This is a genomic window from Mucilaginibacter dorajii, from assembly GCF_024808255.1.
GTDB lineage: Bacteria > Bacteroidota > Bacteroidia > Sphingobacteriales > Sphingobacteriaceae > Mucilaginibacter > Mucilaginibacter dorajii.
Map to the genome: position 1 here is coordinate 57,672 of NZ_JANTYS010000010.1, position 57,671 is coordinate 115,342.

A 57,671-nucleotide genomic window follows, 5' to 3' on the forward strand; every position below is an offset into this window, starting at 1 on the left:
ATTTTGTATGTCTGTTAGTATTTTAGGGTAGCAATAGCTACTCATCTTCTCTGAAAGAAAATTTACAATTACCTCCATTCTTTCTTCGAGCGAAAGGCAATCATAATAAGCTTCCTTAACCTTTTCAAAGCCATGTCCTGCAATTTCAGAAAAATTGAAAACCTGCTTTTTTTGAAAACAATCTTCATTTATGCCAAACAATTTGAAGAAAGTTACAGGGCGAAAGCGAATAACCAGGCACTCCTGGAAATGAATCTCAGATTCACCATAAATATTCCTTAACACACCACCGCAAACCCACATGTTGCCTACACATTGTGTACGCCCATCTATACTGATGCTTACGTTTTCGCTTTTACCTTGCATAAGAGCTATCACAGGGTAACCATCGTTAAAAAATAATTCTCTTTCTTTTGGGTAGCCTGCTTTAAATAGGTAAAAGCCCTCTATAACCTCCTTTAAATGTTCGGGAGGAATAATTTTTAAGATATTATCGCCGTGTTGATTGGCTAAATGTTTAAAAAAATTGATGGGCATTAAGGCAAATATATTCAATTTCCTTGCTGAAAACTTTAAATGTCCAACTTATACTATCGGGATTTTACCTATCCCCGTAATTTTGACCAACAACTGAGAATTTATGATTATAGCGAACGAAACGGACCTTGCCGGGATGAAAAAAGTTAGCGATGCTGTCGCGTTAACTTTAAAGGAAATGCGTGCATATGCCCGTGCGGGAATGAGTACTAAAGAATTGGACAATTACGGCGGCCGGCTCCTGGAAAAATTTGGCGCAAAATCGGCACCTTATTTAACCTATAAATTTCCCGGCTATACCTGTATCAGCATCAACAATGAAGTATGCCATGGTATCCCTTCTGCTGATCGTATTATCCAGGAAGGCGATTTATTGAATATAGATGTTTCTGCTGAATTGGCGGGTTTTTGGTCTGACAATGGTGGTTCACTCATTGTTGGTAAGGATATACATGGAAAGACCGACCTAATTGATACTTCCCGGGAGATATTAAAAAAAGCCATCAACACCATCAGAGGGGGCTTTAAAATAAATGAAATCGGCGGGTTGATTGAAAGTGAAGCAAAGAAAAATGGTTACAAAGTTATTAAAAACCTGGGCGGTCATGGAATTGGCAGAGCCTTGCATGAACTACCCGAGGGAGTTTTGAATTATCGCGACCGGCTCGATCAAAGGAGATTCCGGAAAAATACTGTTGTGGCTATTGAAACGTTTATCACAACTGATTCTTCCTGGGCTGTAGAGCTTCCCGATGGTTTTACCTTAGTTGGTGATAAAGGTGGCTTTAGTGTGCAGCACGAGCATACGATAGTTGTTACGGATGGGCTTCCTATTATTTTAACCGAACAAAACGGAATCTGGGATTAAAATTGCAAACGAAAATTAAAGGGATTAGAGCCTGTTTAAAAAGAAAAAACAGCCAAACTCCTGAAGCTTTTGTTTGCTTAAGCTGATGTACTATGTATTACCTTGTTACTGTTCCACCGGAACGGTGGAACGCTCTGGAACGCATTAATATTAGTAATCAACAAGTTACGTTTTTCAGAAATTAAAAAGCATGGAACACTTTAACACCTCGATATCAGTTACTTAACCCCCCAAAAACATTATTATCCTGCAATAAACCCAATTCAGGACTAAAATAAAGTGTAAACCAACCACAGGATTAATCAATAAAAGTATAGACTTTTTTCATGACGACACTGTTTTGTTTTGCCGGGTAAATGCTTTAGTTTTAATAAAGTAAAGTATTGCCGTCTCCAGCAAATATCATCGTAACCCATTATGAAAAAAACAATTGCTATCCTTTTGCTAATCGCAGCCTCTTTTGGCTCGGGGTTTGCCTTCAAAGCCGCTTTGACAGCACCAGCCCACCAGGTAACCGGAATTAAGCGGGTAACCGGTATTGGTGGTATTTTTTTTAAATGCAAAAACCCGGCTAAGATCAGGGCCTGGTACCAGGAACACCTGGGTTTAAACACCAACCAATACGGTGCGGTTTTTGAATGGCGGCAAGGTGCAGACACCTTAAAAAAAGGCTTTACCCAATGGAGCCCTTTCGGTGATAAAACCAGCTACTTCGCACCGTCAGATAAAGACTTTATGATCAATTACCGGGTGGCAGATTTAGACGCGCTGCTGGCACAACTTAAAAAAGAAGGCGTAACCATTTTAGACAAAGTAGAAGTAGCAGACTACGGCAAGTTTGTCCATATTATGGATATAGAGGGTAACAAAATAGAATTGTGGGAACCCAAAGATCTTGAATACGAAAAATTAGGAGCAAAAATGGGCAGCAAAACCACCAAATAATAAAAGATCAAATCAATCGACTCATATGGCACAAGGTACCGGCGCCCTGGCCAGCGCCCAATAATTTCTGGGCAAGTATTTAGGAAGTTTCTGATAACAATCTGAATACAACAACAAAAAGCAGCATTATTTTTCAATTCATATTGAACATTTTGTGTGTAAATAGCTACAAAGTGCTTACTTTTACCATTGATAAAACGTTTTACTAAATGAAGAAAATTTACACCACCTTGTTTCATAGTTTGTTGATGGTTTTCGCTTGCGTATGCACCGCAAATGCCCAACTCAACCGTCATCCCGCAAATGTTCCCTATTATCACGAAACTGCCGCAAAGGTCAATGATCTGGTAGATACCCGGCTTGATGTGAGCTTTGATTATCAAAAGTCATATTTACACGGCAAAGAATGGATTGTGCTTAAACCACATTTTTATCCTACCGATTCGGTAAGGCTTGATGCTAAAGGGATGGACATTAAAACAGTTGGTATTATGGTGCAGGGCAAAGTTGTTCCGCTTAAATACCACTACGAGGATAGCCTTTCGTTAGTCATCCAGCTCAACAAAACCTATACTGAAAAGGAACGCTATACCCTGTTTGTTGAATATACCGCCAAACCCAATGAGCTGCACGATAAACCGGGTTTTAAGCTTGATGGCAAGGGTTTATACTTTGTAAACCCGCAAGGTAAAGAACCAGGCAAGCCAACCCAGATCTGGACGCAGGGCGAAGCAGAAAGTTCATCGTGCTGGTTCCCTACCATTGATAAACCCGATCAAAAAACAACCGAACAGGTGAGTATGACGGTGCCCGCAAAATATACCACCTTATCAAACGGTTTGCTGATTAGCCAAAAAAATAATGCAGATGGTACACGCACGGATACCTGGAAGCAGTCATTGCCACATTGCCCCTACTTGTTTATGATGGCCATAGGCGATTTTAAGGTTTATAAAGATAAATGGCGCAACAAGGAAGTTTCTTATTACCTGGAACCTGCTTTTGCGCCTTACGCCAAGCAAATATTCGGTAAAACACCAGAGATGATGGAGCTTTACTCAAAGGCGCTCGGGGTAGATTTCCCATGGGAGAAATATGCCCAGGTAGTTGTTCGCGATTACCCCTTGGGAGCTATGGAAAACAGTTCGGCCACGCTGCACGGCGAATATGTACAAAAAACGCCATGGGATATGATAGACGACCCGAACGGATCTGGCGGAACAACCATCGCGCATGAGCTTTTCCACCAATGGTTTGGCGACCTGGTGACCTGCGAAAGCTGGAGCAATGAAACGCTAAACGAATCTTTCGCGGTTTTTGGCGAGAAGTATTGGAATGAGAAGACATACGGCAAGGACGATGGCGATGCCAAAAGATATGATGAGCTACAGGCCTACCTCAATAACGGAACCGCCTACAAACAGGCGCTTACGCCCTTTGTATATGCCGACCAGGATGGTGTAAACGGCGCTAATATTTACGACAAAGGCGGTTTGGTGCTAACCATGCTTCGTAATTTCCTTGGCGATGATGCCTTTTTTAAAGGATTAGGTCTTTATTTGAAAAGCCACGCGTTTAAAAACGGCGAAGTACATGACCTTAGGCTGGCCATGGAAGAGATATCAGGAAAAGATATGAACTGGTTTTTCAACCAATGGTATTATGGCGCAGGCCACCCCGTGCTGGATATTACTTATCAGTGGGACGAAGCCACTCATCAGCAAAAAGTGATGATCAGCCAGAAGCAGGATGGGCAGATCTTCAAGGTGCCAGTTGCCGTAGATCTCTATGTTCAGGGTAAAACTACCAGGAAACAGGTTTGGCTAACACAAAAAACTGATACGTTAAGCTTTGACTGTACAGCAAAACCTCAGCTGGTTAACGTTGATGCTGATAAAGTACTGATTACTAAAAAGGTTGACCATAAAAGCCTTGATGAGTTCAATTACCAATATCACCACGCACCGCTTTACCTGGATAGGCTTGAGGCGTTAAATGCAGCCATGGGTCAGCAAACTTCAAAACAGGGCATGGATATAGTCCTTTCTGCATTAAAAGATAAATATCACGGTATGCAGCTAAAAGCCATCAGGGCGCTAAAAATAGATAGCGCGGAAATAGCCAAAGCAGCACTACCAATTTTGGCCGACCTGGCAACGCATGATCCAAATTACCCGGTGCGTGCTGCTGCAATCAGCGTTTTAGCTAAAACCAAATCCAGCGGCTACATTGATATTTACAGGGCTTCGCTTGCCAGTCCATCATATACTGTTAAGGGGGCTGCACTTACCGCGCTGAATACCCTGGCCCCAACGGATGCCTTCAAAACGGCCAAAAGCATGGAAGCCGACGGTAAAGGACAACTGGGCCAGGCCATCATTAACGTTTACGCCACCAGTGGCTCGGACACAGAATGGCCATATGTGATCAATGCTTTAAAAAAGGGTTCAACCCAGGCAAAATTTGACCTGGCACGCGGACCACTGCCACAGATGATTGGTCGGCTGGACAATAAACAATATGTACTGGAAGGTATCAACACCATCCGCGACATGGCCATCAGCTTTAAAAGATACGGTATCACCCCCAAACTGATCACTGCTTTGCAACAAATTGAAGAAGCCCGCAAGAAGCTTAACGATAGTGCGTCGGCTGCCGCGGTTGAGGATGCTATTAAGGAGATTAGCCAGGCTAAAGGGTAAGACTATAAACCTGCACTCTTGTACAAAGAGGCATATCTGGTTCATAATGCCAGAATGCCTCTTTTTTATTGTTCATATTTTTAAAAATCCACAAGGGATAAAAAAGACGGCGTTTACCCAACTGATTTGATATTTGCCGATTTCGCTATCAGAGGCTATTCTGACAGGGCTTAGCAAAAATTGCAGTTGTTGTTCTACAAAATAACGCTATAAATACCCTATCTTTCCATATGCAGCACCAAGAATTCGCCCCTCCTGAAGAGCTACGGGATGCCATAAAGTGCTTTTGGTACAACAATAGAGAGGCCGAAGAACAGGAATCGGGTTTTGAGGTAGTGCCCGATGGCTACGCTGAAATTATTTTTCATTTCAGCAGCGATTTGAGCATGGTTTATAACGGAGGTTTGCAGCTATTGCCATCGCCTTTTATGATGGGGCTGCTTAATCAGCCTGTTACTTTTTACACCCAAAACCGTTTAGAGATCATTGGCATCAGGTGCTTTCCCTGGACGGTGTTTGATTTGCTTGGGCTACCGGCCGGTAAAGATGGCGTACGCATATTTGAGCACCCCATCGCCGGGCTTCAATCCAAGTTGAATAAATGTGTTGGTACCGGCAAGATTGATGAAGCACTGGCCGAGGTAACACAGTACCTGTTAAGTGCACGGTTGGACGTTGCTACCAACAGCATGTTGTTTAAGGCTGGTGCCGCCATGAGAATGGCAAACGGCACCATGCCGGTAAGCCAGGTAGCGGCGGCGGCTCATGCTACGGTGCGTACGCTGGAAAGAAACTTCAAGCAATCATCGGGCTATACAGTTAAAGATGTATCGGCCCTGATACGCTTTGAACAGGTACGAAACCATTTATGGCACCACCCCGACATTAACCTTGCCGCCTTAGCGCATGAGCTGGGTTATGCAGACCAGGCACACCTGAGTAAAGAATTTAAACGCTACAGCGGTACAACGCCGGCGGCCTTCGCGCGAAATGCGAAGAAGGGGAAACAACTTGCAAGCAACAATTTTGTAGCTTTTATACCAAAAGGCTCTAATGTTGACAAGCCCACTCAAAATCAATCTACAGATAATGCGTAAAAACAGTAAATCCATTCCTGTAAACGCTATGGCAAACGAGTTTGGCGTAGGTATTTCCATCGAAAAAATAGCTTTTAAAGATCTATACGAACTGGCCCGGCCAACTTCAAGCACTTTTGAAGAAGGAAAACAATCGCACCGGCACGATGGCCATTCCTTCTTCCTGCTGGAAAGCGGAACAGTTGAAATTGATATTGATTTTCAAAACTATACCATCACCGCCCCCTCTGTCACCTACGTTCACCCCGACCAGGTACATCATACCATAGCGTCTGAAAATGTGAGGGTCACCAGCTGGGCAATTACCAATGAAAACCTGAATCCCGAATACCTGAAATTGCTGGAAGACATCACACCTGCAAAACCCTTGATGTTAGACGCCTCAACATTTGAAGTAATGCTCGAAGCAGTATCGCTTTGCCTAAAATTTGCTGAACGAAAAAGCGATAAGCTATATCATTCTTTACTCAAAGACAGCTGTAATGCATTGGTAGCATTAGTAGCTTCACAATATTTAGAATTAGCTAAATCAACGGATAAGTTTTCACGGTTTGAAATTGTCACCAAGGGCTTCAGGGAATTGCTGGAACAGAATTATACAGCTATTAAACGCCCGGCAGCATATGCTCAAAAACTGAACATATCTACTCCTTACCTCAACGAATGTGTCAAAAACGCGACAGGCTATTCCGTTTCACATCACATACAGCAGCGTGTAATTTTAGAAGCCAAACGTTTGCTTTATCATTCCAACAGATCGGTAAAGGAAATTGCAGCGGCTTTGGGCTATGATGATTACCCTTATTTTTCGCGGCTGTTTACCAAAGTTACCGGAATGAGCGCTTTAGCTTTCAGGAACAAAAACCTCGATTAGTCCAATACCTACTTTGTATTGCCATTTTTTATCCTTGCTATACGATGTTCTTTTGCATTGTTAATTCAACCCGTATAAAAATGGAATCATTAAAAAATAAAAAAGTGCTCGTTTCTGGCGCAAGCATAGCCGGGCTTTCAACCGCTTACTGGATGCACAAATTAGGTTACCAGGTAACTGTTGTTGAAATGGCTAACCACCCCCGCACCGCCGGTGCAGCTGTAGATATCCGCGGCGCTACTGTGGACGTTGTTAAGCGTATGGGCATTTTTGAGCAATTAAAATCAAACCGGCTGCATGTAGACCTGGTAGAATTTAAAAATGCCGACGACGTAACGGCAGGCTCGATATCCCTGGCAAACGAAAAGGACGAATTGCCCAACGATGAAATAGAAATTGAACGCGATATATTTATCGACGTTTTATATAGTGGCTTAAAAAATGATGTCGAATTCATTTTTAACAACAGCATCATGGCGTTAAACGAAACAGAACACGATATACAAGCTACTTTTAAAAATGGGGAGCAACGGTCTTTTGACCTGGTGTTAGGTTGCGACGGAATGCATTCTGGTGTAAGAAAACTCTGGTTTGGACATGAAGCGGAATATAGACATTTTTTGGAAGCCTATTTTTCCATCACCATCGTGAACAAATTGCTGATCCCGCAAAAAACGATGCAAATGTTCAATGTGCCCGATAAGGCTATCATGCTTAATGCGTACAAAAACAAAACCGATGTGATTTTTTGTTTCTTTTCTGAAAAAGAAATTCCTTACGATTATCGGAATGCCGAAGAACAACGAAAGATCATCCTGGGGCAATTTGCCGGGCAAGGCTGGCGTACCGCCGAGTTATTAGAAGAAGTGCAGCAATCTGAAAATTTTTATTTCGACAAATTTTGCCAGGTAAAAATGCCGTCGTGGACAAAAGGCCGCGTAGCTTTGGTAGGTGATGCCGGCTATTGCGCTTCGCCCGCTGCAGGGATGGGTGCATCGTTATCCATTTCCGGAGCTGCTGCATTAGCCGATGCACTGAAAAAACACAACGGGAACTTTAACCTTGCTTTTGAAGATTACGACAAAAACTTACGTCCGTTTATTGAGGAGGTCCAGGCCACAGCCGAACTCAATGTCAAAGAAAATTTTATTCTCAGAACAGAAGAAGCTATTAGCGAAAGAAACTCGCAGGCAAAACACTTTTAGCATTTTGTCGCATTTATACAAGCCTAAGGCAATACTATCTCCGAATTTTGTGCTTCAATCATAAAAGATATGTTGATACACAATAAACAAATTGCCATTGTTGGCGGCGGTCCGGGTGGTTTAACCTTGGCAAGGCTTTTACAGCTTAAGGGCGCAAATGTAAAAGTATACGAAAGAGATTTTGATAAAAATGCCCGTGTGCAGGGCTCTCCGCTTGATATGCACGAGGAATCGGGATGGGCGGCTTTACGCAAAGCGGGTTTAATAGATGAGTTCAAAAAGAATGTTCGTAAAGGCGCAGATAAAAAGATCATTGTAAATGAACGTGCCGAAATAATTTTCAGCGACCATACCGATGAACCACGTGAAGATTTACACAATGAACCCGCACGTCCTGAAATAGACCGTGGATCATTACGAAAAATATTTTTGGAGGCCTTACAACCCGGAACAGTTGTGTGGAACAGTCATTTTATTTCGATGGAAAAACAAAATGAAGGGCGGCTGTTGCATTTCAAAAATGGTTCATCTGCTTATGCAGATGTGGTGATTGCGGCAGATGGTGCCAATTCCAAAATCCGCCCGTACCTCACCAACATTAAAGCTTTTTATTCGGGCGTTACCATGGTTGAAATTAATATCGATGAAGCTGCAAAAGCGATCCCTGATATATATACATTGCTCAATGGCGGCAAAGTAATGGCGTTTGGAAATGGGAAGTGTTTATTAGGTGGCCAAAAAGGCAATGGCGGACTGGGCTTTTACGCAAGCTTTAAACCCGCTGAAAACTGGGCAGTAACCAGCGGGTTGGATTATGCTGATAAAACGCAATTGCTGGCATGGTTTAAACAAGAATATAGCGAATGGAGCGGTATTTGGTACCAGCTATTTGAAAATGCCACAATGCCTGTTATCCCACGCCCAATTTGTTGTATGCCTTTAAATCAAAGCTGGGAAACCTTACCCAACTTAACCTTACTTGGCGACGCGGCCCACGTAATGCCGCCCTTTGCGGGGGAAGGCGCAAACACTTCCATGTTTGACGCTTTGGAATTGAGCGAATGTTTAACAGCTGATCAATACGATACCTTGCAGGAAGCCATTTTTGCCTATGAAGTTAGTATGCGCAAAAGAGCGGCAACGGCTGCAAAACAATCGCTTGAAAATGGGGAGCGGATGCACAGCGAAGGTGCACTTGAAAAAATGCTGGCGGTTTTTGGTAGCTAATGTGTAGCTGAAACCCTAAACCCCGAGCCATATAGACAAGTAAATTGAGCCGTGCACGAAACCAGCCGGGGCCAACAATAATGATCTTTGTGCTGTTAATTTATAAAACAACAGTAATGACAACAATAACAAAAATACCCCTCGGCAAAAATGGCCCATTGGTTTCTAAACTTGGATTAGGCTGCATGCGCATGTCGTCGGTTTGGGGAGGCCCCGTAAATGATGAAAATGAAAGTATTGCTACTATCCAGGCAGCGTTAGATAGCGGCATTAACTTTTTAAATACAGGCGACTTTTATGGCGCAGGCCACAATGAGTTGCTTGTAGGCAAAGCCATCAAGGGCAGAAGAGATGATGCTTTTATCAGTGTAAAGTTTGGTGCCATCTTTTACAATGGTCAGTGGCTTGGGTTAGACCTGCGCCCCATCGCCATTAAAAACTTCATTAACTATTCGCTGGTACGTTTGGGTATAGATACCATCGATCTTTATCAACCCTGCCGGCTTGATAATAGTGTGCCCCTGGAAGATGTGATAGGAACTGTAGCCGATTTGATTAAAGAAGGAAAAGTGCGTCAGCTTGGCGTGTCTGAAATCACTGCCGATCAACTGCGCAAAGCTCACAGCGTACACCCGGTAAGCGCATTGGAAATTGGATATTCGCTGGCCGATAGGCAAATAGAGAACGACCTGCTCCCTACTGCTAAAGAACTGGGTATAGGGGTTGTGGCTTTTGCCAATACGGCCGAAGGTTTACTTACCGGCGATATGAAAGCCCCGCTCCCTGCCGGCAATTATCATAGCCACTTCTCGCGTTTCCAGGGAGAGAACCTGGTCAAAAACCTGGAGACGGTTGAAGTATTGAAAAAAATGGCAAAAGAAAAAGGCTACACCCCTACACAATTGGCTATTGCCTGGGTAAATGCACAAGGCGATCATATTATGCCATTGGTAAGCATGAGCCGCAGATCGCGGTTACCCGAAAATACAGCAGCAATGGAAATCGTTTTTAGTGCCGAAGAAATGAATATCCTTAACACGCGGTTTGCGCAGGGAGCGATACTTGGCGGTACATACCTGCAGCGATAATGGGTTATGTATTTTATATATTTACATAGTGATTAATCCAAATGAAATAATCCCGGGCGTGATCTTTTTCTCCTATCTATCGGCCACCCGAAAGGATAAGATCGCATTCCTGGGCAATAATACCCTAGTGTTACAGGTATCCGGCCGCTTTACATTGGAAACTGCCAGTGAAAAGATATCAATGCATAGCGGCCAGATGTTGCTGATACAAAAAAATCAATTGGGTGAAATCACCAAATCGCCATTGGAAAATGAGGATTACCAAACCATTGTAATATCCCTGCAGGAAGACTTCCTCAGGAAAATAGCCATGGAGGAACAAATAGAAATAACGCATAAATACACCGGGCCGCCCAATATCCTTATCCCGGGAAGCGATTTTCTACGCGCCTTTTTTCAATCATTGATTCCCTATGTTCATCACCCGGAAGAAAAGGTAACCACCGCCGTGGGTATGCTAAAAGTAAAAGAGGCTGTATACCTGCTGCTGCATACGATGCCCGAACTGAAAAATTTCCTGTTCGATTTTTCCGAACCTCATAAAATGGACCTGGAGAAATTCATGTCGGGTAATTTTCATTACAACATCCCGGTCGAAAAATTCGCGCAGCTAACAGGCAGAAGCCTCGCGGGCTTTAAGCGCGATTTTCAAAAAGCATTTGGCATGGCACCCAGGCATTGGCTGCAGGAAAGAAGACTATCAGAAGCCAGGCATCTTATAGAAAACAAGAACAAAAAGCCATCTGCAATCTACCTCGACCTGGGCTTTGAAAGCCTCTCGCATTTCTCCCATTCTTTCAAGAAAAGGTTCGGCAAGGCACCTACCGAGTGGGCGTGATGTGTGGGTACTTAATTTAAAGGAGCGTCACTACTCCGTGCATACCCATGACGTTTTGTAAAAAAGTTTGTCATCCTGAACGCAGTGAAGGATCTTCTTCACTATAAAAACCTGCGATGAGCAGGGCGAAGAAGATCCTTCGTACTTACCCATGACAAGTCCACCATGTCATTGCGAGGAACGAAGCAATCGCATGCTCTACAGGACGGATCTGCACAGTTCGCGATTGCTTCGTTCCTCGCAATGACATAGTTTTATGTTGTCATTCCACCTTCAGAATTTCGCGAAATTTTACAACTCGCAATGACGGAATCTATAACTTGTCATGGGTAGGTACGAAGTAAAGGCAATTCTTTTCGCTTTTAAACAACTTCCTACAAGTGTGCAACCAATTCTGCTATCCTGTTTGATATGCCTACTTCATTATCATACCAGGCCACTATTTTAATCAGTTTACCGATGGCTTTGGTTAAACTACCGTCTACAATTGATGAGTGCGTGTTGCCTAAAATATCGGATGATACAAACTGTTCTTCAGTATATTCCAAAATACCTTTTAGCGAGGTTTCAGCATATTGCTTTAATAGACTGTTCAGATCGGCAACGGATACTTCTTTCTTTAGGTTTATAGATAAATCGACAATGGAAGCATCAATTACAGGTACCCGGTAGGAGTAGCCATCCAGTTTGCCTTTCAGGGTGGGCAGCACATCACCAATGGCTTTAGCTGCGCCGGTAGTGGTTGGGATAATGGAATAAGAAGCCGCCCTGGCCCTTCGTAAATCTTTATGAGGCGCATCCTGCAGATTTTGATCTGCAGTAAAAGCATGAACAGTAATCATGTAACCAGATTCTATTCCAAATTCTTTATCCAATATATACAGTACCGGGGCAATACTGCCTGTGGTACATGATGCTGTTGAATAAATCACATCATCACCTATCAATTCATTGTTAACGCCATGTACAATCGTTTTTACCCCACCGGTTGCAGGTGCGGTGATCAACACCTTTTTTGCACCGGCATTAATGTGCGATTGAGCTGAACTTTTATCGGTGAAGCGTCCGGTAGATTCTATCACCACATCAATAGCTAAATCCTTCCATGGCAGTTTTTCAGGATCTTTTTCGCTCAGCATGCTAATTCTTTTCCCGTTAACAATAATGGCATCGCCATCTGCGGTGACTTCACCGGGAAAGCGGCCATGGGCGGTATCGTATTTCAGTAAATGTGCCAATGTTTTAACATCAGTTAAATCGTTGATGGCTACAACTTCTATTTCTGGCTTATTTTGTAACGCGCGCAGCGTCATCCGGCCTATACGGCCGAACCCATTGATTGCAATTTTCATTGTGTTTGTATTAAATTATGATTGGAATTATACTATACGTCAGTTGGACCGGATCAGGTCTTGAATTCCCGCGTGTTTAAGCGAGGTTCTGAAAGCCCGCCGATAATCTGATGGTGTAGTCATTAAGTGTCGCAGAAACGTTCGCCGCATCGAGATCAGATTTCCCAGGCCGCATTGCTCCGCAATTCTTTCAAGTGGGGTATCTGTATCTTCCAGGTATTTCCGGGCCGTTTCAATCCTGAGTTTTTCTATAAATTTGGCGGGGGATACACCAGTTTGTTTATGAAAAACCCGTGTAAAATTGCGTGTACTCATATTCATATGACCGGCAATTCTTACCACGTCCATCGGTTCGTGCAAATGCTCATTAAACCAGGTGTGCAGTTTTTCGGCAATGTTTGAGCTTTCGTATACCGGCAGTAAATTGCCAAATTGCGATTGGAAGCCGGGCCTGCTTAAATAGAAAACTAATTTCCTGGCTACCGTTATGGCAATATCTTTACCATGATCTTCTTCAACAAGGCCAAGAGCGAGGTCAATGCCGGAAGATACCCCGCCCGACGTATAAATAGGACCGTCGTTAGTGAAAAAAGCATTGGTATCCACGTGTATCAGCGGGTAGTTCTTTTTTAATTTTTCGCTTAGTTCCCAATGGGTTGTCGCTTTTCGCCCGTTTAATAGCCCGGCTTTGGCCAATACAAACGCGCCCCCGCAAACAGAGCAGATCCGGCGGGTATTATGTTCATTAACAGTTGATAGCCATTGATAAAATGGTTCGTACGCTTCATTATCCACATCTACAGAATCATTCCCTGCAATAATTAGCGTATCTATTGGTAATTTGATCTCCATGGCACTGCTATCGCAATGGATTTCCATTCTGGATAGTGTGCCGATTTTTTTATCGGCGGTTGCCGATACAGCCAAAACACTATATCCCTCACTGCAACCGGCTGCCTGTAGTGCTTTATCGGCATTCATAAAAACATCGGCCGGGCCAGAAAAATTAAGCAGCAATTTGCCCGACATGACTACGATAACTATCTGCCGCCTTTTTTGATCGGGATCAACGGCCAACGTGTTCTTATTCATGAACCAAATTTAACAACTTAACAACATGGCTCAAAGGACATAAATTATACAATTCAGGCCATATTATACTTTAAAGCCCATAATAATCTGATGTGGGGTGGCGGCTTTTCCCTAACATGTCAAAGCAAAAAGCCTCAAATTTTTCAATTTGAGGCTTTTTGTATTTGTAATGATGATATTTTATCACCAGTTATTTCACGCGCTCAACATAATCGCCGGTGCGGGTGTCAACTTTAACCTTATCGCCTTGATTTACAAAAAGAGGAACTTTTATTTCTACACCGTTTTCGGTAGTGGCGTTTTTAAGCGCGCCCGAAGATGTATCGCCTTTAACGGCTGGTTCGGTATAAGTAACTTCTAATTCCACAAAGTTGGGGGCGGTTGCCATGATCGGCTCTTCGCTTTCAAAAGATACAATAACGTTCATTCCTTCTTTAAGGAATTTAACAGCCGGACCAAACAACGCTTTTGGAATATTGTGCTGCTCATATGATGTATTATCCATGATCACCATAAAATCGCCATCCTCGTACAGATATTGAAAATCGTTGGTTTCTACGCGGCAAATTTCTACCTGCTCGTCGGTAGCCAAACGAGCTTCCACAATTTTGCCTGTTTTAATATTACGGAACTTATCTAAATAAAACGCCCCGCCTTTACCCGGTGTACGGTGTAAAACTTCGGTAACGGTTACCAGCTCGCCGTTGTAACGTAATATATTGCCTACTTTAATTTCAGATGCTTTTGCCATGAAAATGCTATTGTAAAAATTTAAAGCCCAAAGATAGATTAAGTTATGGAAACCCATCATCTAAATAAAATATAGCCCAACAAAAAAGCCGCCGGCAATTAATGCCGACAGCCTTTATACCGGGTAAGGGGTATCAGTTAACCGGTTTTATATTCAGTAGGGGTTAATATCCTGTGTTTTGCTGCAGTTTTGAATTCAAAATAATTTCGGCAGAGGGGATAGGAAACAGGCGTTTATTTACATCAGCATCTGTTTTATATCCCCATGATTGCTCGTACTTTCCAAAACGGATCAGGTCGTTTCTTCTCCAGGTTTCCCAGTTTAATTCGCGGGCACGCTCCTGCAAAAGATCATCTAAACTAACCGACGACCAGGTAGCCGCCTTACGTTTTGCCCTTAACTGGTTAACCAGCGATAAAGCGGTTTCGCCATTGGTTGGTGTAGCGCCTCTCAAAATAGCTTCAGCTTTCATCAACAACACATCAGCATACCTAAATACCGGTACATCATTACTTTGGTTGCGGTCTGTTGCGGTAACATCCGGGTAATATTTATTGTTGCGGATGCCTTTTGCTTTGCCTAATTCATCACCGCCAACCTCAAAGGTGGGTACATCAACTAAAGTCAAATCGGGCGTAAAGGTAAGTTGATAATCCACAGGTGCTGTTGGGTCCGATCCTGCATATGATGCATCCAGTCCTTTTTTGGTAGTTTTAATGATGATGGGATTACCCGAAAAATCATATTGTTTACCTATAAGCCACAAACTTGTGCGGATATCGTTAGGGTCATTAAACTGGGCGTAATACGATGGGATAGTACTGCATGGATTACTTAACCGGTAAGCCAGGCCATATTTTGCCTGCAATGCCGGGTGTAAAGAATACCATGAAAACTGTTCGCCCTGCGCCAGCGCGTGATCATAAGGAATAGCGAAAATAAACTCCTTTACCTTAGGGCCGTTATCCGGGTAAAACATTTTTAAATAGTCATCCTCCAGGTTGTATTTGCCCGATTGTTTGATGTTATCGCACATGGTAACCACATCGTTATAACGACCTTGCCCTGTATACACCTGCGCGTTCAGGTACATTTTGGCCAATATGGCGTAAGCCGTAAATTTGGTAGGGCGGCCATAGGTAGTTTGGTCAACCACTTCGCTTAAATTAGGGATAGCAGCCAGTAGTTCCTTTTCAATAAAGTTAAATACATCTTTACGGGCCATGGTAGCCGGCTTATCTGCCGAACCAAATGTAGTTACCACCGGAATATTGCCATACAGATCCATCATAAAGAAAAACATCAAAGCACGGGTGGTTTTAAGCTCGGCCACGGCAGTAGCTTTAGTTGCATTATCGGGGGTAGATGCAAAAGTCGCTATGATCCGGTTACAGGTGCTTATGGTACCAAAACCCCAGGTCCAGGTATCAGATACCTGTGGTAAGTCCGCGGTCCAGTTATGGTAGTGTAGTGCCTGGTATTTGCCGCCATCGCGCCAGCCACCTGCCCTGGCCGGCATAATTGCTTCGTCGGTACTCAGGGTTTGCATTTGCCAGTATGATTGCGCAAAGCTGCCCCTAAGCTGGGCGTAAGCAGCGCCGGATGCCAATACAAATTGTTGTGGTGTGGTTGGGAAATTGGCAGGCGTTAATTCGTTTTCTACGGCAACGTCAACCTTGGTACATGACGATATGCTTAATGCCACACAAAAAGTGACACACATTTTTTTTATAGTAGTTTTCATGTCGTTTTTTTAATTGATGATTTAAAAGGATGCATTTAAACCGAAAAGGAACGCCCTGGTACGTGGGTAATAGTTTTTATTGTCGATACCTGGTGTAAGGCCGCCTAATGATACTTCGGGATCAATTCCCTTGTAACCGGTTAGCGTAACCAGGTTATTGCCCGATACATATAAACGCAGGTTGCGAATGCCCGGCGTAAACTTGGGGAAAGTATAACCAAGCGTGGCATTATCCAGGCGTACATATGAGCTGCTTTCAATATACCTGTCTGAATAGATGTAAGCATTAACATCCTTAGGCGATTCATTTGCCGAAGAAACCGGCAAATTGTAGCTTCTTACATCGCTGGTCCTGTTCAAATCGGCAAGGGTAGCATTCAAAACCTTACCACCTAATGATCCCCTGATAAAAATATTCAGATCGATGTTACCATAAGTAAAGCTGTTGTTAAAACCGAATAACAATTTTGGCTGGGCGTTGCCGGCATAATAATAATCTTTTGATGTTGGCGTAGTTGTAACACCACCGCTGCGGCTGTAAAACTGAGATACACCGGCAGCGTTTTTACCTGCGTATTTATACAACAGGAACTGGCCAACCGGATAACCTGTTTTCAGGATCTGTACTTTATAACCAGTTTCGCCCTGGCCGCCCGGCTCTGCCTGGGGGATAGAATCCAGTTTAAAAACATTGTTTGATAGCGATGTTAACTTGTTGTTGTTATGCGCAATGTTGATAGACGTATTCCAACGGAATTTGCTGGATTGTACCGGCACCGCGTCAATAGTAACCTCATAACCTTTATTGGATATCGAGCCTACGTTCGCGATCAACGTACCAGCAAAATACTGGGTGGTTGATACCGGGTAGTTGTAAATAAGGTCGTTGGTTTTTTTGTCGTAAGCCTCAATGGTACCGCTTACCCTACCTTTAAAAATAGAGAAATCCAGGCCAAGATTGTACATGGTTGTTTTTTCCCATTTCAGATCGGGGTTTGCATTTTGAGTTGGCCCTATCGAGTTGGTGAACGCGCCGTTATTGTAAAATGCGCCGGTTGCGCCATACCTTATTTTGGCAATAAGCGGATTAAAGCCCAATGAGTTACCGGTGATACCATAACTTGCCCTCAATTTCAAATCATTAAATAAGGTTTGATTTTTCATGAACGACTCTTCGGTGATCCGCCAGCCTAATGAAGCCGATGGGAAAGTTCCCCATTTATTGTTCTCGCCAAAAGCCGATGAACCATCACGCCTTACCGATAATTGCAACAAGTATTTATTATCGTAGCTGTATCTTGCCCTGCTGTAATAAGAGATGAGACGCAGCTTCTGGTAAAGGTTTTGGCCCCAATCGGTTTTGAAATCACCTGCCGGTGAACCTAAGCCAATGTTGATGTAACCAATATCATCTGTAGGGAAATTACGGTTATTAGCCTGGAAACCATCGCCGTTTAAATCCTGCTGTAAGCTGTAGCCTGCAAGTACATTAATATCATGTTTACCTGTGGTTTTGTTGTAGGTCAAAAAAGTTTCGCCAACCTTATGCGTATTTTCATATGATGAGCGATAAGCCTCGCCATGTACGCCCTGGTCAAGCGTATACTGGCTGTTGTAATATGCACCACCGTTAACCTGCTCATCTTGGGTTGATAGGCTAACATTGTATGTAAAGCCAAAAGGCAGTTTTAACTCGGCAGTCGCGGTTATTAAGTTGAGTTTGCTTTTTGTTTGCTGATAGGCATCTGCCAGTAAAGCTACAGGGTTGTAATACTGGATCCTTTGCAGGTTTTCTGTATAAGCCCCGTTTTGCATCACAGGTACTGTTGGCAAATAACGCAGCATATTGTACAACACAATGTTTTGGTTGGGGATAATATCTGAGTTACTGGTTGAGTTGTTGAATGACAAACCCAGTTTTAAACGATCGTTAAAGCCTTTTTGCTCGATAGCTGCTTTGCTGGTTAACCGGCTTAATTTGCTGCCTTTAAGGATGCCCTTATCATCAAAATAATTAACCGACGCGCTGTAAACTGTTTGATCGGTACCACCACTAAGCGATACGTTGTGGTTTTGTGATGAACCTGTGCGGCTAACTTCTTTTTGCCAATCGGTATTAGCCCCTTTTTGATCAGACGGATCAAGTGACAGTCCGTTTTTTGTTAAGTAGTCGTTAAGCTGACCGGCATTCATCATTTTTATGCTGTTGGCAATTTTTTCAACGCCAGCATAAGCGTTATAGCCGATTTCTGGCTTACCGCTTTTGCCTCTTTTGGTGGTGATGATGATAACGCCGTTTGCCGCACGGGTACCATATATGGCCGTGGCCGATGCATCTTTTAAGGCATCGATAGTTACAATATCATCAGGAGATACTAAACGATAATCGGCACCAGGTACGCCGTCAATTACATAAAAAGGCTCCTGTGCGCCACCATCCGTACGCAGGGTAGATGGCCCTCTCAGGCTGATAGAGGGCGCTTCATTCGGGTCGCCCGAGCGGGTGATATTAAGGCCGGCTATTTTTCCCTGCAGTAACTGCGCGGGGTTGCTAAAAGAACCTTTATTAAAATCTTTATTTTGAACAGACGAGATAGAACTGGTAAGCAATTTTCTTGATTGCTTACCATAGCCCACCACAACAACCTCTTTCAATGCTGCCTGATCGGCCTTTAACGCAACATTAAGTGTAGCGCCCGAAACGGTAATTTCCTGGGATTGATAACCGATAAAAGAAAATACCAATACGGAAGTATTCTCTTCTGCTTCCAGGTGATAATCACCGTCGATATTTGTAACCGTGCCTTCTTCGGTGCCTTTGATATGTACCGATACGCCGGGCAGTGTTTCGCCGGTTTGGGCATCGGTTACTTTACCGGCTACCCTTACCAACTTCCCCGCTGTTTTTACATATATGGTTTGATCAACCCGTTTAAATGACAAACCAGATTGTTTGGTAATCTTTTTCAGGATCTCGTCAATAGGCTGGTTTACTTCTTCGAGGCTTATTTTTTTGCTAAGCTGGGCTTCAGTAGCATTATGGATAAACCGCAACCCGCTTTGTTTTTCGATTAAGGAAAACACTTCCTTTATTGATCTTTGTGATACCTGTACGGTACAGGTCACAGAATCTGTTAACCGGATTGCACCTGCATAAGCAAATTGCGACACCGTTAACAGTAAATAAACAACACTTAAAAGTGAGAATATATATTTTTTCATATTTTTGAAATGGTTTTACTAAAAATGATTGAGCTCTTTGGCGAGAGCTTGATTTACAGGGCAGGTAGTGTGATCTGATCATGCTACCTGTCATTGTTTTTATTGGGCCTTACTTCATTAGTTTTTCCTTCCTTTTTGCTTAGTTACATTTACCGGATATCACTACTTTTTTATCTTCTGTTTTCCACGATATATCAGATACCATGCTGATCTGTTGCAGCACTTTTGCCAATGGCATATTATCGAAAGTGCCTTTAAGCTTGCAACGCAACAACTCACCGTTTTTAAGCTCGACAGGTACGCCATACCAGCGGCTCAGCTTTTTGGCGGCATCGGGCCAGCTATCGTAATCAAACACCAGTTTATTTTCCTTCCAACCGGTAATATCATCGGTCACAAACTCGGTTACTTTTGCTGTTTTTGATTTTTTTGAATAGGTCATTTGCTTACCGGGATCAAGGATCACGCGTTTGGCCGGATCATTATCCATATCAACCTGCACCTTACCCTGCACCAGCGATACCACAATATTGCTATCTGTTTGATAGGCCGAAACGTTAAAGTGCGTACCCAAAACCTGCGTGGCTACCTGCGCGGTATGTACAATGAAAGGTTTCTGCGGATCTCTTTTAACATCAAACCAGGCCTCGCCCTGCAGATATACTTCCCGTTTATCGTTGCCAAAAGCCGTTGCAACTTGTAGACTGCTCGAAGAGTTGAGCATCACCTCGGTACCATCAGGAAGTTTGATCTTTCTTTTTTGCCCTACGCCCGTATGGGTTTCGGCAAGGGAAGCGCCGGTATTACCGTTGCTATTTCTATTCACTTTATAAACCCAAAATGCTCCCGCCATAATCACTAATGCGGCTGCGATGGCAATGGCTCGCCTTAAGTTAACAATGGTGGCAGTTCGCTTTATCCCGGGAGTTTCAGGCGCGTGGGTAAAGCTTTCCCTTGGTTCAAGCTCGTCGATCTTAAGGTTTAAACCGGCTAAAACATCATGAGCTTCCCCTCCCTTATCTGGCAACGGTTTCCTGGCCGACCAGATTTCGGCTATGTCCTCAAACGCTTCAGAAAATGTCGGTTCTTCCTGTACCTTTTGCAGTAAATACTGCGTTTCCGTTTCAGTACTTCGCCCCTCAAGATATGCTATGATCAGCAAGTAGTGATGTTCATCCATGTATGCCATTTTAAGTAAGTCTTAAAAAAAGCATTATCTGATTACATCATTTTACGAATTAATACAATGGTAACATTGGTGTAAATTATTTAACAAACAGAATGCGTTTCCTGAAATAATTTAAAGCACGGTACAGGTGAGTTTTCACCGTATTGGGAGAGATATTAAGGATCTGGGCAATTTCGTGGTGGTCAAGCTGATGCTGCCAGCTCATTAAAAAAATCACTTTACCTTGCTCCGGCAGTTCATTTATAAAACGCTCTATCAACATTTTGCGGTCTTTCCGCAGCAATATTTCATCCGGGCGCAGTTCATCGGCAGCGGCATGGTTGTAAGCATGTTCCTCTGGCAGTAATTGCATTTGCATAGCTTTACCACTGAGGGTGAACAACTTATTGCGTACCGCACCATACAAATATGACTTTAAGGAACTGTTGATCTGTAGTTTTTCGCGTTTAACCCAAAGGTCCAAAAACACATCGGCAATCACATCTTTGCCATCTTCGGGTTTGGCGCCCATGTACTTGCAGAAGTCTATCAATAGCGCATAGTATTTCAAAAACAAGGCATTAAATGCTTCCCTATCGTTAGCATTGATCCTTGCAATTAAATCTATATCCTCCATTTAGGGGCAATAATAAAACTAAGCTATTACCGGGTTAAATCAGGAATGTTAAGTTTTTATTAAGCTTTGCCGCTAAAATTACCGGCATGCGAGATATCTGATCCCATACCCAGGCCTCCCTCATGCCAACAACAACGGCTGCAACAATTAATGCAGATCTGTTGGTATTTATCCAGACCTGACTGATATAATTTACCTGCAAAGCCCCTTCATATTTGTTGATGAAGAGGCATTATAGGTTTTAAATGATGGGGGGAAGTTTTATTTTAATACGATAACCTCACACCAAAACCGTCCCTCCATCAACCGTAATGTTTTGCCCTGTACCAAACTGTTGTTTCATGAGGTACACATAAGCAAGCGCTACATCTTCGGCCTGGCCAACACGTTTTAGCAGAAGGGTATCTTCCATTGCCTTAAATAAACCTTCGCGGTCGGTTTCGGGCATGCTGTCCCACAGGGCGGTTTGGATAACGCCGGGCACCACGCTGTTCACCCGGATGGGAGCAAGTTCAACGGCCAAAGCCCTTACCAAACCTTCCATAGCGCCGCAAATACTGCTGGCTATTGACCACCCCGCACCCGGGCGTGCATCAGCAGTGCCACTGATTAAACAAATAGAACCACCGGGCTGAATGTATGGCGACGCGTATTTAACGGCAGTAAACGCGCCCCAGTACCGCACGTTAAAAAAAGTACGCGCCTGTTCTATATCGGTTTGAGCAATCAGGTTAAGAGTAAGGTTTTCGCCGGCGGTGTACACCAGGTGATCGAAGCCGCCAAGGGTATCAAAAAAGTTCTTGATGCTGTTTTCGCTGGTTAAGTTAACGGCGTATCCCTGGCTACCTTCGGGTAGTTCGGTTAAAGCATTATCAATTCTTTGTTGATTACCCGATATGATTACTACCTGTGCGCCTTCCTCCGCAGCAGCTTTCGCGGTGGCTAACCCTATGCCCGAACTTCCGCCTAAAAGAACTACTTTTTTGCCATTTAGCGAATACGGGGCTTTTGCTTGATTTTTCATGATCTTTGTTTTTTTATGATGGTACAAAGGTCTTGCAGATCGAGCCGCATCCACTTAACAAATGGTAAAAACGAAAATCGAGATCAAAAAAATTTCGGTCTAAATAAACCAGCCGATCATTTATAATTGTTGATTTCAACAATTGCCGTTAATTTTATGCTTAGTATCATCTACCTAAAAAAATGGAGCCTAAAGAAATATTAAAACAACACATCGCCAAAACCATCACCCTAACCAATGACGAGTTTGACTATTTCTTTTCGCACTTTAAATACCAGAACTTAAAAAAAGGGCAATCTATCATTACCGAAGGGCATAAAGTAGATTGCGAATATTTTGTGCTATCGGGCTGCCTCAAGTCCTTTTTCATCAATGACGATCTTAAAATGTTCATCCTGCAGTTTGCTATGCCAACCTGGTGGGCATCTGATTTTAATGCTCTGTACAGCGATACCAAAGCCACCATCAACCTGGACTGTATAACCGATGCCGAGGTGCTTTGTATCAGCAATAGCGATAGGGAAAAGATGTGTAAAGAACTACATGCGGTAGAGCATTTTTTTCGCTGGCGTACCAATAAAGGCTATGTGGCATCACAAAAAAGATTGTTATCCTTCATGAATAACGACGCGAAAAAACGTTATGAAGAACTTTTAGCACAATACCCGGCGTTGTATAATATCGTTCCTAAACACCTTATTGCCGCTTATTTAGGTGTATCAAGGGAAACCCTAAGCCGGCTTTATCATTCCTGATCATAGCCCTAAAAGTGACCTACATCACATAATAGCCTTTTAGTTTACAGCCATCTTAAATGTGACCTACATCACGTAGTCGCCTTGATTTTAGTGCCGTCCTTTGTATCGCAAATCATCAGTAAACGATTTAAACAACAAAGAAAATGGAAACTAAAAATTTTGAAATTGTAAGCTCACAAAGCAACATTGAATGGACAGGCCGTAAAGTAACCGGCGCGCATAATGGCACCATTGCTATTACCAAAGGTTCATTAACCCTTAGCAACGGCAACCTTACCGGTGGTAAATTCACTATCGATACCACATCTATCAACATCCTGGATATAACCGATCCGGCTACCAACGCCCAGTTTGCAGGCCACCTGGCATCAGACGATTTTTTCTCCTCAGAAAAATTCCCGGAAGCATTTCTTGAGATCACTAACGTTGATGCTAAATCTGCAACAGTCTACTACATCACCGGTAATTTAACCATAAAAGACATCACCGAACCGGTATCTTTTGAGGCTTCGTTAAATGCCAGCGGCGATGCATTGACTGCCGGCGGTAAAATAGTTATCGACCGTACCAAATACAACATGAGGTTCCGCTCGGGCAATTTCTTTAAAGATCTTGGCGATACGCTGATCTATAATGAGTTTGACCTTAACGTAAGTATTACCGCCAAAGCCGTACCGGCGTTTGCCTAAAAATTAAAGCCATGCCATACATTAAAATTGAGGTAACCCGTGAAGGTGTTACCCGCGAACAAAAGCAAACCATCATAAAAGGTGTTACCGATTTGATGAGTAGTGTTCTCAATAAAGACCCGCATTTAACCCATGTAGTGATCCAGGAAATTGACCTTGACGATTGGGGTTATGCAGGCGAACAGGTTTCGGTATTAAGAGAAAAAGGCATTACTGCCGATAAAAAATAAAATAATGAAAAAGCAAACAGTTATAGTAACAGGGGCATCATCGGGTATAGGCTTAGCCGTGGCCCAATATTTTCTGCAAAGGGGCGATAATGTGGTGATCAATTCATCAAGCGCCGTCAAACTCCAAAAGGCTTTTGAAGAGCTGGGCGCAGGCGATAACGTTGCCCTGGTAGCCGGCGATATCAGCGATAAAAATACCGGCATCCGCCTGGTTGAAAAAGCGATGGAAAAATTTGGTTCCGTAGATGTGCTGGTAAACAATGCCGGTATTTTTGGAACCAAACCATTTTTGGAGGTTGATGAAGCCTACCTTGATACTTTTTTAAATACCAACCTTAAAGGCACCTACTTTACAACCCAGGCCGTAATTCCCCAGATGTTAAAACAACATGATGGTGTGGTAATCAACATCGGTACGCCATTGGTTAACCACGCGCTGGGTGGCCTGCCAACTACAGCTCCGTTAACAAGCAAAGGCGCTATCCATTCGCTTACTATACAGCTGGCTGCCGAATTTGGTAAACGCAACATCCGCATTAATACCGTTGCCCCGGGTGTTATCCGCACACCAATGCACCTGAACGGCGATGAAGATAACAGCGATCAAAGTGCCGGCATCCACCTGGTAAACCGTGTTGGCGAAGTTGAAGATATAGCCGAAATGGTTTATACCATTGCCAAAAGCAATTTTATAAACGGCGCTATTATTAATGTGGATGGCGGCATGTCTGCAGGTCACAACCTGAATTAATTTAATACGAATGATCATGAAATGTTTGTTGCTTACCGCCTTATTCACCCTGAACTGTTGCCTGCTTAGCGGGCAACAGCTTAGCAATAAACAATCAAAAAATATAAACACCATGGAAAATTCAAAAGAAGATTCATTAGCAATCTCAAAAACACTAGATATTTATTTTAAGGCAATTCATGAAGGCGATGTTGCCCTGCTAAGCAGTACCTTTAACGCCGGAACTTTATTGTTTGGCGATGTAAAAGGCCAGCCTTACGCCAAAACCCTGGTTGACTACCTTGATGGAGTTAAAAACCGTCAGAGTCCGAAAGATTCGGGCAAACCATTTAAGGGCGAGATCATTTCTATCAACGTGATCAATTCTATCGCGATAGCAAAAGTACGTGTTAAAATGTATGATTTTGATTACCACGAGTTCCTGTCGTTTCATAAAATAGATAATCGTTGGCTCATTGTTAATAAAATGATAAGCGACGTTACAGAATAACCTTTAAAAACACAAGCCATGTGGTACAACACAAAAGCAGCGCAAATAATGGGTATCCAATACCCTATTTTGCAGGGACCGTTCGGCGGTAATCTTTCTTCGATTGACTTGGTAGCTATCGTATCAAACGCGGGCGGATTGGGCGGTTACGGTGCCTACACTTTAAGTCCGCAGGAAATAATTGATGTTGATAAACAGCTTAAAACCGCTACCAATAAGCCCTACAACATCAACCTGTGGGTATCAGACCATGATGGGGCCGATGCGGACCTTAGCGATGCGCAGTACCAGCAAACCCAAAATCTGTTTAAACCTTATTTTGATGAACTTAGTATTCCCTTTCCCGATAAACCGGCCCCCTTTAAACCAAGGTTTGAAAACCAGGTTGAAGCCTTGCTTCATTTAAAGCCAGCGGTGTTCAGCTTTATGTTTGGTGTACCATCGGCCGATGTATTGGAGCAATGCCGCAGACTGGGCATTGTAACCGTTGGCGCTGCTACTACTTTAGATGAGGCCCTGCTGCTGGAATCGGCAGGAGTTGACCTCATCATTGCCTCGGGGTTTGAGGCCGGCGGTCACCGGCCATCGTTCCTGGCTTCGGCCGAGTCATCGGTTACGGGCACTTTTGTGTTGTTACAGCAGATCAAAGAAAAGGTTAAAACGCCCATTATAGCGGCCGGCGGTATAGCCAACGGCAAAGGCGTTGCAGCCGCGTTAGCCTTAGGTGCAGATGCGGCGCAGATAGGTACTGCTTTTTTAGCTACCGATGAATCAAACGCTCTACCAATCCACCGCCAAATGTTGTTTTCTGATGCGGCTAAATATACTACCCTATCGCGTGCTTTTACCGGCAGGTTGGGGCGTGGTATTACCAGCCGGTTAGCAAAAGACCTGTTGGGTAAAGAGAAAGGATTTTTGTCGTTCCCTTTCCAAACACAATTTATATCGGCCATAAGAAAGGCGGCTATTGAGCAGCAAAAATGGGATATGGTTTTGTTTTGGGGCGGGCAGATAGCACCTATATTAAAACATACCAAAGCCGCCGAACTGATGCAGGCCATATTGCAGGAAACCAACGATTATTTTAACGACCTAAAAGCTTAAGTAATCATAAGAAAAGCAATCAGCGTAAAGCATGTTTAAAAATAAAGAAAGCCTACTAAACCCCTGAAGTTTTTTATTTGCTTAGGCTGATCCATCTATATAGCGTTCCACCGGAACGGGTGGAACACGTGGAACGCTTTGGAACGCATTTATATTGACAGTCAGCAAGTTACACTTTCTCAAAAAGCACAAAGGTGGAACGCTTTTATTCCTCACTATCAGTTACTTAATAGCATTTAAGGCTAAAACTACCTTTAGAAAAGTGTAAACTCAATACAGGACTATTCATTAAAAGAGTAGACTTTTCTCAGGACGAGAGAAACCGCTTTTCGCCCGAATTTGATTGGCTGAAGGCTGAATATTTGCCTCATAAATCATATAAAATATTCTTCAAAGAAGTTTAAACAGGCTCTTTAAATAACTCATTAAAATATTAAAACAATGAACTCATCAAAAGTATGGTATGTAACCGGGGCTTCCCAGGGATTGGGTTTAACCCTTGTAAAAAAACTATTGGATAATGGCTACCGGGTAGCCGCAACCTCACGCACCGCCGATTCGTTAACTCACGCTGTTGGGATATGTGATAAAACACGTTTCCTGTCTCTGGCGGTAGATTTGACCAATATCGACTCGATCCAGGAATCAGTAGCGCAAACCCTTGCTGCTTTTGGGCAGATAGATGTGGTAGTTAATAATGCAGGTTACGGCATGGCCGGCACGGTTGAAGAAATTACCGGGCAGCAAGTGCGCGATATTTTTAATATTAATGTACATGCTGCTATTGATGTTACCAAAAGTGTATTACCCGTTATGCGGCAGCAGGGGGCGGGCTATTTTATAAATATCTCTTCGGTAGCCGGGTTTGTTGGGGCGCCGGGCTGGTCGGTTTATTCGGCTACTAAAGCGGCGCTTACCGCTTTTTCTGAAGTGTTGGCTGCCGATGTTCGGGAGTTTGGTATTAAAGTAACGGTAGCCGAGCCATCCGGCTTTCGTACCGGTTTCCTGACCAAAGACTCGCTGGCCTTTACCGAAAGTAAAATAGAAGGTTATAAGGCTGTGAAGAAAACCCAGGAACGCTACCTGGCTATGAATGGGCAACAAGCCGGAGATCCCGAAAAAGCAGCAGAATTATTCATAGAACTGGCCGAAAACCCCGAACCACCGCTTCACTTTTTTATGGGTGCCGATGCCTGGCACCGGGCAACTGAAAAACTTTCGGCCATGACGGCGGAAACAGAGCGTTGGAAAGCAAAAAGCCTGGGGGCCGATTTTCAGTCATAAGTTATTTAACACCTTGACAGCCTGGCCACCAGGTCGGCGTGCTTAGGAAACAGCGATTGCAAGGTTTCTTTACCTCCCATTTCAAATTCACTAAAATCAAAACCGGGTGCTACGGCGCAGCTTACCAATGAAAATCCATCTTTAACCATAGGCTGTGAGGCAAACCAAATGCCAGGCTCAATGACAATGGATAAACTACCCGAAGGTGCATCTGACAATTCGTGAGTTGTTAATGCACCATCGCTGTTAATGGCATAAATCACTAACGGATCGCCTTTATGAAAATACCAGATCTCATCAGAGGACAGGCGATGAAAGGCCGAGAAATCTTTGCTTTCCAACAGGTAATAAATGGATGTGCGGGCCTCTTTTACCACCTCAGGCTGGTGTTGCCTGTTAACCAATTGAGCGGAACGGAATACCTCTTTATAATAACCGCCCTCGGGATGCGGTTGTAATTGCAAATGCGTTATCCAGTAAGCGGCGTTTTCCATAGGTGATGGTGTTATTTTATGGTGAAAGTAAGAAATCAATTAAAATAGTTTTTTTTAATGACAGAAAAAAAATAACCGTCGGGTTCCAATCAGCAGAATCTGATGGAAGGCATTACGTGAACAAGGCGCAGACGACTCACCCCGACATCGCTGCGCTTGTCACCCCTCTCTCCGGCTGCGCCGCATAGAAGGGAAGGAGAATTTTTGTTTTTTTAACCCTCTTTGCGGCTTGCCGGAGAGAGGGTGGTCCAGCGAAGCGTAGACCGGGTGAGTCGTAGCCGGCATTTAGGCAAATGCCGCATTCTTACTTAACCATTTCAATATGCAAAATCCCATCCTCATCATAAGGGTCCCCGGTTTCTACAAAACCCAATGAAGCATAAAAGTTTTTGATATAACATTGAGCCCCAATACGGATTTGGCCCGCACCTAAAATTTCATAACATAGTTCAATGGCCTTGGTCATCAAAATTCTACCCGCGCCGGTACCACGTGCTTTGGGGCTGGTAACTACCCGTCCTATCGACATTTCTTCATAAGCTACACCCGCGGGCACAATCCGCGCATAGGCCATCAGTTCGCCCTCGTTAAAAAGCATCAAGTGGTTACAGTGCGGGTCTTTATTATCGGCATCCTGAAAAACACAGTTCTGCTCCACTACAAATACCTCGTTTCTAAGCCTTAATATGGCATAAAGCTGGGCGGGTGTAAGTTCATCGAACGGTTTAACTACGGTTGAAAATTCCATGTGATAAATATATAGTATGGTTTAATAAGATAAAGTTTGTTTTGATAAACGGTTAAAACGCAGGTACAAACCAGCCGAGGCAATCGCTAAGCCGATGTAAAGCCCCACCCAAATACCAAATACACCAAGGTGGGTATGCAAGCCAAGCACATAGGCCAGCGGCAAAGCAATCAGCCAATAAGCCACAAAAGCAATCAGCGTCGGAAATCTTACATCGCCCATGCCCCGTAAAACACTTAAGCCGATGATTTGCAGACCATCAAAAACTTCCACAATAGAAGCGAAGATGAGCAATTGGATCACCATGGCTATCACCGCGGCATCGGCAGAAAAAAACCGGGATAAAAATCCACGAAAAACAAATAAGGTAAGCCCGGTAAGCAGGTGAAAAGCAATAACGAGGTGATAATTGGATAAGGCTGAAAAACGTACCTGTTGTGGTTCTTTCCGTCCCCTGAAAAAGCCGGTATTGACTGCGGCCGCTGTTCCTATCCCGCAGGCAGCATAATAGATCATAGCTACCATGATCATGGTGGCCTGGTACGCTGCCAGGGGCGCAGCACCTAACCAGCCCGTCATGAACACCGCCGCGCTAAACGCGCTGATCTCGAACACGTTTTGTAAAGCGATGGGCAAGCCCGATCTTAAATTATTTTTAAACAAGTCGAGTTTTAAACCGAGTAACGAAAAACCGCGCACGTACAGCCGGGTGCGTTTACTTTTTATGGCGTACCAGGCCATGGCAATAGCCATAATGGCACGGTCGGCAATGGCGGCAATGCCTACCCCTTTTACGCCCATTGGGCTTATACCAAACATCCCTTTTACCAGTACAATGCCTATAACAATATTGATGGCGTTGCCCCACAAGCTTACCTGCATGGCCTGGCGGGTTAGGCCCAAGCCTTCTACAAACTGTTTGAAGGTTAAAAATACCATTAACGGCAATAATGAGATGCCCATTAACAGCAGTAAAGGTTTGGCCTGTGCTACCACATTACTTTGTTGCCCCAAATGGTCGAGCATAAAAACCGAACCACTAAGGGCTACAATTACCAGCAACAAACCGGTAAGGATATTTACCACCAGGCTATGTGCCAGTAACCTGCCGCAAAGGAAATAATAACGACTGCCATTAGCATGCGCGATAAGCGGCGTTAAGCCATATGATATGCCAATACCGATGATCATCAACAAATTAAAATAGCCGTTTGAAAGCGCCAGGGCGGCTAATGGAATGGTACCTGCGAAATGCCCTAATATAACCGACGATGAAAAGCCCACCAGCGGATGCCCCAATTGAGTGATCATCACCGGGAACGCAAGCCTGATATTGCTTTTGTAGTGCTTAATATATGGCGCTAATATTTTCATTGTTGTTTACGGTTCAAAGATAAGGGCGAAACAAATGCTAAAAAATGCTCATTTTTGATTAACTAATGATTTTAACGCATTAATGAAATGGATTTACAGCAGATAAGAAACTTTTTGAAGCTTGCCGAAGAACTGCATTTTTGGAAAACAGCCGAAAAAATGAATATCACGCAGTCGGCGTTAAGTAGGCAGATCCAGTCGTTAGAAGAAGAATTGGGACTGGTACTATTTGAGCGAAACAAGCGAAACGTGAAGCTTACGCCAGCCGGCGATTTTTTAAGGGATAAATGGGCGGTAATGCTCGATGAATTGAAATTCATTCACCTGTTTGCCAAAAAGATAAGCGATGGCGAAACTGGCACCATTAAAATAGCCCATCCGGATTCTATTTCATCGTCATTGTTACCCAATCTGCTTGGCAAAATTTCCGCGCGGTTCCCGGAATTGCAGATCGAGCTGGTACAGCTGCTATATGAAAACGAACAGGAATTTATTAAGGAATATAAGATTGACCTTGCTTTTACCCGCGATATTAATCGACTGGCCAATATCAGTTCGATGAGGGTAAACAGCGACCAACTGGCTATGCTGGTTCCAGATGACCATCAATACCATACCTATACCGATATTACCCCTCACAATCTTCAAAATGAAAAATTCATCCTGCCAATAGTTGACCATAGCAGCAGCTACCGCAATATAGTGCAGGATTTTTTCGATACCATGGGCTGCGTACCTCATACCGTATATCATTCAGATTTTGGGTCGACTATACTCGGCCTGGTAGCCAAAAGCCTGGGTTTATCCATTCTGCCTTTATCCTATATCCATCATCAAACACCCGGCATCCGGTTTATTGAGCTACCCTTTAGTACCGATCTGTACGTAAACTGGCGTACCGATGACCAAAGCCCGGTATTGAAAAATGTGTTGCAGGTGATAGAGCAGATGGCGGATAGTGGCAGATAAACTATCTCCATGGGATAAATACACTAATAACTTCTTAAGAACTGATCGAAAAGATAGTACAATTAAAATCGTCATTGTGAGCTATAAAATCCTTGCATCTGAAGGAGGAAATGACGTAAAAAATTTGTCATTCTGAGTTGTAAAATTTCGCGAAATTCTGAAGGTGGAATGACAATATAGGGCTATGTCATTGCGAGTTGTAAAATCCGCGGACTGTGAAGGTGGAAATGACGTAAGAACTACCCTCTCCACGCTGTCATTCTGAGGCACGAAGAATCTTCTTGACTATAAAAGTCTGCAATTAGCAAGGCGAAGAAGATCCTTCGTTCCTCAGAAGCTGTTTAAAAATAAGAAAAATAGATTGTTACTGCCTTTGGTAAGATTTTCGATATCTGAAGGACAGCATGACGTGAACAAGGCGCAGACGACTCACCCCGACGAGGCTACGCCCGTCTTCCCCTCTCTCCGACTGCGTCGCATAGAGGGGCGGAAAATAAAAACAGTTTTTACCCTCTTTGCGGCTTCAGCCGGAGAGAGGGTCTGCCAGCGAAGCGCTGCCGGGGTGAGTCGTCTCCAACGTTCTACCGATACCAAGAAAACGAAATACATCATTATGAACGTAAACAACGAAGCAATGCGATTTTTTTGACTGTAATATCTTTCCAGAACCGTTTTTAAACAGCTTCTCAGAACGACAAACATTTTTTAAAAAACGTCATGGGTAGGAACGAAGCAATCGCGAACTGTGCAGATTCGCCCTGTAGAGCATGAGATTGCTTCGTTCCTCGCAATGACATGGTGGACTTGTCATGGGTAGGCATGAAGCCCCCCCCTCGCAATGACGACTTTTTTTGCTTTAACAATCCCCTTCCTTGCACCCATCAGTAAAAATAATGTCATGAATTAAATTAACCTTTTTAAGTAAATAAACATTTACTTATTATTGTATCATAATTTATTCAACCTGGATTTAAACCGGTATGCGACCAAAAAATCTCGAAAAAGAACAAGCTATCCGCAGCATGGCGCTTGACATTATTGCCAATGAAGGATTGGAAAACCTAACCATGCAAAAGCTGGCTAAGGCTGCTAACATTTCACCCCGTACCATTTATATCAAGTATGAGAACAAGGAAGACCTGTTGGTAAAGCTATTCATCCACGAGGTTTTGGAGCCTTATGAAGCGGCCATTTTAAATGGTTTTACTGACGGCATGGATTTTAGCACCGGCACCAAAAAGCTGTGGATGAATACATTTACCTATCTAAAAAACAACCGTTCGCACTTTGCTTTGTTGCAGCACAGCAAGTCGTCGCCCTTGCTTAATAAGGCATATCAGCAGGAAAACATTGTACAGGGGCAGTACTTCGCCCCTGTACATCGCTTTTTAACCGATAATGCCGATGCGGGTGTTATCAAAAGCTTTCCTTTTGATGTGCTCAGGGCTTTGCTGATGTCGCCCTTGATAGATTTGGTAAACGAATACTTTGACCATACCACACGGCCCGTACAGATCATAACCGACGAGGTGATTATGCAATGCTGCGAGGTAGTAATAGCAGGCTTAATCAACAATAAATAACCAACCAAATGAACACCATTAAAAACAAAAATATAGCTATAGTAGGCGGCGGCCCGGGTGGCCTTACACTTGCCAGGATCTTACAAATGAACGGCACCAGCGTAAAAGTTTACGAGCGCGATGTAAACCGGAGTGTAAGGGTACAAGGCGCCACGCTTGATCTGCATGACGAATCGGGCCTAAAAGCTTTACGCAAGGCCAACCTGATGGCAGAGTTTAAAGCTAACTACCGCCCCGGTGCCGATCATTTGCGGATAACTGACCAAAACGCCAGGATCATATATGAAGACGTTTTTGACGGTGATGATGAGCATGGCCGTCCGGAGATTGACCGCGGTCCGCTGCGGGAAATTTTATTAAACTCCCTGCAGCCGGATACCGTAGTTTGGGATTGCAACTTTGCCGCACTGATACCGCAGGGCGACGCGTTTGAACTCCAGTTTAAAAATGGCACAACCGCTCATGCCGATATTGTGATTGCCGCGGATGGGGCCAGCTCAAAAATCCGCCCGTACATCACTCCTATCAAACCTTTTTATGCCGGAGTAACCGCGGTTGAAGGCGCGGTATATGATTCGGCAATCAACAGCCCTAAAATCCATGAGCTACTAAAGAGCGGCAAAATATTTGCCATGGGCGATTCAAAAACACTGATAGTGAGTTCAAAAGGCGATGGCAGCCTGGCATTTTATGTGGGATTTAAATGCGCCGAGTTTTGGGTACAGGAAAGTGGAATCAACTTTGCCGATAAGGCCCAGGTATTAGCCTGGTTTAAAAAAGATTTTGCAAGTTGGGATAGCATATGGAGCGAGCTTTTTGAAAATGCCAGTTCGGCATTTATCCCCCGTCCACAATATTGCATGCCTTTGAATCAAACCTGGGAAACCCAACCTTACCTTACTATGCTTGGCGATGCCGCACACCTGATGCCACCCTATGCGGGCGAAGGTGTAAACATGGCCATGTTAGATGCGTTGGAATTGGCCGAATGCCTTTTAAGCGATGAGTACACAGATGTAAAATCGGCCATAGCAGCTTATGAAAAACAGATGCTGGTTAGATTTGCCGAGGTTGGACAGATTACGTTAGAACAAACCGAGTCACTGCACTCGCGGGATGCGATTGCTAATATGATAGCGATGTTTAATGGGGAATAATCTGCAATCAGTTTTCACTGTAGAGACACATCACATGTATCTCCAACTGTACAGAACTAATTTTTGCATTTCATTTCAGATTTGTAAGGTTGATTTGCGCGCGGGAGACGCATGTGATGCGTCTCTACAAAAACAAAAGAATCAAACTATTTCTATAATAACACTGCTTTCAATTCATCCAACATTGCCGGCCTCCTTGGGTACTTCGCTTTCAGCTTTTTCGCAACTGCAATAACCTTTTCTTTTTCGTGAGGAAAAGCCTTCATTATGTTTTTCATGTTACCAACAAGCTGCGCATATCTACTCCGTTCGGTGGCATTGTCGCCCTGTATTTCCAGGGCAGGGATATAGAGTTGCAGTAGCTCGGCGGCATAGGTAAACACCAGGTCGTTGTGGTATTTCATGATCCGGTCAATATCCGTTTCTTGTTTTACCAGTTCAAACAACCTGTCGGTAAATTTTTCTTCGATGTAAATTGGTGAAAGCGCCGAAAGCAAGCTACTGTTAAGTGATTCCCATTTACTGCCACCATGTTTTTTTGTGGTTTTTATAGTGATATCTTTTATAGTGGTTTCAATTACACCTTGCCAGATATCCGCGCTGTAGGTTGCTTTTAACATTCTGTAATAATCTATACTAAACCAGTTGGAGTCAAAGGCAAATTGCTTATAGTACTTGCGGACCAATAATAAATCGTTTTCCAACAGGGCTATCCTTAGTAGCTGTTTTTCCCATTGCGTAACTGTGCCGGGATGCTTTTTCTCCTGGGCTATCCCAATACCTTCCCCAACCAGGTTTTTAGCCAGTATAAAATCTTTATTATCAATTGCTTTATCTACCTCGGCCTGCCTTACCTCCACAATTTCCATATTTTGCACTATCAATTCCCCGGCTTCCTCTTCCCTTCCTATTGCTTTAAGAAATTCAATTTTACTGGTTTCAAAAAAGTCCTCCTGATACCTGCTGTTGCGGTTGGCTAACCTGGGTAGCCAGGCGTCAATAAAACCTAAAAATTCTTCATGTTTATTTATCTCTTCGGCTAAGGTTTGAAAAATATCCATCAGTTCATACCCAAAATCACCATAATCAAAGTAAATCCCATCGGTAAGCTCCGTTTGTAGAAATCCAAACACCCGCTCCTTCATATCCATAATGGCATCGTCGCCTAAAGCTATTGAGCTTATCAATTCCGTTATATTGATAAGGGCATCGCCCAGAGCGCCGCTGGAGTCATCGCAATAGGTAATTACCTGTATCATTTCTTTTAACGCCACCGTGGCTATTACAAAAGCTTCTACAAAGTTCTTTTTATCAGCAAAGCCAAAACCCTTATCAACTAACTGGTTAACCTCTTTGGCAAAACTCTGCGACGAACGATAGTCCATATACCCCTTACCAGTATATTTTTTAATGAGTTTTTTAATTATATCGGTATATAATTTACCGGTATCAATACGCCCGTCTTTATCTGCAAAAAACAGCTCAAACGCCAATTTAAAATCCTTATTCTTTGGGGCGTAATCTTTAATAAACACGCGGTACTCACCGGCGCTGATCTTTAGCAGCAAATCTTCAAACTGGTTCTTTTTCGATCCTTTTTTGGGAACCGCGATGCGCTTGATCAGCTCATCTCTAATCTCATATAAAACAGCTATCACATGTTTGCATATCATGCCATCATAGGGGCAATCACAATAATATTGTACAATTTTGTCATCCTTTTTCAGTGTAACCGATACCGCATACGTTTCAGATCCTTCAACTTCGGCGGTCCACTTACCATCATTATCTTCCAGGTCCTCAACCGCTCCTGCTTCATAATACTCCTGTCCTCTTTGCAGCATGATTTTACTTACCTGTTCTTCAAAATTTTGCAGGCTGAATGCATTCCCGTTTGATATCATCTAATTGTTAAAACTATTAAGGTAAACTTATACTTTTGTACTAAATCGTAATACAAATCTATTAAAACACTAAATTACGTTTATGCATTTAATACGAGAAATAACCCCCGAAATTATAAAAGATATTGCCGAAATGCTGGATATGGGGATGGTTTGCTTTTATCACAAACCTACAGGTACTATGGATTATTATCCTGATGAACTCAAGAACCCCGGCTATGATGAAGAACCATGGGCAGAGGTTATAGATAAGATTGATGAAAATTATGGCGACTACCAACGGTTTGAGGCCATGAGCAGCCGCGAGGCTTTTAAAGTTATGGAAGATTTTATTGCCGGCATTAATTACATACCCACGCACAACAAGTTCATTGATGCCATATCGCGCAAGAAACCATTCGGCAATTTTAATCACCTGCTACATTATTACCCCGATTTACGCGAGCAGTGGTTTAAATATAAGTTGGCACGAGGTATTGAGTACGTAAAAGAACAGATTGGGTAGAATTCCAATCTCAGAAAAAATCATTTTGAAGATAAGGCTTTTGCCATCTAAGTTTTTTAGTTAACACCCTCCGCATCGGCCAGTACAAGATCTGTAAACAGCAACCCTTTTGAGCCATTACAGGTTTCGATGGTGTGAATATATTTATAGGAATTACTAAACTGGTCAAACCCCTGGTCAATTACCCTGATATTTAAATCGGCCAGTGAGTAGTTTTCGCAATCCTGGATGCAAAACAATTGCTCGTCTTTGGTTGCTAAAAAATCATCGGTGTATCCCTGGTCGTGCAGATTGATCACCATGCTGGTTAGGGCGTTATTGAGTAGCTTTTTGTTATTTTTCATGACCATTTGTTTTAAAGCGTTAACGTAAAGTCGAGGAAGATGATAGCTTTCTACATAAACAAATATCAAACCAAAAAATTATAAATCAGCTCATTACCAAATAATTAATTCATTCATTCTTCATAAAAGGCCTATTTTTCCTGAACAAGTGTTAACAAAAACAAACAGCCTCATTTATAGCTACATCCGGGTAAATAAAGTATATCCACATGTCCTGTTTAGCTAACACTAATAAAAAGGAAATATGACCTGTTTCACACACTTCATTATTTTTTGTAAACAGAATTATCAGAACTTAGCAAGCCAATAATTTTTTGAGTGTAAATAGCATAAAAGATTATTGTATAGCTATAAACCATGCAGCACATACTTGATAACCCCATATGGAATGCTTTAAGCACCGGCAATAAAGCATTTTCCATAGGTAACGACCAGGCCCAATATTTTAAAAGAGACGTATCGCCATTTGCGGCGATAGCATCAAATTCCACAGAAAACTTCCATATTCTTTATGAGCTTTTGCCGGCCAACACTGTTGTGGCTGTTTTTAAGCCCGATGAAATGGAGTTTCCCGAACCCTGGGAGGTTATTGACCCGATACCGGTTTTGCAAATGGTGTATGAGCAGTCCACACCACCGGCGGTTACCGATATTGAATTTACTGCTTTACAGGATAAACACATCCCGGCCATGCTGGCTTTAACCAAACTAACCAACCCTGGTCCGTTTTTTAACCGTACTATTGATTTTGGTAACTACTTTGGCATTTTTGAGGGCAGTGAATTGATAGCCATGACAGGCCGGCGAATGCAGCCCCTGCCCTATATGGAAGTAAGTGCCGTATGTAACCATCCCGATCACCTGGGGAAAGGCTATGCCAGCCGTTTGATACAGCACCAGGTACGTTTGATACAGGCAGATGGCGGCATTCCGTTTTTACACGTAAAAACCAATAATGCAAGTGCAATTAAACTATATGAAAAACTGGGTTTTGTAACCCGCAAAGAGATGTGCATTTGCGCCATAAAAAAAGTATAACTGAGCAATCCAGATAAATCATGAAAATTTACGATTCCCTTTCCCAGCGCCTGCAAACACAATACAAAGCTTTAACGCCTATTATTGATCATATAAGCGACGAAAAACTGATTAGTACTCCCGCACCCGGCAAATGGAGCATTCATGACCAAATTGCCCACCTTGCCCGTTACCAGGTAATTTTTATCGATCGCATGCAACAGATACTGGATACACCGGGCGTACAATTTGGTGCCTACAAAGGCGATGAAGACAGCGAGTTTCCAGCCTATCAACTTACTTCATTAAATGATTTATTAAGAGGTTACGACGTAAACCGGGCAAAGATCCTGGCGCTGCTCAATGGGTTGAGCGATGAAGAATTAGCCTTAACAGGCGTGCATCCAAGGTATGGCACCCTCGACATTATGCAATGGGCCGAGTTTTTTGTTTTACACGAGGCGCATCATTTATTCAGCATATTTCAGCTGGCAAACAGTAATTAATTTTAGTTGTATACCTGTTTTATTTCCTGATAATATTTGTAAATTGACACGTGTCTTTTTCACACTTAAAAAGGCCATTATCAACCTATAATTTACATTTATGAAAATCAGTTTGGGGTATATCGCCGGTGTATTGGCCGGTGGCTTATGCTATTTTATGCCGGCAAGGGCGCAGCAGCAACCCGCTTCCATAACCGTTAACTTAAAACAGGAAACCGGCGATATGAGTCCCGTTTGGGCATGGTTTGGGCACGACGAGCCAAACTATACCTATATGAAAGATGGCCGCAAACTGCTTACCGAATTAGCCGCTTTGAGCCCCGGGCCTGTGCATCTGCGTGTGCATAATTTGCTTACAACCGGCGATGGCGAGGCGGCCCTTAAATGGGGCTCTACCAACGCTTACACCGAAGATGCCAACGGCAAGCCGGTTTATGACTGGCACCTGGTGGATAGTATTTTTGATACTTACATTAAACGCGGCATTAAGCCCTATGCCCAAATTGGCTTTATGCCCCAGGCCCTGTCAACCCATCCCGAACCGTACCGGCACCATTGGAAACCTGGCGACGATTACAATGACATTTACACCGGCTGGGCTTATCCACCCAAAGACTACAACAAATGGGAAGAACTCATTTACCAATGGGTGAAACATGAGGTTGCCCGTTATGGCCAAAAGGAAGTTGAAAGCTGGTACTGGGAAATATGGAACGAGCCGAACATCAGTTACTGGAAAGGCACCATGCAAGAGTTTTTTAAGATGTACGATTATGCCGCCCATGGTCTGAAACGGGCATTACCAACCGCCAAAATAGGCGGACCGGAAATTGCCGGCGGATCGAGCAAAAGCGGGATGAAGTTTTTAAGGGCTTTTATTGAACATTGCATAGCCGATACCAATTATGCAACCGGTAAAATTGGCACGCCGCTGGAAGTCCTCTCTTTTCATGCCAAAGGCCAGCCTACGTTAATTGATGGCCGTGTGCGTATGAACATGGCACCACAGCTGCGCGATATTATGGAGGGTTTTAAAATTGTGGCATCATACCCCCAAACCAAGAACCTCCCGATAGTGATTGGTGAATCTGATCCTGAGGGTTGCGCGGCTTGCGGTATGGCGACTAACCCGCAAAATGCGTATCGCAACGGCACCATGTATTCCAGCTATACCGCGGCCTCCTTTGCCCGAGAGTATCAATTGGCCGACTCCTTGGGCGTAAACTTTATGGGCGCGGTGTCGTGGTCGTTTGAATTTGAAAACCAGCCCTGGTTTTATGGCTTCAGGGACCTGGCCACCAATGGCGTTGATAAACCGGTATTGAACGTGTTCCGGATGTTTGGGATGATGAAGGGCAAAAGGGTAAAGGTAATTGCCGATGAAATGCACCCGCTGCAAACCGTTATTGATTCGGGGTTAAGCGGCAAAGGCACTGACATTGGCGCACTTGCCGCGAAAGATAAAAAGGAAGCTACCGTAATGATCTGGAATTATCACGACGATGATATTCAAAACGCGGGCAAAACTGTAAACGTCACCCTTAATGATATCCCAGCCACAGCCGCATCAATTACCCAATACCGCATAGACGATAAGCACAGCAATTCATACGAAGTATGGAAAAAGATGGGATCGCCACAAAAACCAACTGAACAGCAAATAAAACAACTGGAACAAGCCGGGCAATTGCAAACTATTGGTAAACCTGTAAAACTACAGGTAAAAGCAGGGCGGTTAAATACCGCGATTAATTTGCCGAGACAGGGCGTGGCGTTGTTGGTGGTGAGGTGGTAAGGGATGAGAATATAAAAGCGTTGCTATCTTGTTGAACAAGATCCTGATGATTATAAATTTGCAGACCTGGCTATTGCCGGCAATGCCGATTACCAGGTAACCAACGATACCGCTTTCTCAAATAGTAAAATTCACAAAGCTACCTATTGAAAAAATAGAAAAGCTTTAAATTCTGATTCCTCATCTATTTACCAAAACCTACGCTGTTACTTTGTGGTACATCGTATAAATAGCACATTTTAGATTTGTTATGTTACTAATAAAACAGAGAACGTTAACTAAATAATTTAGCAATCGGTCATTAAATTTTAGTTTAAATAACCTTAATTCGTAATTTAGTATCCTTAATAAAATAAGGATACTTTTTTTATGCTTCAGAAGCTAACCATTAATAACTACGCGCTGATTGATAACCTGGAGATTAGTTTTGGCCAGGGCTTAAACATACTTACCGGCGAAACCGGCGCGGGTAAATCGATCATATTGGGTGCCTTGTCGCTTATTTTGGGGCAACGCGCCGAAAGTCGATACTTTTTTAATCAACAAAAAAAATGCGTTATTGAAGGATCGTTCAAGATTAACGATTTTCATTTAAGTTCCTTTTTTGAAGATAATGACCTTGACCATGAAGCCGAAACCGTGTTAAGGCGCGAGATCTCGGCCGATGGTAAATCGCGGGCTTTTGTAAATGATACCCCGGTTAACCTCGCCACGCTTAAACAATTAGGCGAAAAACTGATTGATATCCATTCGCAGCATGCTACGTTGGAGATCAACGACCCGGAGTTTCAACTATTGGTGGTCGATTCGGTAGCTAAACATGATGACCTTTTAAATGATTACCGAACCAAATTCAGGAGCTATAAAAAGTCGGTTAGCAAACTCAATGAATTAATTGCCGAAAGTGATAAAGCCAAAGCGGATCTTGATTATTTTCAGTTTCAGTTTGATGAGTTGGAAAAAGTGAGCCTGAGCCCCGATGAACAGGAACCGTTTGAGCGGGAACTATATGCCTTAAACAACGCCGAAGAAATAAAGCGCAACCTGTATGGCGCTTACTATCTTATCCAGGAAAGCGAAACGGCAGCCCTTTCGCAATTGCGCGAGGCCGGGCAACAATTGGCAGCACTTGAAAAATTTGACCCACAAATTGAAGAATTGCATCAACGCCTCAACAGCACTATCATTGAGTTAAAAGATATTGCTGCCGAGGTAGAAGCGATTGAACAAAAAACACATACCAACGAAGCAAGGGTTGAGGAGATCAATCTCAGACTAAGCCTCATTTATAACCTGCAAAAAAAGCACCGGGTAAACAGCAACGCCGAGTTATTGCAGATACAGGATGATCTATCCGAAAAAATACAGCAGGCTTTATTTGGCGATGAAACTATTGAAAAGCTGCAAAAGCAATTAGTTGCCGATAAAACCGAATTAGAAAAACTGGCCGGAAAACTAACGGCTAACAGGCTTAAAGCCATCCCATCTATAGAAAAACAGGTGATTGATACACTTGCCGAAATGGGCATGGCGAGTTCGACGTTGAAGATTGAAAATGCAGTCGGAAAGTCGGAAAGTCAGGAAATCGGAAAGTCAAATGATCTTTCGGACTCTCGGACTTCCGGACTTTCGGACCACCTCACCAAAAACGGTGTTGATCACGTACGTTTCCTGTTTTCGGCAAATAAGGGCCACTCACTTGCCGAGATGAGCAAGGTAGCATCTGGTGGTGAGCTTTCCAGGTTGATGCTGAGCATAAAATCTATCATTGCAAAATATACCGCCTTGCCAACCATTATTTTTGATGAGATAGATACAGGCGTTTCCGGCGAGGTAGCCAACAAAGTAGGCCAGATTATGGAGCGCCTGGCCGATAACCTGCAGGTGATTACCATTACCCACCTGCCGCAAATTGCCAGTAAGGGCAAAAACCATTACTTTGTTTATAAAGACGATAGCGCCGCTATCACATATACCCGCATTAAAAAACTGGATGAAAAAGAACGCGTAACAGAAATTGCCAAAATGCTAAGCGGCGATAAACCCGGTGAAAGCGCTTTGCAAAATGCAAGGGAATTGCTGGGGGAAGTATCAAGTAGTTAGTATCAAGTAGTAAGACAGCTTCATGCCTTTTATACGATAGTGGCAGGACAAAAAATCTTACTACTTACTACTTACTACCTGCTACTTTTAAAAATCTTGATACTTGATACTAACTACTTGATACTAATATTATAACTTTGCTCCAATTACATAAACTCAACACATGGCTTATAATTTATTAAAAGGCAAAAAAGGGATCATATTTGGTGCCTTAAATGAGCAATCCATCGCCTGGAAGGTAGCGCAGCGCGCTGTACAGGAAGGTGCCGAAATTGTATTATCAAACGCCCCTATCGCGTTACGTATGGGCGAACTCAATAAACTTGCCGAAGAATGCAATGCCCCTATCATAGGTGCCGATGTTACCAGCAATGATGATATCAACAACCTTTTCACCAAAACAAAAGAACATTTTGGCGGCGGTGTTGATTTTATTTTGCACTCTATCGGGATGAGCATCAACGTTCGTAAAAACATTCCTTACCCAGAAAACAACTACGATTTTACCCATAAAGGTTTTGATATTTCGGCTTTAAGCCTGCACCGCATTTTACAGGCCGCTATGAAACATGACGCCATTAATGAATGGGGATCTGTTTTGGCTTTAAGCTATATAGCCGGTCAGCGTTACTTCCCTGGCTATAATGATATGGCCGATAACAAAGCTGTATTAGAAAGCATTGCCCGTAACTTTGGTTATGAGTATGGTGTAAGCAAAAAAGTACGTGTAAATACCATTTCACAATCGCCAACCCGCACCACTGCAGGTTCGGGCGTTAAAGGCTTTGACGGCTTTATTGATTTTGCCGAAAAGATGAGTCCGCTTGGTAATGCTGATGCAGACCAATGTGCTGATTACTGCGTATCAATGTTCAGCGATCTTACCAAAATGGTAACCATGCAAAATCTTTTCCACGATGGTGGTTTCTCATTTACCGGCGTAACACAAGCTGTTATTGACCAGATGGGGAAATAGGCTAAAGGCTAAAAAAATAGCGGTGGGGATTTTCCCACCGCTATTTTTTTATAAAAACGATCAAAAAAATCGTCATTGCCTTTTTTAAAACCGTGGCCTCTGAAGCCAGAAATCACATAAAAGATTTGTCATCCTGAGGAACGAAGGATCTTCTTCACCCTGCTCATCGCAGACTTTTATAGCGAAGAAGATCCTTCACTATGTTCAGGATGACAAACGTTTTTTACAAAACGCCATAGGTAGGAACGAAGCAATGACGGTCTTTTTAGTTTTAAACAGCTCTCTGTAATAACTATTCATCATAACAAAAAAGGAGCTTTGCGATCGCAAAGCTCCTTTTTTGTTGGATAACCTCAACAGTTTACTGAGGTTGAGAATCAACCAAAACAATTTTCACAACCAAATCGCTTGTTGGCAATATTGCAGTGGTTCCATTTGGAGACTGCGCAAAAAGCTGAACTAAGTTCTTAGAATGGGTGTAGCTATAAGCAACACCACTGTAAGTTTGAGGCAGGGCTTCATAGGTGGTACCATTATCTCCGGATATAGATACTATAACACCATCATTCGCTTGAGTATAACCGTCAAGCTCGGGTAATTCACCATCTTTTCCTAAATTAACTAAGTAGGATTTTGTTCCGGTTGATGGATCAGTATTTAATATCCAATCACCTGTACTACTTGCACTTGTTCCACCTTTAACAGTGAAAAACACAGTGCGATTAGCCGGTGTAATGTATTTTTTAGTACATGAGGTAGCTGCGATCAGCATAGTGCAGCAAATAAGAGTTAAGATTTTTTTCATAATGTTTCGATTGTATATACTGTAAGAACAATATAATTAAAAAAGGTTTAACGAAATTTGAGATAATTTATTTCAAAAGCTTACCTGCTTACTCATTTATATAGGGTAACAAATGCTTTTTCCATAAATAATAACCGTACGGAGTAAGATGTATGCCATCAATTGTAGCCAGCGGATTAAGCTTGCCATCAACAATAAAATCATGATACATATTAATGTAAGGAATATTATGAACCTTGCAATAATCCATTATCCTACTGTTGTAACCTTCAATTCGCTCGTTAAACTTTGATGTCATTGTAGGTAAAACCGATTGAACAAAAAGCTTCGTGCGTGGCGAGACTGTTTTGGCAAGAGTACACATTTCAACAAAGTTTTTAAAGGCATCATCCATATTGAGCCCGTTTTGGACATCGTTAATCCCTCCCTCTAAAAAGATTTTGGGCGGTTTTCTTACAATGATTCTTTTGAAATTATTTAGTATGGCCGGGGTTTCAGTACCTCCAAAACCCATATTTTTGAGATGCGGGTTATTAAACTCCTCCTGCAAACGAAAATTCTGGGTGAGGCTGGTACCGATAAAAATAATTTCTGTACTATCATGTGCTGTACTGAAAAGTTCATTCCATTTTTGCCTTTCAAACTGATGCCGGCTTTCAATGCCAAAAAGCACTTTTTTGTCAATAAAATATCCAATGGTTAGTACGTTTAGCGCGATAGAAATAATGAAAATATATTTATAAATGAGTTTTTTATTAATAGCCATGTAATAGATTCAAGTATGTGCGTTAAAGATACAATTTATAGAAATATTCAACAGATTAGCTGCCCCAATAAAAGCATTTGCAATTAACTAATATTTTAGTTTAACTTTATCTATGCTAAAACAGCTTCTTTTGTTATTCTTTATTTTTCCTTCTTTTTGCTTCGCCCAGGTACTAATTACCGGGAAAATCATTAATGCTGATGATAAAAAGCCGGTGGCTAATGCCAGTGTATTTTTAAACAATGCCATTGTTGGCGATAAAACTGCCGACGACGGCACCTTCACACTCCGCAATGTAAAGCCCGGCCAGTATACTTTTATTGTTACCGCCGTTGGCTTTGAAACCCACAGCATTACTTTGATGGCCGGTACAGCCAATATCGCCCTACCCGAAATTTCCCTGGCACCCAAAACAATCATGCTGCAGGAGGTAAACATCAAGCCCGACCCAAACCGACAACGCAACTATGATGATTTTAAACGCCTTTTCCTGGGCACATCGGCCAACGCCGCGCAATGCAAGATTCTGAACCCCGATGTAGTTGATGTAGATTTTGACTCTAAAAAAATGGTCTTATCAGCCTCAAGCAGAGACGATTTTATTGAAGTAGAAAACAAAGCCCTGGGCTATTTAATAAAGTATAAGCTTACCGCCTTTAGTTACGATGCAAAACATATGTTTTATTACGAAGGGGTTTCGGTATTCCAGGAGTTAAAAGGAAGTAAAGGGCAGCAACGCAAATGGCAAAAGAACCGGATGGTTGCTTATCTTGGCTCGTCCATGCATTTTTTGCGGTCGGTAATTAGCGGACAAACAGATAAAGATGGCTTTGAAGTGTTAAGGCTGGTACGCAAGCCCAACCCCAATTATAAAGAAGGGCGCATGGGGGCCAACAACTATAAATATAACCAGTCATTATATACCAAACCGGCACTTACACCGGCAGATTTTTCACACCCTACAGACCAGCCCGGTTTATTCGCTATTGGTTTTACCGACTGCCTGTACGTGATCTTCAAAAACAAACGTGTGGAAACCGATCTATCTGTTTATCATCCTATAGAAGTACCCAACTACCCGGTAACTATACTGGCTTTTGACGAACTTTATGCTTTTTTTGACCACAATGGCATCATCACCAACCCGCACAGCGTTATTTTTGAAGGCGATTGGGGTGCCAGTCGTGTTGCCGAAATGTTACCGGTAGATTATGAACCCGAAAAAGCCAATGGAAAATAACCAATTTATTTTTAGCTTTATTGATGCTAAAACCTTTATTCTTATTGTTCCTGTGCTTTCCTTTGACATGCTTTGCCCAGTTTAACATAACGGGAAGAGTTATAGATAAAAGATATAAAACTCCCATATTAAATGCTAAAGTATTTTTAACTGATGATACCGCCAGGTACAAAACAAATGACGACGGCGCGTTTACAATTCCGAATGTAAAGCCGGGAGAATACACGCTTGTAATAACGTCGGCAGATTATGAAACCTATGCTAATTCATGGCATGTTTATGATAACAACGTTTCTTTACCAGATATAAACTTGCTGGGAGTAGATGAATTGGATGTTGTTAATAACAAATACAACAAGGTCGCGATCGCGACCTTGCTATTTTTAAGGAAGTATTTTTAGGTAGTTCAGGCAACGCAAAGGAATGTACCATTTTAAACCCCGATGCTATTTTTGTAAAATATAATCCGCTCTTAAAAAAAATAACAGCTTTTTCTGACGAAGAGATTGAGGTTGAAAACAAAGCCCTGGGATATCTTATAAAATATAAATTAGATATCTTTTATTACAGACCAAACGGATCCACATATCTCGATGGCAAGCCTACCTTTGAAGAATTAAAAGGCAGTGATACTGACAAGAAAAGATGGAAGAAACGACGCCAAACCGCTTATTTTGGCTCGTCGATGCACTTTCTTAGATCTGTGCTTGGCAATAATTTAGATGAAGAAGGCTTTAAAGTTTTGAAATTAACCCGGCAACCCAATCCTGATTATAACACACCCGGGTATTACGGCCTCCCCTATATCCAAACGTTATTTAAGGACGATCCCTTAACAACAAAGAGTTTCGCTCACAAAACGGATACGCGGGGAGTGTTTTCATTGAACTTTGCCGATTGTATGTATATTATATATACCAAAAAGCACGACCGTACAAACGTAAATAGAATTAACCTGCCGGCATATGCTCCCCCATACGCAACTACCATAATAACATTCAATGAACAATATGCTTTTTTTGGATCCAACGGAGTGATAACCAACCCGCAAAGTATTCTTGTTGAAGGTGAGTGGGGTGCAGCTGGCATCGCAAATCTTTTGCCTCCAGATTATCAGCCTTAAAAGGAAAAGAGAAACTGATCCGCCCCAACAAAAAACCCCGCTTGCCTAAACAAACGGGGTTGAATTTTTATTAATATCGAACTTATTTCTGTTCTTCTTCTGTTGGTGTTTTGCTTTCACCTTTTTCGTCAATGATGGTGATCTGGCTGGTTTCTTTGTCGAAATCAACTTTCATAATATCACCTTCGCTTAGCTCACCTTTCAGGATCTCTTCGGCAATTGGGTCTTCCAGGTATTTCTGGATTGCGCGTTTTAACGGGCGGGCACCAAATTGCGAATCGTAACCTTTTTCGGCAATGAACTCTTTAGCGGCTTCAGTCAATTCAATTTTATATCCTAAGTTATTTACACGACCGAACAAGAAGCCCAATTCAATATCAATGATCTTAAAGATATCCTCTTTGCTCAACGAGTTAAACACGATAACATCATCAATACGGTTCAAAAACTCAGGAGCAAAAGCGCGTTTTAAAGCGTTTTCGATAACCCCTCTTGAGTGTGTATCAGCCTGTAAGCTTTTAGCATTTGTGCTAAAACCTACACCCTGGCCAAAGTCTTTCAACTGGCGGGCACCAATGTTTGAGGTCATAATAATGATAGTGTTCCTGAAATCAACCTTGCGGCCTAATGAATCAGTTAACTGGCCTTCATCCAATACCTGTAACAAAATGTTAAACACATCCGGGTGAGCTTTTTCAATCTCATCCAATAATATTACAGCATATGGTTTACGACGTACTTTTTCGGTCAATTGTCCGCCTTCTTCATAACCTACGTAGCCCGGAGGCGCTCCTACTAAACGAGATACCGCGAATTTTTCCATGTACTCGCTCATATCTATCTGTATCAGCGCGTCTTCGGTATCAAACATAAAGCGGGCAAGCTCTTTAGCTAACTCGGTCTTACCAACACCTGTAGGACCTAAGAAAATAAATGACCCAATTGGTTTTTTAGGATCTTTTAAGCCGGCACGGGTACGTTGTATAGCACGGGTTAATTTTTTGATAGCGTCATCCTGGCCAATAATTTTGCTGGCAACGGTATCGCTCATATTCAATAGCTTTTGGCTATCTGCCTGGCCAACCCTTTGTACAGGAATACCGGTCATCATGGATACCACTTCGGCAACATTATCTTCGGTTACGGTATAACGTTTTGATTTTGTTTCAGCTTCCCAAACGGCTTTAGCCTGGTCAAGCTCGGCAATCAAATTCTTTTCGGTATCGCGTAACTGAGCAGCTTCTTCGTATTTCTGGCTACGAACAACCTTGTTTTTCTCAATTTTTATCTGCTCTATCTTTTGCTCAATATCCAGTATGTTTTGAGGTACATGGATGTTGGTTAAATGAACACGTGAGCCAGATTCATCCAAGGCATCAATAGCCTTGTCTGGTAAAAACCTGTCGGTAATATAACGGGTAGTTAAGTTAACGCAGGCATTGATAGCTTCGGGGGTATAAGTTACACCATGGTGCTCTTCGTATTTTTCTTTGATGCGGTTCAGGATCTCGATGGTTTCAGTTGGGGTAGCGGGCTCAACCATTACCTTTTGAAAACGACGATCCAGAGCGCCATCTTTTTCGATGTACTGGCGATACTCATCTAAAGTAGTAGCGCCGATGCATTGAATTTCGCCCCTTGCCAAAGCAGGTTTAAACATGTTTGAGGCATCAAGCGAACCTGAAGCACCGCCTGCACCTACAATAGTATGGATCTCATCAATAAACAAAATTACATCAGGTGATTTTTCAAGCTCGTTCATGACGGCTTTCATGCGCTCTTCAAACTGGCCACGGTATTTTGTACCGGCAACCAACGAAGCCAGATCAAGCGTTACCACACGTTTGTTGAACAATACACGTGATACTTTACGCTGAACAATGCGTAATGCAAGACCCTCTGCAATGGCAGATTTACCTACACCTGGCTCACCTATTAATATAGGGTTATTCTTTTTACGACGTGAAAGAATCTGGGATACCCTTTCAATTTCTTTTTCACGTCCAACAATCGGGTCAAGTTTACCATCTTCGGCGGCGCGGGTTAAATCGCGGCCAAAGTTGTCCAACACCGGTGTTTTTGATTTAATGTCAGATACCTTTTTAGGCTGGCTAAATGACTCTTCTTCCTTAAAGTCGTCATCGCCGCCGGTTGGTGAACCTGGCATTTCGTCGGTTACATCGTTTTTATGTGATTCAACTTCACCTTTAAACACCTCGTAGTTTACGTTAAACTGTACCAGTATCTGCGATGCGATATTATCCTCATCACGCAATATGGATAGCAGCAGGTGCTCGGTTCCAATTACATCACTTTTAAATATTTTGGCTTCCAGATAAGTTATTTTTAATACTTTTTCGGCTTGCTTGGTTAGTGGGATGCTGCCTATATGTACATTGGTTCCAATAGTACCTTTAACGGCATCTTCAACGGCACGACGAAGCTTTGCAGTATCAACGTTCAAACCTTTCAGCAATTTAATTGCTACGCCATCACCATCCCTGATGAGGCCCAGTAAAAGATGTTCCGTTCCTATATAGTCGTGCCCAAGGCGCAATGCCTCTTCTCTGCTGTATTGAATGACATCTTTAACCCTCGGCGAAAATTTAGCTTCCATATATACCTTTCAATTATTATGAACGCCGCAATCTATAAATTTTGTTTTTACAAATACGACGCATGATTTAACTTTTATCAACAATATTGCCAACATTTAATGCTTAGCAGAAACAGACATTCAGATGATATGCAAGCTATTAAAGTTTGGGGTTAATTGGTAATTTTTATCAAAAAACTCAACAATCAGCAAATTCTTTTACAATATACAAACGAAACACACCTTTTTGATACAAAAAATTCAAAATAGTTTAAACATTGTGTTAATAAATTATAACCGGTGCAACAAAACAGGCATTTCGTCATAACCTATGCCATAACGGCATTAACCTAATGTTTACTTTGTGTTTATACTTATGTACGCAAAACCAGGCAAAACAGTTGCCAATTTACTCTGTTAAACGCAATTAAATAATAACAAGTATGCACAAATATGGTGGCGACTATCATTGGCAGTAAATATTTTTTCTGCCACATTATTTTCGTAGGTATTCCATCAATTTTCGCTCATATTTGAACTTCTTTTTAATCAATTATAATGGCAGACGAAAAGATCATTTTTTCAATGGCTGGGGTTAGCAAAGTTTATCCCCCGCAAAAAACAGTATTAAAAAACATTTACCTATCGTTTTTTTACGGCGCAAAAATCGGCGTTATCGGTTTAAACGGCTCGGGTAAATCATCCTTATTAAAAATTATAGCAGGCATTGATAAAACCAATATAGGCGAGGTTGTTTTTTCGCCGGGTTATACAGTGGGCTACTTAAGCCAGGAGCCCGAGCTTGATCCCGATAAAACCGTACGCGAGATTGTGGAGGAAGGCGTTGCCGAAACCACGGCCTTATTAAAGGAGTACGAAGAGATCAACGAAAAATTTGGTTTAGAAGAATATTACGGCGACGCCGATAAAATGGACAAGCTGATGAACCGCCAGGGCGAATTGCAGGATCAGATTGATGCAGTTAATGCCTGGGAGCTTGATACTAAGCTGGAACGCGCAATGGACGCCCTACGCTGCCCAGAGCCGGATACCAAAATTTCGGTACTATCGGGTGGTGAACGCCGTCGCGTTGCCTTATGCCGCCTTTTATTAAAGGAGCCGGATGTATTGCTGCTGGATGAGCCTACCAACCACCTGGATGCCGAATCAATTGATTGGCTGGAACAACATTTACAACAATATAAGGGTACTGTTATAGCGGTAACACACGATAGATACTTCCTTGATAATGTGGCCGGCTGGATATTGGAGCTCGACCGTGGAGAAGGAATCCCATGGAAGGGAAATTATTCCTCATGGTTAGATCAGAAAGCCAAACGTTTAGCCCAGGAAGATAAAACGGAAAGCAAACGTCAAAAAACTTTAGAGCGCGAGCTGGAATGGGTACGTATGGGACCAAAAGGCCGTCATGCCAAATCAAAAGCCCGTTTAGGCAACTACGAGAAGCTGGCATCCGAAGAAACCAAAGAACGCGAAGATAAACTGGAGCTGTTTATTCCGCCGGGCCCGCGTTTGGGTAATGTGGTGATTGAGGCCAACGGCGTAAGTAAATCTTATGGCGATAAATTATTGTTTGATAACCTTAGCTTCTCGTTACCTCCCGCAGGTATAGTCGGCATCATTGGCCCCAACGGTGCCGGTAAAACCACGCTATTTCGCCTGATCACCGGGCAGGACCAGCCAGATGCAGGCACTTTCCGCGTAGGCGAAACTGTTGCCTTAGGCTATGTAGACCAGATGCACGACGATCTTGATCCTAACAAATCTGTTTGGGAAAACGTAACCGGTGGCCTGGAAACCATTATGGTGGGCAACAAACCATTGAACTCCCGTGCCTACGTATCTAAATTTAACTTTAACGGAGCCGATCAGCAGAAAAAAGTAGGCGTACTATCGGGCGGCGAACGCAACCGGGTACACTTATCTATCACCCTCAAAAAAGGATCGAACGTATTACTTCTGGATGAGCCTACCAACGATATTGACGTAAATACCTTACGTGCACTGGAAGAAGCACTGGAAAACTTTGGCGGCTGCGCGGTGGTGATCAGTCACGACCGCTGGTTCCTGGACCGCATCTGTACCCACATCCTTGCTTTTGAAGGTAACTCGCAGGTTTACTTTTTTGAAGGCAACTACTCCGATTACGAAGAAAACCGTAAGAAACGTTTAGGTGACGTAGCGCCGAAAAGGATTAAGTATAAGAAGTTGACGGTGTAGGGAAGCCCCTTTAAATCTCCCATGAAGGGGAGACTTTTGAATTGCATTATTGATATTTCCAGACTTACGAAGTTTTAAAAACTTCGTAAGTCTTTGTAGGTCCCAACCCGAATCCTTTTTACACATCAATGAGCCAATTAAACTTCTTCATAACCCGTGACGAAACAATCAGCATACTAAATGCCCTTATCGACACAAATGAGGTAGAAGTTTTTATTGACGGATCTTTTGAAAATGAAAGACCTGAACCTATTACGCAAATTAACACCTCAATTGAATCTGACTATTTTACAATTTGGCTAAAAAATGAGTTTAGAGAACCGAAAGGACTTAAAATGAATCACGGCGTTAATAAAGACCGATTTATATTTGACTACTACAAAGACCCTATCATACAAGTTACCGATTGTAAACGGACGTCATCATTAATTTCGCCGGGTCGCATCTTTTACAAGGCTGGATGGATAGAACACGATGAACTTAGAAAAAAGCATAAAAATTGGACCGCAAAAGTTTCCCGGTCAATAGATAAAAGACTTAATAAATTGAACAATCTCTGGAGAGTTTCCGACGAGGTTAAAGATTGGGTTGCAAAAGGCGGCGCTTTGGAGTTAGGACCCGGCGGCATTGTCATCAATAAAGATAATCTGACCGCTATGGGCACAATAATCAAATAAGTGTTTTGTCAAAAAGCACCCTTACAATCAATTCCTTAACGCAACTCAATAAAAAATTTCCTAACTTGCCGTTTTCTAATTTATAATACTTAAGGCCATGACAGAGACGCTGGACATCAAGATCACCAAGACTACGCATTCCCGTTTAGCAGAAACGGATTTTGACAACTTACCATTCGGAAAAACATTTTCTGACCACATGTTTGTGGCCGATTATGCTGATGGTGAATGGAAAAACCTGCAGGTCATTCCCTACGGCGAGATTGGATTGAGCCCTGCGATTTCGGCCTTACATTATGGTCAGGCATTTTTTGAAGGCTTAAAAGCTTACAAACATGCCGATGGTAAAGTAACCATCTTCCGTCCCGATAAAAACGCTATTCGTTTTAACAAATCGGCAGAGCGGTTGTGTATGCCAACCCTGCCCGAAGAAATATTTTTACAAAGTATGGCAGCCGTGGTTGACCTTGACCGCGATTGGGTACCTGCAAAAGCTAACCACGCTTTGTATATCCGTCCGTTTATGTTTGCTACAGATCCTTTTTTGGGCGTAACACCATCGGCAACTTATAAATACATGGTACTGGCCGGCCCTGTTGGACCATATTTTTCAAAAACCTTACGTGTTAAGGTAGAAACCCACTACACCCGCGCTGCGGAAGGTGGCATGGGCTATGCAAAAGCTGCCGGTAACTACGGCGCATCTATGCTGCCTGCCCGTAAAGCTGCCGAAGAAGGTTTTGACCAGTTGATCTGGACAGATGCCAAAGAGCATAAATATGTAGAGGAAATGGGTGCAGCCAACGCCATGTTCCTGTTAGATGGTAAATTGATCACCGCCGAAGCTAAAGATACTATCCTTGATGGTGTTACCCGCGATACGGTTATTGCTTTAGCCAAAGAATGGGGAATCCCTGTTGAAACCCGCAAGGTTTCTGTTGCCGAGATTGTTGAAGGTGCTAAAAACGGCAAACTTACCGATGCATTTGGTGCAGGTACCGCCGCAACCATTGCTTCTGTAGGCTCCATAAGCGTTGATGGCGAAGAATACTTTTTAAGCGACCCGAAAACACGTGAGTTTTCGCAAAAAGTTTTGGCTACACTTGATGCTGTAAAATATGGTAACGCGCCGGATACACACGGCTGGAATTACCTGGTACAATAACCCCACATTAACCTTATTTGAAAGGTGCGCCAGTTGGTGCACCTTTTTTGTTTTATCGATCTTAGAAGATGGTTAAAACGGGTTCATGAAAATATTAAAATCAAAAAGAACCGCCATTGTTTCGTCATACTCCTTATCCATGAAGTTTTGTAAAACACGTTTGTCATCCTGAACATAGTGAAGGATCTTCTTCGCTATAAAAGTCTGCGATGAGCAGGGCGAAGAAGATCCTTCGTTCCTGCCAATGACAAGTCTGTAACTTGCTGATTATTAGAGTCTATTTTTACTTGTCATTTTCAATGCGATTATTTGCGCGCAAATAAAACTTACTCAGGATGACAAATCTTTTACGTCATTCCTACCTTCACCGTCCGCGGACTTTACAACACGCAATAACTATTCTTTTTACTTTATCGACCACACCCTATTAAAAGCTACAATTCCCCCCAGGCGTTATCCCCTCCTTATCAACGGTAAGCACTGGTTTGCCTTTTTTATAGGTAACTATCCAAATGGTATCAAAATCCTCATCGGGCCAGTTCATACCTTTAGTGGCTATTCCTAAAGCTTTCAATACAGGTTTAATATAGTTGTGTTCCCATACGATCAACGAAGTCCCTTTTTTGCCCTCCAAATCAGCGGCCAGGTCTTTGGCGTCTTCTTCTTCAAAATTGCTATTGATGGCTAAATTATATTTGATAGCAAATGGTGAAGCCGTTTGGAACATCCTCCCCCTCGGTGTGGATTTACCCAGGTGCAAAGCAGGTACATATACATGATCAGGGATACCGAATTTGGCTTTCAGCACTTCGGGGAGTTTTAAGGCCCGGTTTAAACCTTTGCAGGATAGGTTATCGCCATCATCCGGCTTTTCGCCATGGCGTATAAATATCAGTTTTGTGTTTTTATCCTGCGCGCCGGCAGTGCAGGCGGCAATGCATAACAGTAATGCTACCGCGGGTAATAGTATGAGTTTTTTTATCATAACAAAGGCAATATACAATTAGTAAGGCCCTGTTTCAAGCTTAGTCGACAGATACGGTTAAGCCTTCTTGCTGTAATATTTTACGGTAGATCTCCATCTCGGTAAATGAACCTTCCAGTACGGGGCATTTGCCTTCATTATGTACCTTAAAGGCTATTTTTTCGGCTTGTGGTTCTGAATAATCCAGGTACTTCATCATACAGTGGATCACATGATCAAAGGTGTTAAAATCATCGTTCCATAGTATCAGGCGGTGAACTTCTTTGAGTCCGGCCAGCAATTCTTCGAAGGTGAATGTTTCTTCCTGTGTTTCGGTTGGCATACGTAACTACAAAATTACTCAAAAACAATAATAAAATTAGTAAAATCGTGTTCAATTAGCTTAAAAAATCCCTGCTTAACAGTAAAGTTACCAAACCCAGAACACAACACCCCATGAAAAGAATTGCCACGTGCATGATCATCCCGGCAGCTTTGCAACTGCTTACCGTTACAGCAGCAAACGCCCAGGCCCCAAAAGCAGGGCAAAACACCTTACAGGCCCCGCCTGCCAACATTACCATTGATGGCAACCCCAAAGAATGGGGCGACAGCCTGCGCTACTTTAACAACGAAAAGAAGTTAAATTATGCCCTGGCGAATGACAAAACCACGCTATACGCTGCAATAAAGCTTACCGACAAGCTGGACCAGATGCGCACCCTTAACGCAGGCATTACCCTAAGCATTGATACCAAGGGCAAAAAAAAGGAAACTTATTCCTTAACGTTCCCACTGGCAGAGCCGGGTACCAAGCCCGATTTTGGCAAAAAGCCCGATGACAATTCCGAAATTACGCAGCAAGACCGCGACGACCTGATGCGCGAACGCATCACCAAATTACGTGATATTAAGGTAGTTGGCTTTAGCGATATTGAGGGCGATATGATCACCACCTCAAATACTTATGGTATTAAAGCCGCTATTGACTATGATGCCGAAGGTAACCTGATCTATGAACTGGCTATACCCCTGCATTTCTTTCATTCGGGGGATTTAGCTAAAACCGAATGGGCATTTAACTTTAAGATCAACGGTATCCAGAAGCCTAAGCCCGGCGATGGCGCAGAGGGTAGCGGAGGCGGATTTGGCGGCGGAGGCGGTGGCCGTGGCGGAAGAGGCGGCGGCATGGGCGGTGGTGGCGGCATGGGCGGCGGCGGTCGTGGCGGCAGAGGCGGCCGTGGCGGTGGATTGGGCGGAGGCGGCAATGCCCAGGGCGACCGTGCCGAGCTATCTAAATCAAGTGATTTTTGGGAAAAGTTCTTTTTAAATATAAATTGATTATTCGAGGTAAAAGCACAAAGGTGAAAGGTAAAATTTTAGCTATAATTTTTAATTAAACAACTAAAAATCAATGATTTAAAATCGGAACTTACAGCACCTTCCCGATAACCTCCCATACACCTTTGACGCACTTACGGAATCCTTGGCGCGCACTTTCCATGCACTTGCGGAGCACCTTTTAAATCCAATTATAGTGAGGATTAAAAATAATGGTTCAACCACCAACATACCAACCGTTCGGTATGTTGGTGGTTACATTATTGAACCATGTAAGTGTACACCTGCCGGCCCAAATTCCCACTAACATCTACCCCCTCTATAACTATGCGGTAAGTGCCTTTGGTATCAGCGTTGTAAAAAGAAAGCGTGGCGTTACCATCTTTATCAGTGACAATATCGGGCTTCCAATAAATGGCGGTCCGTAGGTCAAGTGTTTGGACATTTTCCTTACCTGCATCATATTTAGGAGCGTAAAATACCCTCGACTTGTAAAGCCCGTTTGACCGGTAGGTAATTACATCCGGGGTAAATTGTAAGGGAGCCTTTCCATTATATTTACGGTGGGTTAAAACCAAAACATTCCCAAGCCCGGTGGCAAAATCGCGTTGGCCGGTGGTTCTTAGTATTTCAACACCTTCTATCTCGGTTAAATTTAAGCTTTGAAAATATAAAGGGTCAATTACCATTCCGTCCAATATAATATTCATTACCCTATTTGCCCTTGTTGAGTATGGCAGTCCATTTTTAAAAATAACTCCTCTTAATCGGGTTGACAGATACTGACTAAGCGTTTGCCCGTTGGGTTCTTTAGGTATCATCACCGTTTGATCGGGAAAAACGTTACCACTTAAAGGCGCTTTTGATTCTTTGATTACTACCTCTTTTAACGAAATCAGCCGTCTATCCAGCTTAAGTTTCATTTGCTGTTTTATCTGCTTTTGATAGGGTGTGCCCATCGTGTCATTCTCCAACTGATTAAAAGAAATGTTCTTCCAGCTTTTAAAGGCTACCGCGGTATCAAGGCTAATATCCAGCTTCTTTTTATCGGCCGCGGTACGTGCCTGTATAACGTACTTCAGTGTGGTATCCGGATCTGTTATCAAGCCTTTAAAAGTAAATCGTCCGTTTTCGCTTGATGTTGTATCCAGTTTAAACCAGCCCCCCTTTGTGTTGTAGATCATTATTTTGCCATTGGGCACAGGCTTACCGCCAAATGTTTTTACAAACCCCGATACAGATAGCACAGCTTCAGGATCATAATTTAATTCGGGGTAAATATTGTTAAGTACCTGTTTCCATTCAAAGCGATGATAGCCCTGGGTAAGCATCAGTAAATCCAGGTCGGCGCTTGTTTTATCGTTTGTATTGGTAAAATAGTAGTTAGGTTGTTCAATGTACCCTTTGATATCGGATGTCAACAACAGGTTACATAATATACCATTTTCGGCGGTTGGATTTGCATCCACGAAGTCTTGGTTAATTACCGAAACCGAAAAGCTACCGGCAACCGGCTTACTATCCGCACTTGTAGCTTTCAGGTTCATGTTCACCATTTCCCGACTGGCGTAGGTTGCTTTTGAAGATTCGATACTTAGCTT

At 42.9% G+C, this 57,671-nt stretch carries 52 protein-coding genes (2 of these 52 cut by a window edge); 32 read left to right on the forward strand and 20 right to left on the reverse strand.

Annotation, left to right across the window (positions count from 1 at the left end):
• Nucleotides 1-537, reverse strand: the 5' portion of a protein-coding gene (locus FHS10_RS15095) for a helix-turn-helix domain-containing protein (RefSeq protein ID WP_259091814.1). 291 nt of this gene lie to the left of the window's left edge; 537 of the gene's 828 nt are visible here — the first part of the coding sequence; its start codon is at nucleotides 535-537; the stop codon falls past the left edge of the window.
• Between the two features lie 103 nt (nucleotides 538-640).
• Between FHS10_RS15095 and map the strand changes: the two genes are divergently transcribed.
• The 9 genes from map (at nucleotide 641) to FHS10_RS15140 (ending at nucleotide 11,381) form a co-directional block, all read left to right on the forward strand.
• Nucleotides 641-1,405 carry a type I methionyl aminopeptidase gene (gene map, locus FHS10_RS15100; RefSeq protein ID WP_259091816.1) on the forward strand — a complete coding sequence of 255 codons (765 nt, stop codon included), beginning with the start codon at nucleotides 641-643 and terminating at the stop codon, nucleotides 1,403-1,405.
• A 417-nt stretch (nucleotides 1,406-1,822) separates the two neighbouring features.
• Entirely contained in the window at nucleotides 1,823-2,350 is a 528-nt protein-coding gene (locus tag FHS10_RS15105; protein WP_259091817.1) for a VOC family protein, read from the forward strand.
• A gap of 209 nt (nucleotides 2,351-2,559) precedes the next feature.
• Entirely contained in the window at nucleotides 2,560-5,052 is a 2,493-nt protein-coding gene (locus tag FHS10_RS15110) for a M1 family metallopeptidase (protein ID WP_259091819.1), read from the forward strand.
• Nucleotides 5,053-5,282: 230 nt separating this feature from the next.
• On the forward strand, nucleotides 5,283-6,149 hold the full coding sequence (locus FHS10_RS15115) for a helix-turn-helix domain-containing protein (protein ID WP_259091820.1): 867 nt from the start codon (nucleotides 5,283-5,285) through the stop codon (nucleotides 6,147-6,149).
• Nucleotides 6,142-7,023, forward strand: a complete 882-nt coding sequence (locus tag FHS10_RS15120) for a helix-turn-helix domain-containing protein (RefSeq protein WP_259091822.1) — start codon at nucleotides 6,142-6,144, stop codon at nucleotides 7,021-7,023. Before FHS10_RS15115 ends, FHS10_RS15120 begins: the two co-directional genes overlap by 8 nt.
• A gap of 80 nt (nucleotides 7,024-7,103) precedes the next feature.
• A complete protein-coding gene (locus FHS10_RS15125) occupies nucleotides 7,104-8,228 on the forward strand; it encodes an FAD-dependent monooxygenase (protein WP_259091823.1) in 1,125 nt (374 codons plus the stop codon).
• A gap of 69 nt (nucleotides 8,229-8,297) precedes the next feature.
• A complete protein-coding gene (locus FHS10_RS15130) occupies nucleotides 8,298-9,455 on the forward strand; it encodes an FAD-dependent oxidoreductase (protein ID WP_259091824.1) in 1,158 nt (385 codons plus the stop codon).
• Between the two features lie 116 nt (nucleotides 9,456-9,571).
• Nucleotides 9,572-10,543, forward strand: coding sequence for an aldo/keto reductase (locus tag FHS10_RS15135; RefSeq protein WP_259091825.1), 972 nt, complete (start codon nucleotides 9,572-9,574; stop codon nucleotides 10,541-10,543).
• Nucleotides 10,544-10,571: 28 nt separating this feature from the next.
• Nucleotides 10,572-11,381 carry a helix-turn-helix domain-containing protein gene (locus FHS10_RS15140; protein WP_259091826.1) on the forward strand — a complete coding sequence of 270 codons (810 nt, stop codon included), beginning with the start codon at nucleotides 10,572-10,574 and terminating at the stop codon, nucleotides 11,379-11,381.
• Nucleotides 11,382-11,755: 374 nt separating this feature from the next.
• Here FHS10_RS15140 and gap read toward each other — a convergent pair whose 3' ends face one another.
• The 8 genes from gap to FHS10_RS15180 form a co-directional block, all read right to left on the reverse strand.
• On the reverse strand, nucleotides 11,756-12,733 hold the full coding sequence (gene gap, locus FHS10_RS15145; RefSeq protein ID WP_259091827.1) for a type I glyceraldehyde-3-phosphate dehydrogenase: 978 nt from the start codon (nucleotides 12,731-12,733) through the stop codon (nucleotides 11,756-11,758).
• Nucleotides 12,734-12,772: 39 nt separating this feature from the next.
• Nucleotides 12,773-13,825: a GlxA family transcriptional regulator gene (locus FHS10_RS15150; RefSeq protein WP_259091829.1), complete on the reverse strand. Its 1,053-nt coding sequence runs from the start codon at nucleotides 13,823-13,825 to the stop codon at nucleotides 12,773-12,775.
• Nucleotides 13,826-14,015: 190 nt separating this feature from the next.
• Complete coding sequence (gene efp, locus FHS10_RS15155; protein ID WP_259091831.1) at nucleotides 14,016-14,576, reverse strand: elongation factor P; 561 nt, start codon at nucleotides 14,574-14,576, stop codon at nucleotides 14,016-14,018.
• Nucleotides 14,577-14,739: 163 nt separating this feature from the next.
• Nucleotides 14,740-16,320 (reverse strand): RagB/SusD family nutrient uptake outer membrane protein, encoded by a 1,581-nt coding sequence (locus tag FHS10_RS15160; protein WP_259091832.1) that lies wholly within the window; start codon nucleotides 16,318-16,320, stop codon nucleotides 14,740-14,742.
• Nucleotides 16,321-16,341: 21 nt separating this feature from the next.
• Nucleotides 16,342-19,542, reverse strand: a complete 3,201-nt coding sequence (locus FHS10_RS15165; RefSeq protein WP_259091834.1) for a TonB-dependent receptor — start codon at nucleotides 19,540-19,542, stop codon at nucleotides 16,342-16,344.
• Between the two features lie 139 nt (nucleotides 19,543-19,681).
• A complete protein-coding gene (locus FHS10_RS15170; RefSeq protein WP_259091835.1) occupies nucleotides 19,682-20,722 on the reverse strand; it encodes a FecR family protein in 1,041 nt (346 codons plus the stop codon).
• Between the two features lie 85 nt (nucleotides 20,723-20,807).
• Nucleotides 20,808-21,347 (reverse strand): RNA polymerase sigma factor, encoded by a 540-nt coding sequence (locus FHS10_RS15175; RefSeq protein ID WP_259091836.1) that lies wholly within the window; start codon nucleotides 21,345-21,347, stop codon nucleotides 20,808-20,810.
• A gap of 280 nt (nucleotides 21,348-21,627) precedes the next feature.
• Entirely contained in the window at nucleotides 21,628-22,371 is a 744-nt protein-coding gene (locus FHS10_RS15180) for an SDR family oxidoreductase (RefSeq protein WP_259091840.1), read from the reverse strand.
• A gap of 182 nt (nucleotides 22,372-22,553) precedes the next feature.
• Between FHS10_RS15180 and FHS10_RS15185 the strand changes: the two genes are divergently transcribed.
• The 7 genes from FHS10_RS15185 (at nucleotide 22,554) to FHS10_RS15215 (ending at nucleotide 27,677) form a co-directional block, all read left to right on the forward strand.
• Nucleotides 22,554-23,126: a Crp/Fnr family transcriptional regulator gene (locus FHS10_RS15185; RefSeq protein WP_259091841.1), complete on the forward strand. Its 573-nt coding sequence runs from the start codon at nucleotides 22,554-22,556 to the stop codon at nucleotides 23,124-23,126.
• A gap of 146 nt (nucleotides 23,127-23,272) precedes the next feature.
• Entirely contained in the window at nucleotides 23,273-23,818 is a 546-nt protein-coding gene (locus FHS10_RS15190; RefSeq protein WP_259091843.1) for a YceI family protein, read from the forward strand.
• 11 nt (nucleotides 23,819-23,829) lie between these two features.
• Nucleotides 23,830-24,048: a tautomerase family protein gene (locus FHS10_RS15195; RefSeq protein ID WP_259091845.1), complete on the forward strand. Its 219-nt coding sequence runs from the start codon at nucleotides 23,830-23,832 to the stop codon at nucleotides 24,046-24,048.
• A 4-nt stretch (nucleotides 24,049-24,052) separates the two neighbouring features.
• Nucleotides 24,053-24,799: an SDR family NAD(P)-dependent oxidoreductase gene (locus tag FHS10_RS15200; RefSeq protein WP_259091847.1), complete on the forward strand. Its 747-nt coding sequence runs from the start codon at nucleotides 24,053-24,055 to the stop codon at nucleotides 24,797-24,799.
• A gap of 112 nt (nucleotides 24,800-24,911) precedes the next feature.
• Nucleotides 24,912-25,289 (forward strand): nuclear transport factor 2 family protein, encoded by a 378-nt coding sequence (locus FHS10_RS15205; RefSeq protein WP_259091854.1) that lies wholly within the window; start codon nucleotides 24,912-24,914, stop codon nucleotides 25,287-25,289.
• Nucleotides 25,290-25,307: 18 nt separating this feature from the next.
• On the forward strand, nucleotides 25,308-26,393 hold the full coding sequence (locus FHS10_RS15210) for an NAD(P)H-dependent flavin oxidoreductase (protein ID WP_259091856.1): 1,086 nt from the start codon (nucleotides 25,308-25,310) through the stop codon (nucleotides 26,391-26,393).
• A 441-nt stretch (nucleotides 26,394-26,834) separates the two neighbouring features.
• The gene (locus FHS10_RS15215; protein ID WP_259091859.1) at nucleotides 26,835-27,677 is read left to right on the forward strand and encodes an SDR family oxidoreductase; all 843 of its coding nucleotides are present in this window, start codon (nucleotides 26,835-26,837) and stop codon (nucleotides 27,675-27,677) included.
• Between the two features lie 5 nt (nucleotides 27,678-27,682).
• Here the strand turns inward: FHS10_RS15215 and FHS10_RS15220 are convergent, their stop codons facing one another.
• The 3 genes from FHS10_RS15220 to FHS10_RS15230 all read right to left on the reverse strand — a co-directional run bounded on the left by FHS10_RS15220 (nucleotide 27,683) and on the right by FHS10_RS15230 (nucleotide 30,293).
• Nucleotides 27,683-28,171 carry a cupin domain-containing protein gene (locus tag FHS10_RS15220; protein ID WP_259091876.1) on the reverse strand — a complete coding sequence of 163 codons (489 nt, stop codon included), beginning with the start codon at nucleotides 28,169-28,171 and terminating at the stop codon, nucleotides 27,683-27,685.
• A gap of 304 nt (nucleotides 28,172-28,475) precedes the next feature.
• Entirely contained in the window at nucleotides 28,476-28,919 is a 444-nt protein-coding gene (locus FHS10_RS15225; RefSeq protein ID WP_259091883.1) for a GNAT family N-acetyltransferase, read from the reverse strand.
• Between the two features lie 21 nt (nucleotides 28,920-28,940).
• Nucleotides 28,941-30,293, reverse strand: coding sequence for an MATE family efflux transporter (locus FHS10_RS15230; RefSeq protein ID WP_259091886.1), 1,353 nt, complete (start codon nucleotides 30,291-30,293; stop codon nucleotides 28,941-28,943).
• A gap of 87 nt (nucleotides 30,294-30,380) precedes the next feature.
• Between FHS10_RS15230 and FHS10_RS15235 the strand changes: the two genes are divergently transcribed.
• The 3 genes from FHS10_RS15235 (at nucleotide 30,381) to FHS10_RS15245 (ending at nucleotide 34,002) form a co-directional block, all read left to right on the forward strand.
• Nucleotides 30,381-31,262, forward strand: coding sequence for a LysR family transcriptional regulator (locus tag FHS10_RS15235; RefSeq protein WP_259091897.1), 882 nt, complete (start codon nucleotides 30,381-30,383; stop codon nucleotides 31,260-31,262).
• 980 nt (nucleotides 31,263-32,242) lie between these two features.
• Nucleotides 32,243-32,845: a TetR/AcrR family transcriptional regulator gene (locus FHS10_RS15240; RefSeq protein WP_259091900.1), complete on the forward strand. Its 603-nt coding sequence runs from the start codon at nucleotides 32,243-32,245 to the stop codon at nucleotides 32,843-32,845.
• 8 nt (nucleotides 32,846-32,853) lie between these two features.
• The gene (locus tag FHS10_RS15245) at nucleotides 32,854-34,002 is read left to right on the forward strand and encodes an FAD-dependent oxidoreductase (protein WP_259091902.1); all 1,149 of its coding nucleotides are present in this window, start codon (nucleotides 32,854-32,856) and stop codon (nucleotides 34,000-34,002) included.
• A 152-nt stretch (nucleotides 34,003-34,154) separates the two neighbouring features.
• Here FHS10_RS15245 and FHS10_RS15250 read toward each other — a convergent pair whose 3' ends face one another.
• Entirely contained in the window at nucleotides 34,155-35,906 is a 1,752-nt protein-coding gene (locus tag FHS10_RS15250) for an SWIM zinc finger family protein (protein WP_259091904.1), read from the reverse strand.
• 82 nt (nucleotides 35,907-35,988) lie between these two features.
• On the opposite strand from FHS10_RS15250, the gene FHS10_RS15255 reads away from it, so the two are divergent.
• A complete protein-coding gene (locus FHS10_RS15255) occupies nucleotides 35,989-36,411 on the forward strand; it encodes a UPF0158 family protein (protein WP_259091905.1) in 423 nt (140 codons plus the stop codon).
• Nucleotides 36,412-36,467: 56 nt separating this feature from the next.
• Here FHS10_RS15255 and FHS10_RS15260 read toward each other — a convergent pair whose 3' ends face one another.
• On the reverse strand, nucleotides 36,468-36,755 hold the full coding sequence (locus FHS10_RS15260) for a hypothetical protein (protein ID WP_259091907.1): 288 nt from the start codon (nucleotides 36,753-36,755) through the stop codon (nucleotides 36,468-36,470).
• 357 nt (nucleotides 36,756-37,112) lie between these two features.
• Between FHS10_RS15260 and FHS10_RS15265 the strand changes: the two genes are divergently transcribed.
• The 5 genes from FHS10_RS15265 (at nucleotide 37,113) to FHS10_RS15285 (ending at nucleotide 43,152) form a co-directional block, all read left to right on the forward strand.
• Nucleotides 37,113-37,793, forward strand: a complete 681-nt coding sequence (locus FHS10_RS15265; protein WP_259091908.1) for a GNAT family N-acetyltransferase — start codon at nucleotides 37,113-37,115, stop codon at nucleotides 37,791-37,793.
• Nucleotides 37,794-37,813: 20 nt separating this feature from the next.
• Nucleotides 37,814-38,278, forward strand: a complete 465-nt coding sequence (locus tag FHS10_RS15270; RefSeq protein ID WP_259091913.1) for a DinB family protein — start codon at nucleotides 37,814-37,816, stop codon at nucleotides 38,276-38,278.
• Between the two features lie 100 nt (nucleotides 38,279-38,378).
• Nucleotides 38,379-40,073: a GH39 family glycosyl hydrolase gene (locus FHS10_RS15275; protein WP_259091915.1), complete on the forward strand. Its 1,695-nt coding sequence runs from the start codon at nucleotides 38,379-38,381 to the stop codon at nucleotides 40,071-40,073.
• Nucleotides 40,074-40,442: 369 nt separating this feature from the next.
• The gene (gene recN / locus FHS10_RS15280; protein ID WP_259091918.1) at nucleotides 40,443-42,176 is read left to right on the forward strand and encodes a DNA repair protein RecN; all 1,734 of its coding nucleotides are present in this window, start codon (nucleotides 40,443-40,445) and stop codon (nucleotides 42,174-42,176) included.
• A 163-nt stretch (nucleotides 42,177-42,339) separates the two neighbouring features.
• A complete protein-coding gene (locus FHS10_RS15285) occupies nucleotides 42,340-43,152 on the forward strand; it encodes an enoyl-ACP reductase FabI (protein ID WP_184550053.1) in 813 nt (270 codons plus the stop codon).
• Nucleotides 43,153-43,513: 361 nt separating this feature from the next.
• Here FHS10_RS15285 and FHS10_RS15290 read toward each other — a convergent pair whose 3' ends face one another.
• The gene (locus FHS10_RS15290; protein ID WP_259091925.1) at nucleotides 43,514-43,957 is read right to left on the reverse strand and encodes a hypothetical protein; all 444 of its coding nucleotides are present in this window, start codon (nucleotides 43,955-43,957) and stop codon (nucleotides 43,514-43,516) included.
• Between the two features lie 88 nt (nucleotides 43,958-44,045).
• Nucleotides 44,046-44,723: a GDSL-type esterase/lipase family protein gene (locus FHS10_RS15295; protein WP_259091927.1), complete on the reverse strand. Its 678-nt coding sequence runs from the start codon at nucleotides 44,721-44,723 to the stop codon at nucleotides 44,046-44,048.
• Between the two features lie 112 nt (nucleotides 44,724-44,835).
• Between FHS10_RS15295 and FHS10_RS15300 the strand changes: the two genes are divergently transcribed.
• From FHS10_RS15300 to FHS10_RS15310, 3 genes are all read left to right on the forward strand, one after another.
• On the forward strand, nucleotides 44,836-45,963 hold the full coding sequence (locus FHS10_RS15300) for a carboxypeptidase-like regulatory domain-containing protein (protein ID WP_259091930.1): 1,128 nt from the start codon (nucleotides 44,836-44,838) through the stop codon (nucleotides 45,961-45,963).
• A gap of 23 nt (nucleotides 45,964-45,986) precedes the next feature.
• The gene (locus FHS10_RS15305) at nucleotides 45,987-46,364 is read left to right on the forward strand and encodes a carboxypeptidase-like regulatory domain-containing protein (protein ID WP_259091932.1); all 378 of its coding nucleotides are present in this window, start codon (nucleotides 45,987-45,989) and stop codon (nucleotides 46,362-46,364) included.
• Between the two features lie 284 nt (nucleotides 46,365-46,648).
• Nucleotides 46,649-47,086: a hypothetical protein gene (locus FHS10_RS15310; protein ID WP_259091935.1), complete on the forward strand. Its 438-nt coding sequence runs from the start codon at nucleotides 46,649-46,651 to the stop codon at nucleotides 47,084-47,086.
• An 82-nt stretch (nucleotides 47,087-47,168) separates the two neighbouring features.
• On the opposite strand, the gene FHS10_RS15315 is transcribed toward FHS10_RS15310, so the two are convergent.
• A complete protein-coding gene (locus FHS10_RS15315; protein ID WP_259091936.1) occupies nucleotides 47,169-49,703 on the reverse strand; it encodes an ATP-dependent Clp protease ATP-binding subunit in 2,535 nt (844 codons plus the stop codon).
• Between the two features lie 537 nt (nucleotides 49,704-50,240).
• Here FHS10_RS15315 and ettA point away from each other — a divergent pair.
• From ettA to FHS10_RS15330, 3 genes are all read left to right on the forward strand, one after another.
• Nucleotides 50,241-51,923: an energy-dependent translational throttle protein EttA gene (ettA, locus tag FHS10_RS15320; protein WP_259091939.1), complete on the forward strand. Its 1,683-nt coding sequence runs from the start codon at nucleotides 50,241-50,243 to the stop codon at nucleotides 51,921-51,923.
• Between the two features lie 128 nt (nucleotides 51,924-52,051).
• Nucleotides 52,052-52,600 (forward strand): hypothetical protein, encoded by a 549-nt coding sequence (locus FHS10_RS15325; RefSeq protein WP_259091942.1) that lies wholly within the window; start codon nucleotides 52,052-52,054, stop codon nucleotides 52,598-52,600.
• Between the two features lie 97 nt (nucleotides 52,601-52,697).
• The gene (locus FHS10_RS15330) at nucleotides 52,698-53,765 is read left to right on the forward strand and encodes a branched-chain amino acid aminotransferase (protein WP_259091945.1); all 1,068 of its coding nucleotides are present in this window, start codon (nucleotides 52,698-52,700) and stop codon (nucleotides 53,763-53,765) included.
• A 427-nt stretch (nucleotides 53,766-54,192) separates the two neighbouring features.
• On the opposite strand, the gene FHS10_RS15335 is transcribed toward FHS10_RS15330, so the two are convergent.
• Both FHS10_RS15335 and FHS10_RS15340 read right to left on the reverse strand, forming a co-directional pair.
• Complete coding sequence (locus FHS10_RS15335; RefSeq protein ID WP_259091948.1) at nucleotides 54,193-54,750, reverse strand: histidine phosphatase family protein; 558 nt, start codon at nucleotides 54,748-54,750, stop codon at nucleotides 54,193-54,195.
• 40 nt (nucleotides 54,751-54,790) lie between these two features.
• The gene (locus FHS10_RS15340; RefSeq protein WP_259091950.1) at nucleotides 54,791-55,072 is read right to left on the reverse strand and encodes an ATP-dependent Clp protease adaptor ClpS; all 282 of its coding nucleotides are present in this window, start codon (nucleotides 55,070-55,072) and stop codon (nucleotides 54,791-54,793) included.
• A gap of 113 nt (nucleotides 55,073-55,185) precedes the next feature.
• Here FHS10_RS15340 and FHS10_RS15345 point away from each other — a divergent pair, with 113 nt between their 5' ends.
• Nucleotides 55,186-56,070: a hypothetical protein gene (locus FHS10_RS15345; RefSeq protein WP_259091953.1), complete on the forward strand. Its 885-nt coding sequence runs from the start codon at nucleotides 55,186-55,188 to the stop codon at nucleotides 56,068-56,070.
• A gap of 260 nt (nucleotides 56,071-56,330) precedes the next feature.
• On the opposite strand, the gene FHS10_RS15350 is transcribed toward FHS10_RS15345, so the two are convergent.
• Nucleotides 56,331-57,671, reverse strand: the 3' portion of a protein-coding gene (locus tag FHS10_RS15350) for a carboxypeptidase-like regulatory domain-containing protein (RefSeq protein ID WP_259091961.1). Its footprint extends 1,047 nt past the window's final position; 1,341 of the gene's 2,388 nt are visible here — the last part of the coding sequence; its start codon lies beyond the right edge, outside the window; its stop codon occupies nucleotides 56,331-56,333.

Bases quoted from the DNA above. Each gene is read 5' to 3' on its own strand.
- map (WP_259091816.1), top strand. From the start codon at position 641: ATGATTATAGCGAACGAAACGGACCTTGCCGGGATGAAAAAAGTTAGC.
- FHS10_RS15105 (WP_259091817.1), top strand. From the start codon at position 1,823: ATGAAAAAAACAATTGCTATCCTTTTGCTAATCGCAGCCTCTTTTGGC.
- FHS10_RS15110 (WP_259091819.1), top strand. From the start codon at position 2,560: ATGAAGAAAATTTACACCACCTTGTTTCATAGTTTGTTGATGGTTTTC.
- FHS10_RS15115 (WP_259091820.1), top strand. From the start codon at position 5,283: ATGCAGCACCAAGAATTCGCCCCTCCTGAAGAGCTACGGGATGCCATA.
- FHS10_RS15120 (WP_259091822.1), top strand. From the start codon at position 6,142: ATGCGTAAAAACAGTAAATCCATTCCTGTAAACGCTATGGCAAACGAG.
- FHS10_RS15125 (WP_259091823.1), top strand. From the start codon at position 7,104: ATGGAATCATTAAAAAATAAAAAAGTGCTCGTTTCTGGCGCAAGCATA.
- FHS10_RS15130 (WP_259091824.1), top strand. From the start codon at position 8,298: ATGTTGATACACAATAAACAAATTGCCATTGTTGGCGGCGGTCCGGGT.
- FHS10_RS15135 (WP_259091825.1), top strand. From the start codon at position 9,572: ATGACAACAATAACAAAAATACCCCTCGGCAAAAATGGCCCATTGGTT.
- gap (WP_259091827.1), bottom strand. From the start codon at position 12,733: ATGAAAATTGCAATCAATGGGTTCGGCCGTATAGGCCGGATGACGCTG.
- FHS10_RS15150 (WP_259091829.1), bottom strand. From the start codon at position 13,825: ATGAATAAGAACACGTTGGCCGTTGATCCCGATCAAAAAAGGCGGCAG.
- efp (WP_259091831.1), bottom strand. From the start codon at position 14,576: ATGGCAAAAGCATCTGAAATTAAAGTAGGCAATATATTACGTTACAAC.
- FHS10_RS15160 (WP_259091832.1), bottom strand. From the start codon at position 16,320: ATGAAAACTACTATAAAAAAAATGTGTGTCACTTTTTGTGTGGCATTA.
- FHS10_RS15165 (WP_259091834.1), bottom strand. From the start codon at position 19,542: ATGAAAAAATATATATTCTCACTTTTAAGTGTTGTTTATTTACTGTTA.
- FHS10_RS15170 (WP_259091835.1), bottom strand. From the start codon at position 20,722: ATGGATGAACATCACTACTTGCTGATCATAGCATATCTTGAGGGGCGA.
- FHS10_RS15175 (WP_259091836.1), bottom strand. From the start codon at position 21,347: ATGGAGGATATAGATTTAATTGCAAGGATCAATGCTAACGATAGGGAA.
- FHS10_RS15180 (WP_259091840.1), bottom strand. From the start codon at position 22,371: ATGAAAAATCAAGCAAAAGCCCCGTATTCGCTAAATGGCAAAAAAGTA.
- FHS10_RS15185 (WP_259091841.1), top strand. From the start codon at position 22,554: ATGGAGCCTAAAGAAATATTAAAACAACACATCGCCAAAACCATCACC.
- FHS10_RS15190 (WP_259091843.1), top strand. From the start codon at position 23,273: ATGGAAACTAAAAATTTTGAAATTGTAAGCTCACAAAGCAACATTGAA.
- FHS10_RS15195 (WP_259091845.1), top strand. From the start codon at position 23,830: ATGCCATACATTAAAATTGAGGTAACCCGTGAAGGTGTTACCCGCGAA.
- FHS10_RS15200 (WP_259091847.1), top strand. From the start codon at position 24,053: ATGAAAAAGCAAACAGTTATAGTAACAGGGGCATCATCGGGTATAGGC.
- FHS10_RS15205 (WP_259091854.1), top strand. From the start codon at position 24,912: ATGGAAAATTCAAAAGAAGATTCATTAGCAATCTCAAAAACACTAGAT.
- FHS10_RS15210 (WP_259091856.1), top strand. From the start codon at position 25,308: ATGTGGTACAACACAAAAGCAGCGCAAATAATGGGTATCCAATACCCT.
- FHS10_RS15215 (WP_259091859.1), top strand. From the start codon at position 26,835: ATGAACTCATCAAAAGTATGGTATGTAACCGGGGCTTCCCAGGGATTG.
- FHS10_RS15220 (WP_259091876.1), bottom strand. From the start codon at position 28,171: ATGGAAAACGCCGCTTACTGGATAACGCATTTGCAATTACAACCGCAT.
- FHS10_RS15225 (WP_259091883.1), bottom strand. From the start codon at position 28,919: ATGGAATTTTCAACCGTAGTTAAACCGTTCGATGAACTTACACCCGCC.
- FHS10_RS15230 (WP_259091886.1), bottom strand. From the start codon at position 30,293: ATGAAAATATTAGCGCCATATATTAAGCACTACAAAAGCAATATCAGG.
- FHS10_RS15235 (WP_259091897.1), top strand. From the start codon at position 30,381: ATGGATTTACAGCAGATAAGAAACTTTTTGAAGCTTGCCGAAGAACTG.
- FHS10_RS15240 (WP_259091900.1), top strand. From the start codon at position 32,243: ATGCGACCAAAAAATCTCGAAAAAGAACAAGCTATCCGCAGCATGGCG.
- FHS10_RS15245 (WP_259091902.1), top strand. From the start codon at position 32,854: ATGAACACCATTAAAAACAAAAATATAGCTATAGTAGGCGGCGGCCCG.
- FHS10_RS15250 (WP_259091904.1), bottom strand. From the start codon at position 35,906: ATGATATCAAACGGGAATGCATTCAGCCTGCAAAATTTTGAAGAACAG.
- FHS10_RS15255 (WP_259091905.1), top strand. From the start codon at position 35,989: ATGCATTTAATACGAGAAATAACCCCCGAAATTATAAAAGATATTGCC.
- FHS10_RS15260 (WP_259091907.1), bottom strand. From the start codon at position 36,755: ATGAAAAATAACAAAAAGCTACTCAATAACGCCCTAACCAGCATGGTG.
- FHS10_RS15265 (WP_259091908.1), top strand. From the start codon at position 37,113: ATGCAGCACATACTTGATAACCCCATATGGAATGCTTTAAGCACCGGC.
- FHS10_RS15270 (WP_259091913.1), top strand. From the start codon at position 37,814: ATGAAAATTTACGATTCCCTTTCCCAGCGCCTGCAAACACAATACAAA.
- FHS10_RS15275 (WP_259091915.1), top strand. From the start codon at position 38,379: ATGAAAATCAGTTTGGGGTATATCGCCGGTGTATTGGCCGGTGGCTTA.
- recN (WP_259091918.1), top strand. From the start codon at position 40,443: ATGCTTCAGAAGCTAACCATTAATAACTACGCGCTGATTGATAACCTG.
- FHS10_RS15285 (WP_184550053.1), top strand. From the start codon at position 42,340: ATGGCTTATAATTTATTAAAAGGCAAAAAAGGGATCATATTTGGTGCC.
- FHS10_RS15290 (WP_259091925.1), bottom strand. From the start codon at position 43,957: ATGAAAAAAATCTTAACTCTTATTTGCTGCACTATGCTGATCGCAGCT.
- FHS10_RS15295 (WP_259091927.1), bottom strand. From the start codon at position 44,723: ATGGCTATTAATAAAAAACTCATTTATAAATATATTTTCATTATTTCT.
- FHS10_RS15300 (WP_259091930.1), top strand. From the start codon at position 44,836: ATGCTAAAACAGCTTCTTTTGTTATTCTTTATTTTTCCTTCTTTTTGC.
- FHS10_RS15305 (WP_259091932.1), top strand. From the start codon at position 45,987: ATGCTAAAACCTTTATTCTTATTGTTCCTGTGCTTTCCTTTGACATGC.
- FHS10_RS15310 (WP_259091935.1), top strand. From the start codon at position 46,649: ATGCACTTTCTTAGATCTGTGCTTGGCAATAATTTAGATGAAGAAGGC.
- FHS10_RS15315 (WP_259091936.1), bottom strand. From the start codon at position 49,703: ATGGAAGCTAAATTTTCGCCGAGGGTTAAAGATGTCATTCAATACAGC.
- ettA (WP_259091939.1), top strand. From the start codon at position 50,241: ATGGCAGACGAAAAGATCATTTTTTCAATGGCTGGGGTTAGCAAAGTT.
- FHS10_RS15325 (WP_259091942.1), top strand. From the start codon at position 52,052: ATGAGCCAATTAAACTTCTTCATAACCCGTGACGAAACAATCAGCATA.
- FHS10_RS15330 (WP_259091945.1), top strand. From the start codon at position 52,698: ATGACAGAGACGCTGGACATCAAGATCACCAAGACTACGCATTCCCGT.
- FHS10_RS15335 (WP_259091948.1), bottom strand. From the start codon at position 54,750: ATGATAAAAAAACTCATACTATTACCCGCGGTAGCATTACTGTTATGC.
- FHS10_RS15340 (WP_259091950.1), bottom strand. From the start codon at position 55,072: ATGCCAACCGAAACACAGGAAGAAACATTCACCTTCGAAGAATTGCTG.
- FHS10_RS15345 (WP_259091953.1), top strand. From the start codon at position 55,186: ATGAAAAGAATTGCCACGTGCATGATCATCCCGGCAGCTTTGCAACTG.